Source organism: Nonomuraea sp. NPDC003707 (assembly GCF_053587055.1).
In genome coordinates this window covers 167,308-223,928 of record NZ_JBSFNK010000004.1, presented here as the reverse complement: position 1 = coordinate 223,928, position 56,621 = coordinate 167,308, and the positions used below count along the sequence as shown (strand labels likewise).

At 70.6% G+C, this 56,621-nt stretch carries 54 protein-coding genes (2 of these 54 only partly in view); 25 read left to right on the top strand and 29 right to left on the bottom strand.

From position 1 onward, the window contains the following. Positions 1-2,067, top strand: partial view of a DUF3427 domain-containing protein gene (locus ACWDRB_RS11830; protein ID WP_449893101.1) — the 3' portion only. It extends 1,005 nt beyond the left edge of the window; 2,067 of the gene's 3,072 nt are visible here — the last part of the coding sequence; its start codon lies beyond the left edge, outside the window; the stop codon is at positions 2,065-2,067. Positions 2,068-2,080: 13 nt separating this feature from the next. Here the strand turns inward: ACWDRB_RS11830 and ACWDRB_RS11825 are convergent, their stop codons facing one another. The 3 genes from ACWDRB_RS11825 to ACWDRB_RS11815 form a co-directional block, all read right to left on the bottom strand. Next, entirely contained in the window at positions 2,081-2,599 is a 519-nt protein-coding gene (locus tag ACWDRB_RS11825) for a hypothetical protein (protein WP_449893099.1), read from the bottom strand. A 61-nt stretch (positions 2,600-2,660) separates the two neighbouring features. Then, positions 2,661-2,918: a DUF4190 domain-containing protein gene (locus tag ACWDRB_RS11820; RefSeq protein WP_397372904.1), complete on the bottom strand. Its 258-nt coding sequence runs from the start codon at positions 2,916-2,918 to the stop codon at positions 2,661-2,663. Between the two features lie 19 nt (positions 2,919-2,937). Beyond that, a complete protein-coding gene (locus ACWDRB_RS11815) occupies positions 2,938-3,255 on the bottom strand; it encodes a hypothetical protein (RefSeq protein ID WP_449893097.1) in 318 nt (105 codons plus the stop codon). 427 nt (positions 3,256-3,682) lie between these two features. On the opposite strand from ACWDRB_RS11815, the gene ACWDRB_RS11810 reads away from it, so the two are divergent. The 5 genes from ACWDRB_RS11810 to ACWDRB_RS11790 are packed head-to-tail and all read left to right on the top strand — an operon-like array spanning position 3,683 to position 7,158. Further along, the gene (locus tag ACWDRB_RS11810) at positions 3,683-4,075 is read left to right on the top strand and encodes a hypothetical protein (RefSeq protein WP_449893095.1); all 393 of its coding nucleotides are present in this window, start codon (positions 3,683-3,685) and stop codon (positions 4,073-4,075) included. A gap of 14 nt (positions 4,076-4,089) precedes the next feature. Beyond that, positions 4,090-4,179, top strand: coding sequence for a DUF7737 domain-containing protein (locus ACWDRB_RS11805; RefSeq protein WP_449893092.1), 90 nt, complete (start codon positions 4,090-4,092; stop codon positions 4,177-4,179). Between the two features lie 14 nt (positions 4,180-4,193). Then, on the top strand, positions 4,194-6,269 hold the full coding sequence (locus ACWDRB_RS11800) for a DUF4132 domain-containing protein (protein ID WP_449893090.1): 2,076 nt from the start codon (positions 4,194-4,196) through the stop codon (positions 6,267-6,269). Positions 6,270-6,320: 51 nt separating this feature from the next. Then, the gene (locus tag ACWDRB_RS11795; RefSeq protein ID WP_355197668.1) at positions 6,321-6,725 is read left to right on the top strand and encodes an SRPBCC family protein; all 405 of its coding nucleotides are present in this window, start codon (positions 6,321-6,323) and stop codon (positions 6,723-6,725) included. Between the two features lies 1 nt (position 6,726). Next, positions 6,727-7,158 carry a MarR family winged helix-turn-helix transcriptional regulator gene (locus ACWDRB_RS11790; protein ID WP_449893087.1) on the top strand — a complete coding sequence of 144 codons (432 nt, stop codon included), beginning with the start codon at positions 6,727-6,729 and terminating at the stop codon, positions 7,156-7,158. An 89-nt stretch (positions 7,159-7,247) separates the two neighbouring features. On the opposite strand, the gene ACWDRB_RS11785 is transcribed toward ACWDRB_RS11790, so the two are convergent. The 6 genes from ACWDRB_RS11785 to ACWDRB_RS11760 form a co-directional block, all read right to left on the bottom strand. Beyond that, on the bottom strand, positions 7,248-7,628 hold the full coding sequence (locus ACWDRB_RS11785) for a hypothetical protein (protein ID WP_350726006.1): 381 nt from the start codon (positions 7,626-7,628) through the stop codon (positions 7,248-7,250). Next, positions 7,625-8,884 (bottom strand): hypothetical protein, encoded by a 1,260-nt coding sequence (locus ACWDRB_RS11780; RefSeq protein WP_449893085.1) that lies wholly within the window; start codon positions 8,882-8,884, stop codon positions 7,625-7,627. The genes ACWDRB_RS11785 and ACWDRB_RS11780 overlap by 4 nt, the downstream gene beginning before the upstream one ends. Beyond that, complete coding sequence (locus ACWDRB_RS11775) at positions 8,881-9,969, bottom strand: hypothetical protein (protein WP_449893083.1); 1,089 nt, start codon at positions 9,967-9,969, stop codon at positions 8,881-8,883. The genes ACWDRB_RS11780 and ACWDRB_RS11775 overlap by 4 nt, the downstream gene beginning before the upstream one ends. Before the next feature lie 94 nt (positions 9,970-10,063). Continuing rightward, positions 10,064-10,711, bottom strand: coding sequence for a response regulator (locus ACWDRB_RS11770; protein WP_449893081.1), 648 nt, complete (start codon positions 10,709-10,711; stop codon positions 10,064-10,066). Next, entirely contained in the window at positions 10,702-12,399 is a 1,698-nt protein-coding gene (locus tag ACWDRB_RS11765; RefSeq protein WP_449893079.1) for a sensor histidine kinase, read from the bottom strand. Before ACWDRB_RS11765 ends, ACWDRB_RS11770 begins: the two co-directional genes overlap by 10 nt. 59 nt (positions 12,400-12,458) lie before the next feature. Further along, on the bottom strand, positions 12,459-14,744 hold the full coding sequence (locus ACWDRB_RS11760; RefSeq protein WP_449893077.1) for a glycosyl hydrolase family 95 catalytic domain-containing protein: 2,286 nt from the start codon (positions 14,742-14,744) through the stop codon (positions 12,459-12,461). 152 nt (positions 14,745-14,896) lie between these two features. On the opposite strand from ACWDRB_RS11760, the gene ACWDRB_RS11755 reads away from it, so the two are divergent. The 3 genes from ACWDRB_RS11755 to ACWDRB_RS11745 are packed head-to-tail and all read left to right on the top strand — an operon-like array spanning position 14,897 to position 17,842. Beyond that, positions 14,897-16,156, top strand: a complete 1,260-nt coding sequence (locus ACWDRB_RS11755) for an ABC transporter substrate-binding protein (RefSeq protein ID WP_449893075.1) — start codon at positions 14,897-14,899, stop codon at positions 16,154-16,156. After that, on the top strand, positions 16,123-17,022 hold the full coding sequence (locus ACWDRB_RS11750; RefSeq protein WP_350726216.1) for a carbohydrate ABC transporter permease: 900 nt from the start codon (positions 16,123-16,125) through the stop codon (positions 17,020-17,022). The genes ACWDRB_RS11755 and ACWDRB_RS11750 overlap by 34 nt, the downstream gene beginning before the upstream one ends. Next, complete coding sequence (locus ACWDRB_RS11745; protein WP_449893073.1) at positions 17,012-17,842, top strand: carbohydrate ABC transporter permease; 831 nt, start codon at positions 17,012-17,014, stop codon at positions 17,840-17,842. Before ACWDRB_RS11750 ends, ACWDRB_RS11745 begins: the two co-directional genes overlap by 11 nt. Positions 17,843-17,844: 2 nt before the next feature. On the opposite strand, the gene ACWDRB_RS11740 is transcribed toward ACWDRB_RS11745, so the two are convergent. The 3 genes from ACWDRB_RS11740 to ACWDRB_RS11730 form a co-directional block, all read right to left on the bottom strand. After that, a complete protein-coding gene (locus ACWDRB_RS11740) occupies positions 17,845-18,222 on the bottom strand; it encodes a nitroreductase family deazaflavin-dependent oxidoreductase (protein WP_449893071.1) in 378 nt (125 codons plus the stop codon). 87 nt (positions 18,223-18,309) lie between these two features. After that, positions 18,310-18,720 (bottom strand): VOC family protein, encoded by a 411-nt coding sequence (locus ACWDRB_RS11735; protein ID WP_350726024.1) that lies wholly within the window; start codon positions 18,718-18,720, stop codon positions 18,310-18,312. 74 nt (positions 18,721-18,794) lie between these two features. Further along, entirely contained in the window at positions 18,795-19,946 is a 1,152-nt protein-coding gene (locus ACWDRB_RS11730) for an ROK family protein (protein WP_449893068.1), read from the bottom strand. Positions 19,947-20,180: 234 nt separating this feature from the next. Between ACWDRB_RS11730 and ACWDRB_RS11725 the strand changes: the two genes are divergently transcribed. From ACWDRB_RS11725 to ACWDRB_RS11710, 4 genes are read left to right on the top strand one after another with little or no spacing between them, the layout of a single operon-like run. Beyond that, positions 20,181-21,317 (top strand): ABC transporter substrate-binding protein, encoded by a 1,137-nt coding sequence (locus ACWDRB_RS11725; protein WP_449893066.1) that lies wholly within the window; start codon positions 20,181-20,183, stop codon positions 21,315-21,317. 31 nt (positions 21,318-21,348) lie between these two features. Further along, positions 21,349-22,278, top strand: a complete 930-nt coding sequence (locus tag ACWDRB_RS11720; protein WP_449893064.1) for a carbohydrate ABC transporter permease — start codon at positions 21,349-21,351, stop codon at positions 22,276-22,278. Then, on the top strand, positions 22,271-23,134 hold the full coding sequence (locus ACWDRB_RS11715; protein ID WP_449893062.1) for a carbohydrate ABC transporter permease: 864 nt from the start codon (positions 22,271-22,273) through the stop codon (positions 23,132-23,134). Before ACWDRB_RS11720 ends, ACWDRB_RS11715 begins: the two co-directional genes overlap by 8 nt. Positions 23,135-23,138: 4 nt before the next feature. Continuing rightward, complete coding sequence (locus ACWDRB_RS11710) at positions 23,139-24,425, top strand: alpha-L-fucosidase (protein WP_449893060.1); 1,287 nt, start codon at positions 23,139-23,141, stop codon at positions 24,423-24,425. On the opposite strand, the gene ACWDRB_RS11705 is transcribed toward ACWDRB_RS11710, so the two are convergent. The 3 genes from ACWDRB_RS11705 to ACWDRB_RS11695 form a co-directional block, all read right to left on the bottom strand. Continuing rightward, entirely contained in the window at positions 24,415-24,846 is a 432-nt protein-coding gene (locus tag ACWDRB_RS11705; RefSeq protein WP_449893058.1) for a DoxX family protein, read from the bottom strand. The two genes, ACWDRB_RS11710 and ACWDRB_RS11705, sit on opposite strands and share 11 nt — an antisense overlap. Positions 24,847-25,133: 287 nt before the next feature. Then, complete coding sequence (locus ACWDRB_RS11700; RefSeq protein ID WP_449893055.1) at positions 25,134-26,387, bottom strand: serine hydrolase domain-containing protein; 1,254 nt, start codon at positions 26,385-26,387, stop codon at positions 25,134-25,136. 124 nt (positions 26,388-26,511) lie between these two features. After that, entirely contained in the window at positions 26,512-27,144 is a 633-nt protein-coding gene (locus tag ACWDRB_RS11695; protein ID WP_449893053.1) for an esterase/lipase family protein, read from the bottom strand. A gap of 175 nt (positions 27,145-27,319) precedes the next feature. Between ACWDRB_RS11695 and ACWDRB_RS11690 the strand changes: the two genes are divergently transcribed. Then, entirely contained in the window at positions 27,320-27,871 is a 552-nt protein-coding gene (locus ACWDRB_RS11690; RefSeq protein ID WP_363970441.1) for a TetR/AcrR family transcriptional regulator, read from the top strand. Positions 27,872-27,875: 4 nt separating this feature from the next. On the opposite strand, the gene ACWDRB_RS11685 is transcribed toward ACWDRB_RS11690, so the two are convergent. Beyond that, positions 27,876-28,115: a cellulose binding domain-containing protein gene (locus ACWDRB_RS11685; protein ID WP_449893051.1), complete on the bottom strand. Its 240-nt coding sequence runs from the start codon at positions 28,113-28,115 to the stop codon at positions 27,876-27,878. Here ACWDRB_RS11685 and ACWDRB_RS11680 point away from each other — a divergent pair, their 5' ends adjacent. Continuing rightward, entirely contained in the window at positions 28,116-28,808 is a 693-nt protein-coding gene (locus ACWDRB_RS11680; RefSeq protein ID WP_449893049.1) for a poly-gamma-glutamate hydrolase family protein, read from the top strand. It begins immediately after the preceding gene. 20 nt (positions 28,809-28,828) lie between these two features. Here ACWDRB_RS11680 and ACWDRB_RS11675 read toward each other — a convergent pair whose 3' ends face one another. The 4 genes from ACWDRB_RS11675 to ACWDRB_RS11660 form a co-directional block, all read right to left on the bottom strand. Continuing rightward, positions 28,829-29,353 carry a hypothetical protein gene (locus tag ACWDRB_RS11675; RefSeq protein WP_363970437.1) on the bottom strand — a complete coding sequence of 175 codons (525 nt, stop codon included), beginning with the start codon at positions 29,351-29,353 and terminating at the stop codon, positions 28,829-28,831. A gap of 79 nt (positions 29,354-29,432) precedes the next feature. Beyond that, complete coding sequence (locus ACWDRB_RS11670; protein ID WP_449893047.1) at positions 29,433-30,119, bottom strand: response regulator; 687 nt, start codon at positions 30,117-30,119, stop codon at positions 29,433-29,435. Continuing rightward, entirely contained in the window at positions 30,116-31,231 is a 1,116-nt protein-coding gene (locus ACWDRB_RS11665; protein ID WP_449893045.1) for a sensor histidine kinase, read from the bottom strand. Before ACWDRB_RS11665 ends, ACWDRB_RS11670 begins: the two co-directional genes overlap by 4 nt. A gap of 75 nt (positions 31,232-31,306) precedes the next feature. Then, positions 31,307-32,134 carry a CPBP family intramembrane glutamic endopeptidase gene (locus tag ACWDRB_RS11660; RefSeq protein WP_449893043.1) on the bottom strand — a complete coding sequence of 276 codons (828 nt, stop codon included), beginning with the start codon at positions 32,132-32,134 and terminating at the stop codon, positions 31,307-31,309. A gap of 205 nt (positions 32,135-32,339) precedes the next feature. On the opposite strand from ACWDRB_RS11660, the gene ACWDRB_RS11655 reads away from it, so the two are divergent. Beyond that, entirely contained in the window at positions 32,340-34,844 is a 2,505-nt protein-coding gene (locus tag ACWDRB_RS11655; protein WP_449893041.1) for a hypothetical protein, read from the top strand. A 38-nt stretch (positions 34,845-34,882) separates the two neighbouring features. On the opposite strand, the gene ACWDRB_RS11650 is transcribed toward ACWDRB_RS11655, so the two are convergent. Beyond that, positions 34,883-36,679 carry a DJ-1/PfpI family protein gene (locus ACWDRB_RS11650; RefSeq protein ID WP_449893038.1) on the bottom strand — a complete coding sequence of 599 codons (1,797 nt, stop codon included), beginning with the start codon at positions 36,677-36,679 and terminating at the stop codon, positions 34,883-34,885. Between the two features lie 266 nt (positions 36,680-36,945). Between ACWDRB_RS11650 and ACWDRB_RS11645 the strand changes: the two genes are divergently transcribed. Then, on the top strand, positions 36,946-37,452 hold the full coding sequence (locus ACWDRB_RS11645; RefSeq protein WP_449893036.1) for an N-acetyltransferase family protein: 507 nt from the start codon (positions 36,946-36,948) through the stop codon (positions 37,450-37,452). Positions 37,453-37,560: 108 nt separating this feature from the next. Then, positions 37,561-38,760 (top strand): FAD-dependent monooxygenase, encoded by a 1,200-nt coding sequence (locus ACWDRB_RS11640; RefSeq protein ID WP_449893034.1) that lies wholly within the window; start codon positions 37,561-37,563, stop codon positions 38,758-38,760. A gap of 14 nt (positions 38,761-38,774) precedes the next feature. Here the strand turns inward: ACWDRB_RS11640 and ACWDRB_RS11635 are convergent, their stop codons facing one another. The 5 genes from ACWDRB_RS11635 to ACWDRB_RS11615 all read right to left on the bottom strand — a co-directional run bounded on the left by ACWDRB_RS11635 (position 38,775) and on the right by ACWDRB_RS11615 (position 43,649). After that, positions 38,775-39,356, bottom strand: coding sequence for a TIGR03086 family metal-binding protein (locus ACWDRB_RS11635; RefSeq protein WP_449893032.1), 582 nt, complete (start codon positions 39,354-39,356; stop codon positions 38,775-38,777). 92 nt (positions 39,357-39,448) lie between these two features. Beyond that, positions 39,449-40,432, bottom strand: coding sequence for a cytochrome d ubiquinol oxidase subunit II (cydB, locus tag ACWDRB_RS11630; protein ID WP_449893030.1), 984 nt, complete (start codon positions 40,430-40,432; stop codon positions 39,449-39,451). Between the two features lie 45 nt (positions 40,433-40,477). Further along, positions 40,478-41,848 (bottom strand): cytochrome ubiquinol oxidase subunit I, encoded by a 1,371-nt coding sequence (locus ACWDRB_RS11625; RefSeq protein WP_364261538.1) that lies wholly within the window; start codon positions 41,846-41,848, stop codon positions 40,478-40,480. A 35-nt stretch (positions 41,849-41,883) separates the two neighbouring features. Continuing rightward, positions 41,884-42,960 (bottom strand): Gfo/Idh/MocA family protein, encoded by a 1,077-nt coding sequence (locus ACWDRB_RS11620; protein WP_449893027.1) that lies wholly within the window; start codon positions 42,958-42,960, stop codon positions 41,884-41,886. Next, entirely contained in the window at positions 42,945-43,649 is a 705-nt protein-coding gene (locus tag ACWDRB_RS11615; RefSeq protein ID WP_449893024.1) for a ThuA domain-containing protein, read from the bottom strand. The genes ACWDRB_RS11620 and ACWDRB_RS11615 overlap by 16 nt, the downstream gene beginning before the upstream one ends. Before the next feature lie 197 nt (positions 43,650-43,846). Between ACWDRB_RS11615 and ACWDRB_RS11610 the strand changes: the two genes are divergently transcribed. Continuing rightward, the gene (locus tag ACWDRB_RS11610) at positions 43,847-44,719 is read left to right on the top strand and encodes a hypothetical protein (RefSeq protein ID WP_449893022.1); all 873 of its coding nucleotides are present in this window, start codon (positions 43,847-43,849) and stop codon (positions 44,717-44,719) included. Positions 44,720-44,800: 81 nt separating this feature from the next. On the opposite strand, the gene asnB is transcribed toward ACWDRB_RS11610, so the two are convergent. Next, positions 44,801-46,645, bottom strand: coding sequence for an asparagine synthase (glutamine-hydrolyzing) (asnB, locus tag ACWDRB_RS11605; RefSeq protein ID WP_449893020.1), 1,845 nt, complete (start codon positions 46,643-46,645; stop codon positions 44,801-44,803). 142 nt (positions 46,646-46,787) lie between these two features. On the opposite strand from asnB, the gene ACWDRB_RS11600 reads away from it, so the two are divergent. Continuing rightward, entirely contained in the window at positions 46,788-47,255 is a 468-nt protein-coding gene (locus ACWDRB_RS11600) for a PPOX class F420-dependent oxidoreductase (protein WP_350726078.1), read from the top strand. A 45-nt stretch (positions 47,256-47,300) separates the two neighbouring features. Here the strand turns inward: ACWDRB_RS11600 and ACWDRB_RS11595 are convergent, their stop codons facing one another. After that, positions 47,301-48,707 carry an MFS transporter gene (locus ACWDRB_RS11595; protein ID WP_449893018.1) on the bottom strand — a complete coding sequence of 469 codons (1,407 nt, stop codon included), beginning with the start codon at positions 48,705-48,707 and terminating at the stop codon, positions 47,301-47,303. 59 nt (positions 48,708-48,766) lie between these two features. On the opposite strand from ACWDRB_RS11595, the gene ACWDRB_RS11590 reads away from it, so the two are divergent. The 5 genes from ACWDRB_RS11590 to ACWDRB_RS11570 all read left to right on the top strand — a co-directional run bounded on the left by ACWDRB_RS11590 (position 48,767) and on the right by ACWDRB_RS11570 (position 56,454). After that, the gene (locus ACWDRB_RS11590) at positions 48,767-49,411 is read left to right on the top strand and encodes a TetR/AcrR family transcriptional regulator (RefSeq protein ID WP_449893015.1); all 645 of its coding nucleotides are present in this window, start codon (positions 48,767-48,769) and stop codon (positions 49,409-49,411) included. A gap of 125 nt (positions 49,412-49,536) precedes the next feature. Then, positions 49,537-50,481: a hypothetical protein gene (locus ACWDRB_RS11585; protein WP_449893013.1), complete on the top strand. Its 945-nt coding sequence runs from the start codon at positions 49,537-49,539 to the stop codon at positions 50,479-50,481. Positions 50,482-50,564: 83 nt separating this feature from the next. Beyond that, on the top strand, positions 50,565-54,866 hold the full coding sequence (locus ACWDRB_RS11580; protein WP_449893011.1) for an HAD-IC family P-type ATPase: 4,302 nt from the start codon (positions 50,565-50,567) through the stop codon (positions 54,864-54,866). Positions 54,867-54,966: 100 nt separating this feature from the next. After that, positions 54,967-55,092 (top strand): hypothetical protein, encoded by a 126-nt coding sequence (locus ACWDRB_RS11575; RefSeq protein ID WP_350726089.1) that lies wholly within the window; start codon positions 54,967-54,969, stop codon positions 55,090-55,092. Between the two features lie 102 nt (positions 55,093-55,194). After that, entirely contained in the window at positions 55,195-56,454 is a 1,260-nt protein-coding gene (locus tag ACWDRB_RS11570) for a serine hydrolase domain-containing protein (RefSeq protein ID WP_449893009.1), read from the top strand. A 48-nt stretch (positions 56,455-56,502) separates the two neighbouring features. Here the strand turns inward: ACWDRB_RS11570 and ACWDRB_RS11565 are convergent, their stop codons facing one another. Next, positions 56,503-56,621, bottom strand: partial view of an apiosidase-like domain-containing protein gene (locus tag ACWDRB_RS11565; RefSeq protein WP_449893006.1) — the 3' portion only. Its footprint extends 1,429 nt past the window's final position; the window shows 119 of its 1,548 coding nt (coding positions 1,430-1,548); its start codon lies beyond the right edge, outside the window; it ends in the stop codon at positions 56,503-56,505.

The following is a 56,621-nucleotide window of genomic DNA, read 5'->3' as shown; positions in this document are numbered from 1 at the left end:
GAACGACAGATCCACGACCGGTGGCGGAACCTGGTCGTCATGGCCACCGGCACCGGCAAGACCGTGGTCGCCGCGCTCGACTACCGGCGGCTACGTGCGGCCGGTCAGGCGGAGTCGCTGCTGTTCGTCGCGCACCGGAAGGAGATCCTGCGGCAGAGCCTGCTCACGTTCCGGCAGGTGATGCGGGACGAGACGTTCGGCGAGCTGTACGTCGACGGAGCCCGGCCGGAGCGGTGGCGGCACGTGTTCGCCTCGGTCCAGACGTTGCACGCCAACCCGCTGCCGGAGCCGGGCCGGTTCGACATGGTGGTGGTGGACGAGTTCCACCATGCCGAGGCCGCCACGTACCGGCAGCTGCTCTCCGGCGTGCGGCCCACGGTGCTCCTGGGGCTGACCGCGACGCCGGAACGCGCCGACGGGCAGGACATCAAGCACTGGTTCGACGGCCGGATCGCCGCCGAGCTGCGGTTGTGGGAGGCGCTGGAGCGCGGGCTGCTGGCCCCGTTCCAGTATTTCGGCGTCCACGACGGCACCGACCTGCGCCAGATCGGCTGGCGCCGGGGCCAGGGTTACGACCTCGGCCAGCTCTCGAACGTCTACACCGGCAACGACCGCCGCGCCGCCGTGGTGTTGGAGACGCTGCGGCGGAAGGTCGGCGAGGTCGGACGGATGCGGGCCATCGGGTTCTGCGTGAGTGTCGATCATGCCCGGTTCATGGCCGACCGGTTCACCCGGGCGGGGCTTCCGTCGGTGGCCGTGACCGTGCAGAGCCGGAACGACGAGCGTGACCAGGCGCTGCGTGACCTGAGGGAACGCCGGATCAACGCGGTTTTCACCGTTGACCTCTTCAACGAGGGCGTCGACGTTCCGGAGATCGACACCGTGCTCTTCCTGCGGCCCACCGACAGCGCCACCGTCTTCCTGCAGCAGCTCGGACGCGGGTTGCGGCTGGCCGATGACAAGCCGTGCCTGACCGTGCTCGACTTCGTCGGCCATCAGCACAAGCAGTTCCGCTTCGATCGGCGCTATCGGGCGCTCACGGGCGCGAGCCGTACCGGCATCGCGCGGGAGATCGAGCGGGGGTTTCCGACGCTGCCCGCCGGGTGCGTGATCGATCTGGATCGTGACGTGCGGCGGCTCGTTCTCGAGAACGTACGGCAGGCGCTCAGCCTGAACTGGCGGGACCTGGCGCGCGAGCTCCGCGAGCTGGGGGACGTCAGCATGTCCGCGTTCCTGCGGGAGACCGGGCTGGACGTGGAGGACCTCTACCGGCGCCGCCAGGGCTGGGCCGCCCTGCGGCACGCCGCGGGGCTCGACGCCGCGGCCCCGGACGAAGGGCTCGGGCGCGCCTTGGGCCGGATGCTGCACATCGACGACGTCGAACGTCTGACCTTTGTGAGCGACGTGTTGGCCGGTCGGGCTCCCCGGTCTCCGCGCGAGCTACGCCTCATGGCCATGCTCGATGCGATGTTGTGGGGCGGCACCGAGCCCGTCTCCGGCATGGAGGCCCGCCTCGCGCGGCTCACCGGCGCCCGTGCCGCGGAGCTCGGGGAACTGGCGGACGTGCTCCGCTCAGGAATCCGGCACGTCGCCCCGCGGCTGGACGCCGTCGTGCCGTTGCACGTCCATGCCCGCTACAGCAAGAACGAGGTGCTGGCCGCTTTCGGCATCGACCGGCCCGCGCACATGCGGGAAGGGGTCAAGTACGTTCAGGAGCACCGGGCGGACCTGTTCTTCGTCACCGTCGACAAGGCCGAGGACCATTACTCCCCCACCACGCTGTACCACGACCGGGCGATCAGCGAGGAGCTGTTCCAGTGGGAGTCGCAGAGCACGCTGCGAGCCTCCGCCGCCACTGCCCGCCGCTATCTGACGGGTGAATCCACCGTCCATCTCCTGGTACGGCAGTCCAAACGTGACGAAGGGCTTGGTGCTCCGCCGTACACCTACGCCGGGCCCATGCGGTACGTGAGCCACGAGGGCGAGCGACCCATCCGCTTCGTCTGGCGTCTGGACCACCCGCTTCCACCCGAGGTGTTCCACTACGCCAAGGCCACCGCGGGCTGAGCCGACGCGGGCGTCATGAGGCGAGCAGGTCGAAGTGGAAGCCGACGACCAGGCCGAGGAGGCTGATCACGCGCCACCACACCAGGGACTTCGGATGCTCAAGCACCCAGGCCACGCCTTTGAGGGTGTTCTCGAACAGCTTGCTCCTGGCGGTCGAGATCGCCACCCAGCCGACGGCGAGGACGATCGTCGTGATCAGGACCGCCAGGGCGAGCAGACCTTTGCCGAGCCCTGTGGCGATCTCGGCAGCGGCCCCCATGGCACCGGCGACGATCGCGCCCCCTGCCGTGGCCAAAGCTGTCAGCGTTCCCCGGGTGCGGGACCGGGGGACGGCTCGGAGGCGTCCGCCGTATTCACGGATCCGTTCTGGGCCGAGGATGTCGAGGACGACCGTCATTCCGCCGAGGAACGCGGCGATCTTCCCGAATCGCCCCCACCACAGCATGCCCAGGCCGTACATGGTGGAGTCCTGCAGGGCGCTGTTGCCCGAGAACCACATCTGCAGGGCGTCCAGATAGCCGATGTCTGCCACGGAGGGAGCGTAGAAGCGGCAGCGCTCGGACGGCCAGTAGACGTCACCGGAGCTGCTCGGGTCAGAAGTTCCACAGGAGGATGGTCCACAGGATGAAGATCGTGGCGTAAATGGAGATGCCCACGTAGCCGAGGATCAGCGCCGTGATGGAAACGGCTCTTCCATTTCCGTTGAGATGATTCGCCCGCCAGAGGGCCATGTGCCCGAGTATCACTCCGGCCACGCTTGGTACGGCGAGCGTGACCAGCCCGAGGATCGAAAGGACCAGGGCGGCAATAGCCCACTGGTTCTTTGGCGCGAAAGCTTCGACTGTTGACAATTTGGCACTTCCTAAAGGGCTATGGCTCCCGGTAGTGGCCATAATGGCGCCGGCGCAGGCGTTCGAAGTAGCCCATGCCTACGAAGAACACCCCGATGAAAACCGAGAGGCCGAGGGACAAGAGCAGAGTGGTCGCGGTGAGGGGGCCACCGAAGCCGGCCAGGGCGCTGATCAGCAGGAGGCTGTCGATCAGCGCGCCGAAGGCGGGCCCCATGATCAGGCCGAGGAGCAGCGGGTGGGCCGCGGAGAAGCGTTGGCCGCGGTGCGGTTCCGCAGCACCGCCCAGGGACCTGTCCATGCGCCAGAACCAGTCCGCGAACAGCCTCCACACGCGCACGGTCGACCTCTTTCACGGGGAAAGTAGAAAGATCCTAATTTATCCGAGTGGCGTTGCGGACAATTCCTCCGCGATCGCGGGCTTGCTGCTGCTCTATGTGGTCCTGGCTATTCCTGTGGCGTTTGCGAGCAGCTCGGTGCTCTTCGCGTGGGGGTCGGCCCAGCATGCCCATATGAGAGCGCGGCTCCCGTTGTGGGGGCGGCTCTGGCGGTCGTCGGCCTCCATCCTGCGTCGCCCTGGCGACCGGGCTGCCGATGCCCGCCGGGTCATCACGGCGCTGTCCAGGCCACGACGCCTTTCACGGATTCAGCCCTCAGGGAAGACGGCGCAGGTCTCGAACAGCAGGCCCGCCGCCGTCGGGGTTTCTGTCGTTCGCCGCTGCTATAGATTGCCGCACCGCCTGATCTTCATGGAAGCAGGGTGTCCGATGGCATCAGTGACGTTTCGCGACGAGACCGCGACCGGCCGGGCTCTGGAGGAGTTCTCCGTGCCCGAGCTGCCCGAGCGGATCTCGGCCCGGGAGCTGGTACGGCTGCGCGTACGCGAGGAGGTGGCCCGCTACAACGCCTCCCCCTCCCACCATTTCCGCGGTCTGGTCAGACCGACCGACGCCGAGGCCGAGCTGAACGGCTACCGGATGCGGAGCGCGCGCAGGCTGGACTGGGAGAAGCAGGCCGACGCCGCCGAGGCCGCGTTCGCCCGCAACGGCTTCCTGCTGCTGGTCGGTGACCGGCAGATCCTGGATCTGGACGACGAGATCGACCTGATCGCCGACCCCGTCGTCTCCTTCGTCAAGCTCGTCCCGCTGGTCGGAGGCTGACGGAGGACGGCGGCATGTTGTCGATCATTCTGTCCAAGGCGTTCCTGCCGGCCGCCGACGCCGCCATCACCGACCCGTCCATCACCCGCCAGATCCACTTCTGACAGGACCCACCGGCATGCACCTCTCCCCCCTCGCGCAGCGCCTGCTCGATCTGATCAACGGGACCGCGAACGACCCCACGCGCTGGCCCGACGCCTCCCAGCTGAACGTGGGGCTGACCGGCGTCGCCGGCTCGGCACCGGGGCAGTACGCGATCGACGAGCGCGCCAGGCAGCAGCTGGTCGCGCCGGCCCGCGAGCTGGTCGGGTTCCTGATGCCAGAGGACGGGGCATGGTCGTACGGACGCTTCCCCATGCTGGTGGCGGCGGGGCTGGCGGGCATGGACGCCGAAGTGAGCGCCCGGCTCGCCGAGAGGTGCGGGCCGATCGCGGTCGCCGAGACGGACATGCTGCTCGGCTGGGACGTGGAACGCCGGGCGCTGTTCGCCGAGGCGGCGCGGGTGCGGTGGGAGGAGCCGCTGCCCGGCGTGATCGAATGGCTCGACGCCCTGCCCGGCTACCCCGACTTCGCCCGGACGGCGCTGGAGGCGGCCGAGGCCCGTGTCGCGGCGATCCACGCCGGTGAGATTCCCTACACGGCGGAGAAGGCGTTCGGCGACGACGAGAAGTCGACCCTCGGCCGGGCCGTACGGCTGGCGCTCTACCGGGACGAGCCCTGGCTGCCCGGCCTGCTGGATCCGCTGGCGCGCGGGATCGCGGTGGCGCCCACCCAGGCCAAGACCCTGCCCTCCCAGGGGCTGCTGTTCGAGATCGCCCGCGCGGTGCGGGACCACCCGACGCCCGAGGCGATCTCCGCGCTGCGCGCCGCCCGACAGGTCACCCGGCACGCCGGGGTGCCCAAGCAGCTGGATCGCATGTTCAAGCGCATCGAGCCCGCCCTGGCCGAGCGGCTGGAGGTGGCGTTCAGGCTGCCCGACGGGCGCGTACGGCAGGCGTTCGGCGAGCACACGGCGGTGATCTCGACCGACGGAGAGGTCGAGCTATCGTGGTGGCACGGCGACAGGAAGCTGAAGGCGGTCCCGGCGGCGGTCAGGCGGGAGCACCCGGACGAGGTCAAGCGGCTGCGCGAGCTGGCCAAGCAGACCATGCAGCAGCAGACGACCCTGTTCAGGGCGTTGGAAGCCGGATACACCGGCGAGAAGGCCGCGCCCTACCGGCGGTTGGAGGGCCGCTCGGTCGTCGACCGGCTGATCTGGGAGTTCGAGGTCTCGCCCGGCGTGTGGCGCGGCGAGCTGGGGATGAGCGTGCCGGACGTGCCCGTACGGCTGTGGCATCCGGCCCGCGCGTCGGTGGAGGAGGTCCGCACCTGGCGGGAGGTGGTGCAGGGCAAGGAGCTGCGCCAGCCGTTCAAGCAGGCCTTCCGCGAGGTCTACCTGCTCACGCCCGCCGAGGAGGAGACCGGGGTCCACTCCTTCCGGTTCGACGGGCACGTGGTGGACTACCGCAGGCTCCGGGCGCTGTTCAAACAGCGAGGCTGGCAGTCGCCCTTCCTCGGACAGTGGGACGGCGGCTACCAGGGTGAGGCCCATCGGGTGCTGGCGAGCGGACGGTGGCGGGTGTACTTCGACCACGGCCTGTACGACGAGCACCACGCGAGCACCGGCCGGGTCCACTTCCAACGGCTGACCGAGGGCAGGTGGCAGCAGGCGCCGTTGACGGAGGTCCCCGCGCTGGTGTTCAGCGAGGCCATGCGGGACGTGGACCTGTTCGTGGGCGTCGCCTCGATCACGAGCGATCCCCAGTGGGCCGACCAGGGGCCGGACCACCTGCGGGACTACTGGCGGACGGGCTCGTTCGCGGCCCTGCCGCCCTCCGCCGAGGTGCGCCGCGACGCGCTGTCCCGGTTGATCGGGCGTACGACCATCGCCGACCGCTGCACCATGACCGATCGTTTCCTGGTGGTACGGGGTGATCTGCGCACCTACAAGATCCACCTGGGGTCGGCGAACATCCTGATGGAACCCAACGACGCCTACCTGTGCATCGTCGCCGCAAGAGCCCCCCAGTCCGGGCTGTTCCTTCCGTTCGAGGAGGACGGCCGGTTGGCGCTCATCCTCAGCAAGGCCTTCCTGCTGGCGAACGACACCGCCATCACCGACCCCTCCATCACCCGCCAGCTCCGGGCGATATAGTCTACGCGTAGATAGTCTGCGCACGGATCAAATCTCCAGGAGGAACGCGACATGTACGCCTACGAGCACACGCTGGACACCCCCGCCCCCGCCGCGGCCGTCTGGGCCCTCTACGCCGACGTCAACGGCTGGACCGCATGGGACACCAGCCTCCTCCAGATCGACCTGGAGGGCCCCTTCGAGGTGGGCACCGAGGGCACCATGACCCCAGAAGGCCAGGACACCGTCCGCTTCCGCATCGTCGAGCTGGTCACCGGCGAGCTGTTCACCGACGAGACCGTCGTCGGAGAGCTGACCCTGCGCTTCATCCACCGGCTGGCGGAGACCGGGACCGGCACCCGCGTCACCCACCGCGTCGAGATCACCGGCCCGGGCGCCGAGGAGATCGGCCCGATGGTCACCTCCGACGTCCCCGACGCCATGGCCGCCCTGATCAAGCTGGCCGAGGCGTCCTGAGATGGCGCTCGCGCCCGACGACAGCCCGGGATTGCTGCTCTGGCGGACCACGTTGCGCTGGCAGCGGGCCATCGCCGCCGCGCTGGCGCCCTTCGATCTGACGCACGTCCAGTTCGTGCTGCTGGCCAGCACCGAGTGGCTGAACCGGCACGGCGAGCTGCCCAATCAGCTCGCCGTCGCCACGTTCGCCGACACCGACGTCAAGATGACCTCCCAGGTCGTGCGCAAGCTGGAGGAAAAGGGCCTGCTCGTCCGTGAGCCGGATCCCGCCGACAGCCGCGCCCGCCTGCTGCGCGTCACCGACCAGGGCGCCGGCCTGGCCCGGCGGGCCGTCGAGGAGGTGGAGCGGGCCGACGCCGAGTTCTTCCGGGCCGTGCCCGACACGGCCGGCCTCGTCACCGCCCTGCGACAGCTCGCGGGAGGGCAACCGTGACCCTCGTCACCGTCCTGCGACAACTCGCCGGAGGACAACCGTGACCCTCGTCACCGTCCTGCGACAGCCCGCCGAAGGGCCCCGGAGAGCTAGTCGGTGACGAGAGTGTTGAGCGTGAGGGTCTCCTCGCCGGAGCGGCCGGCGAGGCGGACCGACAGCTCCCACGCGCCGTTCATGAGGAACAGGTCACCCTCGGCGACGAAGTGGCCGGGGGCGGCCTTCCTGGCGGTGACCTCGGGCACCGCGTGACCCATGGTGGTCATGACGGCGGCGACGATGACCGTGTCGGCCTCGCCCCTGTCCACCCGGATGTCGACCGCGCTCCGGTCGGCCGTGACGGTGACGGCGTAACGGGTTCCCGTCGTGGTCACCGGGTCCGGGCCCGAGGTGCGGGCGATGACGAACGCGGCCGCCACGACCGCCACGAGCCCGCCGAGGATCAGCAGCCTCAGGCCCTTGACCTGCTTCATCGGGGGACCTCCACGGTGAAGGGCACGGTGGTGATGCCGCGGTCCGTCGCGTACTGCGCCCAGGCGAGGTAGCGGCCCGGCGCGGGGAAGCTGAACGTGAAGCGCAGCCGGCTGCCGGGCGTCCCCATCTCGTGGACGTGGCCGAGGAACTCGCCGTCCGCGCCGCGCACGATGAGGTGACCCGCCATCCCGAGCCACGGCCGCGGCGTGCCGCTGGTGGCCACCTCGACGGTGGCCGCCCGTCCCGCCTGCGGTGCGGCGGGCGTCACCGTGACCGTCCCGGTGGCGGCGGCATCCTGGATCGCCGGGTCGGACGCGGCCGCGGGCTTCGCCGAGCCGGTGACCGTGAAAGAGCCGGTGAGGAGCTGGCCGCCGGAGTCGGTGCGTTCGAGCTCGACGTAGGTGAGATAGCGGCCGGGGCGGTCGGCGCGCAGCCGTACCTCCAGGCGGCCGGGCGCGGTGCGCAGCGGATGGACGTGGCGGAAGTAGCGGCCGTCCTCGCTGGTGACCACCAGGTGGGCCATGGCCTCGTGGTGGATGGTGAGGTCGTCGACGGGACGCCCGGTGGACCCGTCGAACAGCTCCACGCGCGCCACGAACTCCTCGCCTACCGCCGGGGCGGCGGGGACCATAGTTACCACCCGCTGCACGTACGGCCTGCCGAGCAGCGAGTCCGTGGGACGCGGCTCGGCTCCGTCCGGCGACCGGGCGGGCAGCCAGGGGTCGAGGATCACGATCAACGCGGCCACCGCGAGCCCAGCCGCGGCGACCGCGGTCACCACGAACGCCGAACGGCCGCGCCGGTTGAACGCGCCGGTGAGCAGCCCGCCCACCAGGAGCAGCCCGGCCACGAACAGGCCGCCGTAGATCAGGAACTCCCACCCCGAACCCCGGTCCACCAGGACCCGGAACGGGATCACCGCGCTCTCGCCCCCGGCGCCGACGGTCAGCTCGTGCGGCCCGGTCTCCTCGACCCGCAGCTGGGCGGGGCGGCCCGGCGTCACCGTGCCGGTCACGACCCGCCCGTCGGTCACCGACCGGAGTCGCAGGTCCAGCGTCGGGGCGGACGGGAACCCGATCACCTCGACGCGCAGCGGCCCCGGCACCCGGGTCGTGGCCTTGATCACGAGGGTCAGCTCCGCGCCCGCGATCGTCTGCGCGATCCGCAGGTCCGACCCCGCCTTGACGTCGTGCGCCGCCGCCGGCGAAGCCAGCAGCACCACCAGCAGGCCGACCAGGCAGAGAAGCCGGATCATGCCCGCCGTGCGCCGGACTCGCCGGTCTCCGCGGGCAGCGCGTTCGGGAGGAACAGAGCACCGAGGGCCAGGCCGACCAGACCGGCCACGATCGGGGCGCCGGTCCAGAGCTCGGGTACGACGGGCAGCTGCCCGGCGAACACGGAGGCGACCGCGATGTACAGGGACCAGGTGGCGAACGCCGACAGTCCGGCGAAGGCCCAGTAGGCGCCCCGGCGCTCCCGCGAGGGCCGCAGCCACCGGATCAGCAGATCACTCACCAGCCCGGCGGCGACGAACGTCAGCAGGATCGGCAGGTTACGGAAGGCCGTCTGCGCGCCCGGCATCAGGATGCCGACCGCGGACAGCACGGTCGCGCTCCCGAACGGCAGCTGCCAGCGCCGCAGGAGGAACAGCACGGGAGCGAGCACCATGATGTTCGTGATGATCATCGATGCGGCCAGTATGTCGGCGCCGTTGCCCTCCAGGGCGGAGAAGTCCCGGACGATGCCGTTCGGGCTCCGCTGCATGGCGTTGCCGTACGACAGGAACAGCGACACCAGCGTGGCGCCGAAGCCGAACCCGATCAGCGCCGGCAGCAGCCGCGACAGCCGGGGCCGCTCCCCGATGTCCGGGGCGCTCCAGGCCGAGCGGAGCGGGGTCGTGATGATGAGCATCATCGTCAGGATCAGCCCCAGGTGGGACGGGCTGAACAGGATGTCGATGGTCTGCTCGATGCCCAGGAACGTGTGCCACATCATGTCGGCGAACCCGAACGCGGCGAACCCCGGGATGGCGAGCAACCCCGCCAGGTACCCGTTCGGCACCGCGGCCAGCCCGCTCCGGCCGGTGCGCACGTTGCGGTAGACCTGCCAGATGATCCACCCCGACACCGCCGCGAACCCCGAGTAGAACGCCGCGTGCCACGGCGTGAAGAACGTCTCCAACTCGGCCAGGGTGCTGTGCGCCCAGGCGTCGATCATCAGCCCGACGCCGTACCAGACGCCGAGCAACGCCATGACCAGGTCCGCCCGAGGGCTCACCCATGTACGTGCTTCCCCGGAGTCCGCCAGCAGCCGCCGGACCCCGGCGTCCACTGCCACCATGAGCATGCTCCTTCCGTTGATCCGATCCTTCGCGATGGCCACCGGAAGCGGAACCCGGCTGGCACCCACCGGTAGGTACGGTTATCCGCACCCCTCAGGCGTTCAGATAGCGCAACACCGCGAGCACCCGCCGGTGGTCGTGCGGGCTCGCCTCCAGGCCGAGCTTGACGAAGATGCTGGTGCAGTGCTTCTCCACGGTGCGCTCGGCGATGACCAGCAGCTCGGCGATCGCCATGTTCGTACGCCCCTCGGCCATCAACCGCAGCACGGCGCGCTCCCGCTCGGTGAGCATGCGCAGCGGGTCGCCGGGCTGCCGGTGGCGGCCGACGAGCTGCTCGACCACGACCGGGTCCAGCGCGGACCCGCCCGAACCCACCCGGCGGATGGCCGCGGCGAACTCGGCCAGGTCCGACACCCGGTCCTTCAGCAGGTAGCCCACGCCCTCCGTGCGGCCGCCGAGCAGCTCGACCGCGTAGCTCACCCGTACGTACTGCGACAGCACCAGCACCCCCACCCGCGGATGCCGCTCCCGCAGCGTGACCGCGGCGCGCAGGCCCTCGTCGGTGTGCGTGGGCGGCAACCGGATGTCGAGCACGGCCACGTCGGGCGGGTCCTTCGCCACATGGGCGAGCAGCTCGTCGGCGTGCTCGACGGACGCCGCCACCGCGAACCCGGCCTCGGTCAGCAGCCGGGCCAGGCCCTCGCGGAACAGCGTGGAGTCCTCGCAGATCGCTACGCGCACGGCAGGACCACCTTCAGCACGGTTCCCTTCCCCGGTGGGCTGTCGATCGTGAGCTTGCCGCCGTTGGCCTCGGCGCGGTCGGCAAGCCCGGCGAGCCCCGAGCCGAGCGCGGGATCGGCCCCGCCCACGCCGTCGTCGCCCACCTCGACCAGGAGGCGGCGGCCGACCAGGGCGAGCCGTACCCATGCCTTCGACGCGGCGGCGTGCTTGGTCACGTTGGCCAGGGCCTCGTTGACGATGTAGTAGGCCGCGCTCTCCACGGCCTGCGGCAGCGGCTCGTCCAGCGCCAGGTCGCAGGTGACGGCCATGGGGGCGACCGCGGCCAGCTCCTTGACCGCGCCGGACAGGCCGCGCTCGGTCAGCACCGGCGGGTGGATGCCGTGGCTGACCGCACGCAGGTCGTCCAGCGCGGCCAGCACCGCCGTCTTGGCCTCGCCGATGAGCGGCGCGGCCCGCCCGGGGTCGGTGCCGGCCTCGGCCAGCCCGAGCGTCATCGCCACCGACAGCAGCCGCTGCTGCACGCCGTCGTGCAGGTCGCGTTCGAACCTGCGGCGCTCGGCCTCGCCCCACTGCAACATCCGCCGCCGCGAGGCCGCGAGCTGCCGCAGGCGGGCCCGCAGGTCCGCGGTGAGCCGCTCGTTCTCCAGGGCGAGCGCCGCGGCGGCGCACGCGGCCTCGACGAGAAGGGGCTGTTCGAGGAGGGCGACGTCGTGCACGAGTACGGCGAGCGGCGCCTCGCCCTGGTCGACGCGGGTGACGACCCTGCTCGGCCCCGGGTTCAGGTCGACCGGGCGGCCGTCGGCGTCCACGTACCTGTCCTGCTCGGCCGTCCAGTAGCCCACGACCAGCCCGGGGTCCCGCAGGGTGGCGGCCAGCTCGTCGCGCAGCGTGCCCCGCCGTTCGCGCCTGCTCAGGCGTACCACGAGGTCGGCCACCCGGCCGTGGTCCATCCGGCTGCGCATGAGGCCGACCAGGTACGCCATCGGGACCGCCATGAAGGACACCAGCATGACGAGCGTGATGGGGACCTGCAGCGGGTTCGGGCCGAAGAGCTCGGCCAGGCGGTCCACGGCGAAGGCGACCGTCGCGACCATCGACGCGCCGGTGACCGGCGCGACCGCCCGGCGCTGCGCCATGCTGGCCTGACGCCAGCGCTTGACCTTGAGAGCGAGCACCATGCCCGACATGAGGACGGTCAGCTGCCAGGACGAGGCGTCGAGCGCGTCGGTGAAATTCCGGAGCGGCACGGGCATCGGAAAGCGCATGAGGGCCTTGGCCGTGGGCAGCACGAGGGCCAGGACGTAGGCCAGGCCGGTCACCACCTTGTACGACACCAGGTCCAGCCGGCCGGTGGGGAAGGCGAGGAACAGGTGGCAGGCCATCCCCGCCCACAGGCCGCACAGCGACAGCGCCCACAGCTGCTGTCCGGGGAAGAACAGCACCTGCTGGGGGATCCAGGCGACCCCGAGCACGGCCATGAGCGGGCCGACCTGGTTACGCGGATGCTCCCGCCAGGCCACGATCCCGCCCGCGAGGAAGGAGACGCCGGCTAGCGCGCCGAGCACGAATATCGGGCCGTGCCGCCAGATGGCGCCCGGGCTGGCACCCAGGGCGTTGACGACCAGCAGCCAAAGCCCTCCCGCCGCGACGGCGAGTAACGCGGTGGTGCCCCTGGAACGTGTCGCCATCGCCCACCCCCGAGGGGGATTGTACGGGCGAACCATCCGGAATGCGGACGGATCGGACCCTAGGCCGGCAGGCCCCAGCGGGCCTGGTTCGCCGGGGTCACCGGGCGGATGACCGCGTCGCCCCGGGCCTGGATCAGGACCTCCTCGCCGCGGCGCAGGTCGAGCTCGAGGTCCCCGCCGGGCAGCGTCCGCCACGGCACCTTGCGGCCGTCGCTCCGTACGGTGAAGGGGCCGTCGATGCCGGTGCGGACGCGGCACGGCGCCCCGGCCAGCGAGACCAGCCGTACGAAGTCGGTACGGCCGCCACGGCGGGCGGCCGACAGCAGGAACGCCCCCTGCGTCAGGAAGTTGTGCACGGTGACGTCGGGCCAGGCGGCCGGCATGGCGGGCAGGACCCTGATGACGCCGTCCCAGCTCTGGCAGATCATGTCGTGCACGGACTGGGCGGCGGACAGCGGCGTCTCGATGACGGGGCCGCTCTCCTTGTACATCGTGTTGGGCTGGACGAAGCGGCGCAGCAGCTCGTCGAGGTAGAAGTGGGCGTCGTCGCCGCGCGACATCTGCGCGGAGATCGAGGCCGCGCCGGTGAAGCTGTAGCCCTGCAGGGCGCCCTCGAAGCTGATCCAGTGCTTGAGCGACCTCTCGATGAGCGCGCGCCGGTCCTCCTGCTCCCACGTGACCAGGTACAGGGGATAGATCATCAGGAGGTGCGAGTAGTGCCGGTGCGACTTGGCGAAGGGCGCGCCCGCTCCGATCATGAAGCCGTTCTCGTCGATCGGATAGCCGGCCAGGTTCGCCAGCACGTCCTGCCACTTCGGCAGCAGCGGGTCGCGCACGCGCAGCAGGCGCGCCGACTCGACGAGCGTCCGGCAGCCCCAGCGGATCAGCGCCAGGTCGTAGTTCGTGTCCGGCGCGTTGACCCCGTACTCCGGGGAGAACGTGGCGGGCAGGTGCAGCTTCCCGTCGGAGCCCGGCTCCAGGAAGTGCAGGTAGTAGTTGATCGCCCGGCGCAGCAGCGGGAACAGCACGTCCCGCACGATCCGGGTGTCCATCGTGTGCCGGTAGGACAGCCAGACGTTGTGCAGCGCCCAGGTCAGGTTGCCGACCTCGGGCACGGGGGTGGCCTGGCCGGGGACGCCCACCGGGTAGCCGCTGTTGCCGAGGCCGGAGCCGTTGTCGAGCGTCATGTCCGTGGTACGCGGGATGCCCGCGGAGTCCTCGGGGAACGTCACCTGGTCGACGAGGTTCTGCCGGTACCGCGACAGGCTCCTGGTGACCGCGTCCAGCTCCAGGTGGTTCGAGCCGTGGATCAGCCAGTACTCGAGCTGCACGTTGAGGTTCCACCAGGTGGCCGGCCACGGCGTCGGCTCCAGCCACGGGCCGGTGGTCGCCATCGGCGGCGCGTCCCCGCGCGCGGCGGCGGCGACCTTGTAGAGCTGGATCCAGTAGAAGCTCTGCGTCCGCTGGTCGGGCAGCGACAGGAAGCTCTTGCGGTAGTAGCCGTGCCACCATCGCCGGTGGTCGGCGACCAGCGCCTCGACGGGCAGCCGGGCCGCGGAGCGTACCGATCTGACCGCCTCGTCGCCCGCCGTGTCCCGCGGGAACGACCAGGCGACCGCGGCGTAGAGGGTACGCCGTGCGCCGCGCCGCACCTCCTGCCAGGCCGTCGCGTGCCCGCCGCCGGACAGCAGCGGCTGGGTGATCAGCTCCAGGTCGTCGTGGCGGGTCACGGACGGGGCGGGGTTGGCGGTGTAGCCGGGCGGAGGCGGCCGGTTGAAGATCGGGTCGGCGCGGGGGCTGACGGCCTCCTCGGGGTGGAAGGTCCACCGGAAGTCGCGCTCGCCGTCGCTGGGTAAGACCTCGACGGCCAGCACGGAGCGGTCGTTGTGGATCAACGCCCTGATCTCCAGGCTGCCGGAGGAGGTGGTGATGGCGCCGGTCAGCTCGGCGTTCCACAGGTCGAGCCGCCAGTCGACGCCGGTGATCGCGCCGACGGGCTCCAGCGTGAGGTGGCCGACGGGCAGCCGGGCCAGGCCGAACAGCGCGCCGTACTCGGGGCGGTGGTCCTGGACCTCGCTGTGCTGCACGGTGAAGCGCACGGCGTTGGCGCCCTGTTGCGCGTAGACGCCGGAGCCGAGGAAGCCGTTGCCCAGGAACGGCCCTTCGTACCAGGTCTGCGGCATCCGCTTCCACACCAGGTCGGCGTCGGCCAGGAAGCGTTCCCAGTCGATCTCGTCATGGAGCAGCGGACCGCCGCCGCCGAGCGCGGGAGCGGCCAGCGCGGCGCCGAGGAGTTCGCGCCTGGACGGCTCGCTCGCCGCAAATAGATCGGACGTATCGGGCACCAATGAACGGTATTTCCGGAAAGCGGCAAGGTCAAGACCCCCAGAGGTCGGATCGTCTCGAAGCCGCAACCGATTGACCCATGGCGTTGACGTCGTGTTACCCGCCAATTAACGTCCCCAGTTAAATATTTGATAACGGATGGACCCCCCGCATGAGAGAGCTCAGCAGACGTGGATTCCTCCAGGCCGGCGTCACCGCGGCCGCCCTCGCCCTGACCGGCTGCGCCGGAGGCGGAGGCTCGGGTGCCGGCCTCCAGTTCGCCTGGTGGGGCAGTACGACGCGGCACACCGCGACGCAGAAGGCCATCGACGCGTTCAAGAAGAAGAAGCCCGGCATCCAGATCAAGACCCAGTTCTCCGGCTGGGAGGGCTACTGGGAGAAGCTGGCCACCCAGACCGCGGGCGGCAACGCCCCCGACGTGATCCAGATGGACTACTCCTACCTCGGCGAGTACGCCAGGCGCGGCAGCCTGCTGGACCTGGGCCCGTACGTCGGCAAGGGCCTGGACCTGTCCGGCTTCGACCCCGACGTGGTGAACGCCGGCAAGATCGACGGCAAGCAGTACGCCGTGAACTTCGGCATCAACTCCACGGCCCTCATCGTCAACAAGACCCTGGCGGCCGAGCGCGGGGTGGAGATCCCCGAGACCTTCACCTGGCCCGAGTACGGCGAGCTGGCCAAGAAGCTGGCCGGGAAGGGCGTCTTCGGCACCGAGGACGGCGCCCAGGACGGCGGTGCGCTGGAGAACTGGCTGCTGGAGCGGGGCAAGATGTTCTTCACCGCCGACGGCAGGCTGGCCTACGACGAGGACGACCTCAAGGAGTGGTTCACCTTCTGGGACGGCCTGCGCAAGGCGGGCGCGGCCACGCCGCCGGACGTCCAGGCCACCGCGGCGGGCGACGTGCAGAACAGCCTGGTCGCCACCCGCAAGGCGGTCATGGACTTCGCCTGGTCCAACCAGCTCACCGCCTACATGTCGCTCACCAAGGACGAGGTCGGCGTCCACACCCTCCCGACCGGCGACAAGCCCGGCCAGTACTACAAACCGTCCATGCTGCTGACCGTCAGCTCCGGGAGCAAGGCCAAGGACGACGCGGTGGCCCTGGTCAACGCGCTCGTCGCGGACCCGGACGTGGCCGGCCAACTCGGGTCGGAGCGCGGCATCCCGCCCGCGACCCCGATCCGCGCCGCGCTGCGGCCCAAGGCCTCGCCGTCCGAGCAGCCGGTCTACGACTACATCGACTCGATCAAGGACCAGGTCGGCCCGCTGCCGCCGCCACAGCCGCTCGGCGCCGGGGAGCTGCACAACAAGGTGCTCACCAACATCAACCAGCAGATCGGCTTCGGCAAGCTCACGATCGAGCAGGGGGTGTCCCGATTCTTCGAAGAAGCTCGACGAGTGCTCAAGTAGAGGGACGCGCGGCCTACCTGTTCCTGCTGCCGTGGTTCGCCGGGCTGCTCCTGCTGACCGGCGGGCCGATCCTGGCCTCGCTGGCCCTCTCGTTCACCGACTTCGACCTGCTCACCGCGCCGTCCTTCGTGGGGCTGGACAACTACGCCAGGATGCTCACCGACGACCCGCACTTCGTCAACGCCGTACGGGTCACGCTGATCTACGTCGTGTTCTCCGTGCCGCTGTCCGGCGCCTTCGCGCTCCTGGTCGCCGTGCTGCTGAACAGGCCCGTGCGGGGCATCGGGGTCTACCGCGCCGCCTACTACCTGCCGTCGCTGCTGGGCGGCAGCGTCGCGGTGGCGATCCTGTGGCGGCAGATCTTCGGCGCGGACGGCCTGATCAACGACGCCCTGAGCTATTTCGGGATCGTGGGGCCGAGCTGGATCTCCACGCCCCAGTACGCGATCTACACGCTGGTCCTGCTGCACATCTGGCAGTTCGGCTCCCCCATGCTGATCTTCCTGGCCGGGCTGAAGCAGATCCCCGCCGAGCTCTACGACGCCGCCGCAGTGGACGGCGCCGGGAAGGTGCGCGCGTTCTTCCGCGTCACGCTGCCCATGCTCAGCCCGATCATCTTCTTCAATCTCGTGCTGCAGACCGTGAACGCCTTCAAGGCCTTCACCCCCGCCTTCATCATCAGCGGCGGCATCGGCGGACCGGCCGACTCCACGCTCTTCTACACGCTCTTCATCTACCAGGAGGGGTTCGGGAACTTCCGGATGGGCTACGCCTCCGCGCTGGCCTGGGTGCTCCTCCTGGTGACCGCGGCCTTCACCGCGCTGGCCTTCCGCTCCTCGAAGTACTGGGTGCACTATGCCGACTAGCCGCCGCTGGGCCCTCCACCTGCTGGTCCTGGTGGGGGCGCTCGTCATGCTCTATCCGCTGTTCTGGCTGATCAGCTCCTCGTTCAAGCCCAACGACGAGATCTTCACCGATCCCGGGCTGGTGCCGGAGACCGTGGTCGCGGACAACTACGCCACCGGGTGGACCGCGCTGGGCGTGCCCTTCAGCGGGTTCTTCGCGAACTCGTTCGTCATCGCCGCGGCGGCCGTGGCCGGGAACGTGATGTCGTGCTCGATGGCGGCCTTCGCCTTCGCCCGGCTGAGCTTCCGGTTCAGGAAGCTCTGGTTCGCGATCATGCTGGGGTCGATCATGCTGCCCATCCACGTGCTGATCGTGCCGCAGTACACGCTGTTCAAGTATCTGGGCTGGGTGGACACGTTCCTGCCGCTCATCGTGCCGAAGTTCCTGGCGGTGGACGGGTTCTTCATCTTCCTGATGGTGCAGTTCATCCGGTCGCTGCCGCGCGAGCTGGACGACGCCGCCCGCATCGACGGGTGCGGGCCCGTCCTGGTGTACTGGCGGATCATCCTGCCGCTGTCCCGGCCGGCGCTGATCACGACCGCGATCTTCACCTTCATCTGGACCTGGGACGACTTCTTCAGCCAGCTCGTCTATCTGAGCGACGTGTCCACGTACACGGTGCCCCTGGCGCTCAGGGCGTTCCTCGACTCCAGCGGCGGCTCCACCTGGGGGCCGATGCTCGCGATGGCGGTGCTGTCGCTGATCCCCATCCTGGGCTTCTTCCTGATCTTCCAGCGACGCATCACCGAGGGCATCTCGACCACCGGCCTCAAGGGGTGACGTCACCGTGGGGTGAGCCGGATCACCGGGTACTCGCGGTCGGATTTGGCCTGGTACTTGGCGTAGCGGGGCTGGGCGGCGGTGATGCGCTGCCATGCCTGCGCGCGCTCGGCGCCGTCGAGCCGGTGCGGCGTCACCGGCACGGCGTCGCGGCCGGGGAGCTCGACCGACGCCCGCTCGGGGTGCGCCATCAGGTTGGCGTGCCAGTCCGGGTGCCGGCCCCCGCCGCCCGACGCGACGATCAGCCAGGCGTCCTCGCCGTCGGCGAACCACGCCAGGGGCGACTGCCGCGGCTGCCCGCTCAGGCGGCCCACCGTGTTCAGGATCAGCACGTCCATGCCCATGAACGAGCCCTGGCCACGCCGGATCTTGCGACTCATCCGAGCGTTCATCTTCCGCTGGATCCACCGTGACATCGGCCCGGGCGTACCGCTCTTGCGCTGCTGCTGCTGTGTCATCGGTGCCCCTCAGCCCAGCTCGTTGACGCGGATCATGTTGCCCGCGGGGTCGCGGAAGGCGCAGTCGCGGATCCCCCACGGCTGCTCGGTCGGCTCCTGGACGACCTCGGCCCCGCCGTCCCGCAGCCGCGCGAAGGCGCCGTCGAGGTCGGCGGTGGCCACGATCATGCGGGCGTAGGTGCCCTTGGCCATCATCTCGAGGATGGTGCGGCGCTCGTCGTCGGTGATGCCGGGTTCGGCGCCCGCCGGGTGCAGGACGACGGACGTGCCGGGCTGGCCGGCGGGGCCGACCGTGATCCAGCGCATCGTGCCGTCGCCGACGTCGTTGCGGACCTCGAAGCCCAGATTGTCGCGGTAGAAGGCCAGGGAGGCCTCCGGGTCGTTGTGCGGGAGGAAGGTCTGGTGAATGGTGAAGTCCATGGCGACGACGCTAGTTGCGGCCCGGTGACCGGCGCTTCTCCATTCCTGACCGTTCGCCGTGGTCAGGCGAACGGTCAGGCGAGGGTCTCCGGGGCGGCGAGGGCCAGGCCGGCGGCGCCCAGGGCGTGCTGGGCGTCGCTCCAGGGACGGACGATCACCTGAACGCGGTGGGCGGCGGTGACCCGGCTGGTCCGCATCGCGGCGAGGAATCCCGGCTCCAGCCCCGGCCAGAGGACGTGGTTCTCGCCGATGACCGCGATGGTGGGCGTGCCGAGCAGGTTGACGACGCCGGCGACGGCCCGCCCGAGCACGGTGCCGATCCCGGCGAGGACGTCGGCCAGCCCTGGCTCGCCGCCGGAGACCCAGCGCGCGCGAAGCTCCTCGATGGTGGTGGCCGCCTCGGCGAGGCCGGCGCGGCGGGCGGCCCGCAGGATGCCGCCGTCACTGGTGAGCGTCTCCAGGCAGCCCCGCGCGCCGCAGGCGCAGCGCGGTCCGGTGGTGGCGACCGGCGTGTGGCCGAACTCGCCGGAGAGCCCGCTCGGGCCACGGTGCACCCGCCGCTGCAGAACCGCGCCGAGCCCCACCCCGTCGCCGATGCCGAGCACCAGGAAGTCGTCGTGCTCGCGGCCCGTCCGGTACAGGAGCTCGGCGGTGGTGCTCGCCCGGAGATCGTTGTCGACCAGCACCGGGATCGGCAGTTCGGCGCGCAGCCGTTCGCCGAGGGGAAGTTCGCTCCAGCCGAATCGGGGACATACACGTATATAGCCGGTGGCCGAATCGACAGAGGACGGAGTGACCACTCCCACGGCCCGCAACCTGGGCCCCAAGGTGGGGTCGGCCAGCCGGTGGTTGATCACCGCGAGCAGCTGAGGGATCGGATCGGAACGGCAGTCGAAGGGTGATACATCGGATGTGATCACGCGACCGTCCAGCCCCGCGACGACGGTGACGACGTGGTCGGTGGCGACCCGCACGCCCATGGTCGCGGCGGCCTCGGGCACCACCTGGAGCGGGATGCGGGGCCTGCCGACGGCCCCGGCCTGCGGGGCGAGAGTCCGCAGGTAGCCGCAGGCCAGGAGGCGTCGCGTGTGCTCGTGTACGGTCGCGTCGCCGAGCCGGAGGCGGGCCGCGATCTGGCGGCGGTCCAGGGCGCCCGCGGTGCCGAGCAGCGCCAGGATCTCGACGCGGGTCAGATCTCCGCGAGGGGCGACTCGACGAGCAGTCATCGGATATTTCCACCTCGATCTCATTGACACTACAGAGCGCGACGCCTAAGTTTCACAATTATTAACTCGGCCCCGAGCTTATTGAGTGGAGCTGCGATGGGCAGGCGGATGCATGGCGGTCGGCGATCATTGGCAGTCGCCGTAGCGGTGGTCATCGCGGGGGGACTCACCGCCGGTTGTGGGGACAACGGCGGTCAGCAATCATCAGGCGGCAGCAAGGCGACCAACGGAGCGGTGACGCTCACCTGGTCGATGTGGGCCTCCGGCACGGAGGACCGCGACGCCTGGCAGAAGGTGGCCGACGAGGTCACCAAGAAATACCCGAACATCAAGATCACACTGGAGACCTCTCCGTTCAACGACTACTTCACCAAGCTCGGCACCCGCCTGGCCGGCGGCAGCGCGCCGTGCATCGTCTCCATGCAGAGCCTGCGCACCGGCGGCTACGTCAACGGCATGCTTCCGCTGGACGAGCTGATCAAGAAGAACAGCCTGGACACAGGCGACTTCGACTCCTCGATCATGGCCGGGCTGGCCTCCGGCGGCAAGCAGTACGCCCTGCCGTACGACGTCGGCTCGCTGATCGTCACCTACAACAAGGACATGTTCAAGGCGGCCGGCGTGGCAGCGCCGAAGGTCGGCTGGAGCATGGCCGACTTCGAGGCCACGGCCAAGAAGCTGACCACCGGCGGCAAGTACGGCTTCGTGGCCTACCCCATCGACCTGCCGATGTTCTCGATGATCCTGTCGCAGACCGGCGCGGAGCCGGTGGACGCGTCCGGCAAGCTCACCCTCACCTCCGAGCCGATGGCGACCGGCTTCCAGTGGTACGCGGACCTGGTCGCCAAGGCCGGGGTCGCGCCCAAGGTGCCCGGCGTGGACAACAACTTCGCCGACACCCAGTTCCTCAACGGCAACGTGGCGATGCAGGTGAACGGGCCCTGGGCCGTCCTGTCGCTCAAGCAGCAGGCCAAGTTCGGCGTGGGCCTGGCCACCATCCCCGCCGGTCCCAACGGGTCCAAGACCTACTCGGCCGGGTCCGGCTTCGGCATCTCCCAGTCGTGCCAGTACCCCGACGAGGCGTTCAAGGCGATCAGCGTGATGACCAGCGCCGACGTGCTCGGGCAGCTCGCCACCATCGGGCGCGCCTACCCGGCGCGCAAGTCCGTCCAGAACAAGTGGTACGAGAACGCCTTCGAGGGCGCCAAGGAGGTCCTCGACGCCGCCAACGCCTCGGCGACGCCGTTCCGGACGACCTCCAGCTGGGACCAGGTGTCCAAGCTGCTGGCCCAGTACGGCGTGCCGGTCTTCAACGGGCAGGGCACGGCGGCGGACGTCCTCAAGCAGGTCCAGCAGCAGGCACCGGCGTAACGAGCATGCGCAACCATCCACAGGGAGTGACGTGTACAACGACGCCATACCCGGGCGAGCGGCGGTAGCACGCGGACAGCGTGCCCGCCGCCGGCGCGGCGACGGAAAGGTCGCCGCCCTGTTCGCCGGGCCCAGCCTGATCGGATTGACGCTGTTCACGCTCTTCCCGATCGTGATGTCCCTGGTGATCGCCTTCTTCCGATGGCCCGCGGTGGGCGAGCAGGTCTTCACCGGGCTGGGGAACTTCACGCAACTGTTCGGCGATCCCGTGTTCCGGCGGACGCTGTTCAACACGTTGCTGTTCGTGGTGCTCTACCTGCCGCTCAACCTCATCGTGTCGGTGGGGCTGGCGGTGTGGATCTCGCCGCGCATCAAGGGCCGCCAGGCGCTGCGGGTGGTCTTCTTCCTGCCCGTGGTCACGCCGATGGTGGCCAACGCGATCGTCTGGCGGATGATCTACCAGCCCAACGGGTTCATCGACGGCACGCTGCACGCCGCCACCGGCGTGCACGCGCCGAACTTCCTCGGCGAGCAGGGCTGGGCCATGTTCGCCGTCGTCGCGATGAGCGTGTGGCAGGGGTTCGGGTACAACATGCTGGTCTTCTCGGCCGCCCTGGACGCCATCCCGCGGCAACTCGTGGAGGCGGCGCAGATCGACGGGGCGGGGCCGTGGCGGCTGTTCTTCCGCATCACGCTGCCGATGATCTCCCCGGCGATGTTCTTCGCCACGACCATGACGCTCATCACGTCGTTCCAGGTCTTCACCCAGCCGTTCCTGATGACCGGCGGCGGGCCCGGCATCGACACCGAGACCCTCATGATGTTCGTCTACAACCAGGGCTTCTCCGTCTACCAGTTCGGACTCGCCTCCGCCGCGGCCTGGATCCTGTTCGTGCTGATCCTGGGCGTGACCGCGATGCAGTTCGCCGGCCAGCGCAGATGGGTCACCTACGATGTCTGAGCACGCGCACGCCGCCCCGGCCTCCCCATGGGCGCACAGGGTCCGGCTGGTCGTCTCGCACGCCGCCCTCTACCTGGTGGCCGCCGCCTTCGTGTCGCCGCTGGTGTACATGGTGGCCACGTCGCTGAAGCGCGCCGACGAGGTGTTCGGGTCGCCGCCGAGCCTGTTCGGGTCGGTGATCCGGTGGGAGAACTACAGCGAGGCGTTCGAGTTCCTGCCGTTCGCGCGTTTCATCGTCAACGGGCTCGCCGTCGCCGTCTGCGGCACCCTCGTGGTGCTGGTGGCGTCGAGCATGTCGGCGTACGCCTTCTCGCGGCTGCGCTGGCGCGGTCGCGACGGCGTCTTCCTGGTCTTCCTGGCCACCCTGATGATCCCCCAGGAAGTGCTGGTCGTGCCGATGTTCATGCTGATGCGCTGGTTCGGGTGGGTGGACTCGTTCCAGGCGCTGATCTTCCCCTGGGCGTTCACCGCCTTCGGGACGTTCATGCTGCGCCAGTTCTTCCTGACCATCCCCGAGGAGCTCGCCGAGAGCGCCCGCCTCGACGGCGCGGGGCCGGTGCGCGTCTTCACCAGCATCATGCTGCCGCTGGTCAGGCCCGCGCTCGCGGTGCTGGCGGTCTTCACGTTCATCAACTACTGGAACAGTTTCCTGTGGCCGCTGATCATCATCAACTCGGTGGACGAGAAGGCCACGGTCCCGCTGGGTCTGCAGCTCTTTTTCGGGCAGCAGGGTACCCAGTGGAACCTCATCATGGCCGCGGCCGTGATCTCCATGGCGCCGACCACGGCGCTGCTCATCATCCTGCAGAAACATCTCGTACGCGGGATCGCGACCAGCGGTCTCGGCGGACGCTGAACATTTGAAGAAGAGGGACATCGTGCAGCACCACGCCTGGTTCGCCGAATCCCGGTTCGGCATGTTCGTGCACTGGGGTCTGTACTCTCTGGCGGCCCGGCACGAGTGGGTGAAGAACCGCGAGCGCCTGACCGACGAGGACTACCAGCGCTACTTCGACCACTTCGATCCCGACCTGTACGACCCGGCGCGATGGGCGCGGCTGGCCAAGGAGGCCGGCATGCGCTACATCGTCCTCACGACCAAGCACCACGACGGCTTCTGCCTGTGGGACTCTGCGCAGACCGACTACAAGGCGACGCGCACGCCCTGGGGCAAGGACCTGATCGCGCCGTTCGTGGAGGCCGTCCGCGCCGAGGGCCTGAAGGTCGGGTTCTACCACTCGCTGATCGACTGGCACCATCCCGAGTTCCCGGTCGACTCGCTGCATCCCCAGCGTGACGACGAGGCGTTCAAGGCCGCCGCCGCGGGCCGCGACGTCTCCAAGTACGCCGACTACCTGCATGCCCAGGTGCGCGAGCTGCTCACCGATTACGGCCGGATCGACTACCTGTTCTTCGACTTCTCCTACCGGGGCAGGCCAGGGAACTGGGGCGGCAAGGGCGCCGACGACTGGCGCTCGGACGAGCTGCTCGCGATGGTCAGGGAGCTCCAGCCGGAGGTCATCGTCAACGACCGGCTCGACATCCCCGGCGACTTCGTCACCCCCGAGCAGTACCAGCCCGCCGGGCCGATGGTCGTCGACGGGCACGAGGTGCCGTGGGAGGCGTGCCAGACGCTCAACGGCAGCTGGGGGTACGACCGGGACAACCTCGACTACAAGTCTCCGGACCTGCTCGTCCGGATGCTGGTCGACAGCGTCGCCAAGGGCGGCAACCTGCTGCTCAACGTGGGCCCGGACGGGCGCGGCCAGATCGACCCCCGCGCGAGCGGGACGCTCGCCGACATCGGCGCCTGGATGCGGCTGAACTCCCGCTCGATCTACGGCTGCGGGCCCAGCGGCTTCACGGCGCCTCCCGACTGCCGCTTCACCCAGCGTGGCGACCGGCTCTACCTGCACCTGTTCGCCTGGCCGTTCGGCCACCTGCACCTGCCGGGGCTGGCCGGGCGGGTGAAGTACGCCCAGTTCCTGCACGACGCGTCGGAGATCCGTACGCGGGTCATCGACCCCGGCCAGCAGGCCGGCCTCACCACGATGGGGGCCGTGTCGCCGGACGTCCTGACCCTCGACCTGCCCGTACAGCGCCCCGACGTCGCCGTGCCCGTCGTCGAGCTGTTCCTCACGGAGTGATCTCAGCCCTGTCGTGTGTGAGCTGCCGCGAAGGCGTCAGCAGCGTGGACAGCGCCCAGCGGCCGGGCCCGAGGACGGCGATGAGCAGGAAGCCCCAGCAGAAGAGCGCCGCCTTCTCGCCGCCGTTCTCGATCGGGAACAACGCCTGAGGCTGGTGCACGACGAAGTAGGCGTAGGCCATGGTGCCCGAGCAGAGGACGGCGGCGACGCGGGCGCCCAGTCCGAGCAGGACGAGGATGCCGCCGACCAGTTCGATGGCCGCGGCCCACCAGCCGGGCCATTGTCCGAAGGTGGGCACCGGGCCCTGCGCCCCGCCCAGCACGTCGAAGAGCGTCGCCGCGCCGTGGCAGGCGAACAGCAGTCCCAGCACGATCCGGTACAGGGCCAGGAAGAGCCCCTGATTCTTGTCCAACAGATCCACGGCAAATGCCCTTTCCTGCTGTTGAAAAATATGGGAGCGCTCCCAAACAGATTCTTGAGATCAAGCACATATGTCAATGTCACGTCACTCACAGGATCGGTCCAAAACGCGCTGTATACGCATAACCTGCCCGAACTTCCCGGCCATAAAGTTTCGCATTCGTGAAATTTTCATCAGCGCCCGACGAAAGTCAGTAGGGAAAGTTGACACGAATGATCGGGCCACGGTAAATCCCGACATACGAAAGCCGCCCGGACAGGATCCGGGCGGCTTTCGTCAAGGATCGGCTACCGCTTGGCGCACAGCGCGGTGTCCATGGCCTCGATCACGTGCTGGTGGGCCTCCTCGTTGGGAGGCAGCGCCGTGACGGCGACGGTGGCGGCGCGGCCGTCCTCGGTCACCCCGTTGCGGGTCTCGTACCCGTCGATGTCACCGCCGTGGCCCCAGGTGACGCCGCCGCAGCTCAGCGGCATCTTCATCAGGCCCAGCCCGTACTCCCAGCCGGCCGGGAACCCGGGCGCCTTCATCGTGTGCTTCATCGCCGCCAGCTGCTCCGGCTTGAGCAGCTTGCCGCCCATCAGGGCGGTCATGAAGCGGTTGAGGTCGCTCGGGGTGCCGATCAGCTGGCCGGCCGCCCATCCCCACGACGGGTCCAGGTTCGTGATGTCCTTCAGCTTGCCGCCGGGCTTCTCCGACCCGTACCCCTGCGGGTGACGCCCGCGGATCGTCCTGTCCCCCTTGCCCGGCCAGTACGTGTCACGCAGCCCGATCCGCTTGATGATGCGATCCGTGATCACCTCGGCCACCGGACGGCCGGTGACCTTCTCGATCAGCAGGCCCGCCAGCACGTAGTTGGTGTTGCTGTACTCCCAGCTCGTGCCCGGCGCGAACGATGCCTTGTGCTCGAACGCCATGTCCAGGAGGTCCTGGGGCGAGCGGTAGACATTGCGGCTCTCGAAGATGCTCGGCATCCAGCGGGTGTAGTTCGGCAGGCCGCTGGTGTGCTGCAGCAGCTGCCGCACCGTGATCTTCCTGCCGTCGACGCCCTTGCCGCGGACCACCTTCGGCAGGTACGTCTCGATCGGCTCGTCGAGGTCGACCTTGCCCTCGCCGACCAGCTGCAGCACCGCCACCGCGGTGAACATCTTGGTGTTGCTCGCGATCCGTACCCGGCCGTCGACCGGGACCTCCTCCTTGGTCGTCAGGTCCGCGACCCCGGCGGTGTAGTGGCGGGTCCGGCCCTCGCCGTCCTGCACCGCGGCCAGCGCCGCCGGGAACTTGTCCTTCTCCACCAGCGCGTCCAGCTTCCGCTGCAGGGCGTCGGGCCGGTGGTTGCGCTTCAGCTCGTCCCGCACCTCGGCCAGCTCGGCCGACAGGCTCTCGTCCGGGCTCTGCCGCACGACGTTCGCGGTGCGGTCGAGCCCGGTGGCCGCGGCGGCCGGCGTCCCCGCCACGACCAGCCCCGACAGCGCCGCCAGCGCCGCCGCGGCGAGAACCCGCACGCGCCGGGAGGACTTCGACTCGGAAGAGGTACGCGACATGGGAAACGCTCCTGATTTCTTGGTGGGGGTCGTCCGTTTCGGACATCACCCAGCATGTCGGCGCACGGCATCCTTGATCGATCCCGTGCGCTGGAGCGTTCGGGTACAGCCAGCTGTACCGGGGTCAGGACGGGCAGGTCCCGTCCAGAGCGCTGATCACCCCGTCGATGAACACCTGCGACTTCGGCTCGTCGGCATGCGCCACCCCGGGGAACTCGGCCTTGCACCACACGCCGTCGATGACGTCGTTGCGGGTCTCGTCGAGCGAGCTCACCAGCAGCGTGTAGCGGACGGGGTCGGGCGTCGGGTCGCCGCTGTTGAGCTGGCTGATGAAGGTGCTGGTCGGGCACATCTGCCCGCCCTGGTTCGCCGGCAGGAGGCAGGCCGGCCAGTAGCCGCGCTGCCCGGTGCCCATCGAGACGTAGCTCAGCGTGGCATCGGCGCCGCCGAGGGCCTTCAGGTAATAGCGCGCCGACAGCCCTCCCATGCTGTGCCCGACGAGGCTGACCTTCCCGCCGCCGTTCTCCTGCCGTACCTGTGCCACCAGGTCCCTGATGGCTCCCGCGTTGGCGATGTTCTCCTCGCCGGGGAGGTCGATCGTGTACGCGGGATGGCCGGCCTGCTCCAGCGCCGCCTCCATCTGAGCGAACTCGGTCGGCGACCCGTTCCAGCCGTGGATCAGGATGACCGGCTCCCGCTGCGCGGCCTGCACCTGCTGGCAGGTGCCCAGCCCGGCCAGCAGGATTCCCGCGGTCACTAACCCTGTGATGCGTCGGCGCCTCGATGACATGAGTCACACCTCGCTACTTCTGGGGGAATTCACTTACTGAGCACTCGGTAAGTGATGGGTTAGATTTAACACCGTGGCCCGAAGTAGGCAAGACCCCAGCAGACAGGAACGCGCGCGCTTACGGCGAGAGGAGATCATCGCCGTGGCCGCGGAGATGTTCGCGCGCGACGGCTTCCGCGGCACCTCCCTGCCCGCCGTCGCGGCCCGGGCCGGCATCAGCGAGCCCGGCCTTCTGCATCACTTCGGCAGCAAGGCGGGACTGCTCCTGGCCGTGATCGAACGGCGTGACCTCGACAGCGAGGCATTCGCGATGGAGCTCCTGGGCATGGAGCCCTCCGGGCGGCTGCGGGCCATGCCGGAGTTCGCGCGCCGCAACAAGGAGCGGGCGGGGCTGGCCAAGCTGTTCACCGTGCTGGTCGCCGAGAGCCTGGAGCCCGGCGCGCCCGGCCACCGGCACTTCGTCGACCGCTACCGCGCGATGCGCGCCATCGTCGCCGACAGCATCCGGTCGGCCCAGGCCGCCGGGCTCGCCCGCCAGGACATCGACCCCGCGGCCAAGGCCGCCGAGATCATCGCGACTCTCGACGGCCTGCAGACCCAGTGGCTGCTCGACCCCGACACGATCGACATCGTGGCCGGCGTCGAGTCCTACGCCCGCACGCTGGAACACGACCTGACGTGCGGACTCCTCTGACCGCTCAGGTGGTGCAGGGGACGCCGTTGAGCGTGAAATTGGTGGGCTGGTCGTTCGAGCCACTCGCGTTGAAGCCGACCCCGAAACTCGTACCGGGATCGATGCTCTTGTGGAAGCTCGGGCCGGTGACCTGGACGCTCGGCGGGGTCGCGGACCAGGTGCCGTTCCAGCCGGTGGTGAAGGTCTGGCTCCCGGGGAAGACGGCGGCATGATGGCGGTCAAGAAGATCGTCGAAAGGTGCCACGTGGAGAAGATCGTGTCCGTCGCCGTCGCGAGCGTGCTCGTGATCGGCCTCGCTCCCGCCGCTCACGCCGTGTCCGCGAGCGATGTCTACGCCAACTACGCCGAGCTCTCCGCCCACGAAACCGAGGGCCGGGACTATCGCCGCGTCCTTCGCGCCCCCGGCGGAGCGAAGGTGGCGCACATCGCCATCCACGGCGGCGCCATTGAGGCGCCGACGTCCCAGCTCGCCGACCAGGCCGCGGGACGCAAGCACGCCTACTACTCATTCGTCGGCATCAAGGACAGCGGCAACAGCGCTCTGCACATCACCTCTACGCACTTCGACGAACCCAAGGCGCTCTCGGTGGTGGCCGCCGTCGACTACACCATCTCCTGGCACGCCGCGGCGGGCACTGCCGCCACCACCTACATCGGCGGGCGCGACACGACATTGATCAAAAAGGTGACGACCGAACTGCGCGCCGCCGGGTTCCCCGTCTCGGCGTCCGTACCCGACGAAATCGGCGGCGACAGCCCCCGGAACATCGCGAACAGAAACCGCAGGGGCATGGGAGTGCAGCTGGAGATCAGCCGGGGTCAGCGGGAGCGGTTCTTCAAGGAAGGCAAGCTGAATCGCGCCTGGATCGAGAGCCCGGCCAACCGCACGAAAGCCTTCTACACGTACGTCGCGGCCGTCAATCGTGCCCTGAGCTGAGGAGCCGAAAGCTCGGCGCCTCACCTGGGGGTGAGGCGCAGGATGGCGTGGTCGCGGGAGAGGTAGGGCACTTCCAGCCGCAGGTTGTTGATGCGGGCGGACCTGCCGGGAGCCAGGGACAGCTTGCCCTCGTCGCGGCAGCGCCCGTTGACGCAGCTGCTGGAGATGCTGACGTTCGCCCCCTCGGCCTGCAGCCCGCCGGTGAAGCCCAGGAGCGCGATGGTGGCCTCGTCCGGGTCGAGCGAGCTGATGGTGATCCGCTGCACGCCGAACCGCTTGTCGATCCGGAGCCGGTCGCCTGCCCGTACCTCGACCTCGCAGTCGGCGTCCTTGCAGGACGCCAGGCTGCTCCCGTCGGCCGGGTGATGCCCGGTGGACGAGGGCCGGACGGAGGCGGTCGGCATGGGAGACACGGTGTCCGTCGTGGGTGGCAGCGTGTCCGTCGCCACCGACAGCGGCGTTGACGGCGTGGTACGCGAGTCGGCGCAGGCAGCGGCGAGTACGACCAGCAGAGCGGCGGCGGTGAACCGGACGACGGTCGGCATTGGGCTCCTCCAGGCGGACACTCCTGACGTTGTGCCCGTCCTAGCTGCGAAAATAACCCTGCGTAATCAAAGTGGCAGCTCAGTCCGTGCCGGACACCAGCCCCACCCGGTAGGCGAGGACGACGGCCTGCACGCGGTCGCGCAGCTCGAGTTTGGCCAGGATCCGGGACACGTAGGTCTTCACGGTCTCGGCGGTGATGAACAGCTTCTCGGCGATCTCCGCGTTCGACAGGCCGCCCGCGATCTGTTCGAGGACCTCGAGTTCGCGGGGGGTCAGCGTGCGCACGATCTCGTCCCTGGCCGGGCGGGACGGGTCGGCGGGGCGGAGCCGTTCGGCGAAGTGGCCGATGAGCGTGCGGGTGACGGCGGGCGCCAGGAGGGAGTCGCCGCGGGCGATGGTCCGCACGCCGTTGACCAGCTCCGCCGGTGGCGCGTCCTTGAGCAGGAAGCCGCTGGCGCCGGCCTTGAGCGCTTCGTAGACGTACTCGTCGACGTTGAAGGTGGTGACGACCAGCACTTTCGCCGGGGCCTCCGTGCCTGGGCCGGCCAGCCGCCGGGTGGCCTCGATGCCGTCCACGATGGGCATCCGGATGTCCATCACGATGACGTCCGGGCGCAGCAGCTGGGCGGCCTCGACGGCCGCGCGGCCGTCCGCGGCCTCCCCGACGACCTCCATGTCCGGCTGGACGGAGAAGATGGTGATGTAGCCGGCGCGCACCAGTGCCTGGTCCTCGCAGATGAGCACCCGGATCGGCGTGTCGGTCATGGACTGCTCCTGTACGGGATGAGGGTTCGGACGCCGAACCCGCCGCCGGGGCGGGGCCCGGCCGCCAGTTCGCCGTCGAGCATGCGTACGCGTTCCCGCAGCCCGTCCAGACCTCGCCCGCCCGACGGCACGACTGGGGCGGCGTCGGCGGGCCCGTCGGTGATCACCTCGATCTCGAGGTGGTCGTCGTGGTGGTGGACCGTGACCGCGGTGGGCCGCCCCGTCGCGTATTTGATCGCGTTGGTGAGCGTCTCCTGCACCACCCGGTAGGCGGCCAGCTCCACGTCGACGGACTGCGGCCGCTGGTCGCCGCGTTCGGTCAGCTCGACGGGCTGGCCGGCCAGCCGGGCCTGTTCGACCAGGTCGCCGATCTTGCCCAGGGCCGGCGCGCGGCCCGCGACCGCCGAATCGCCGGTGGCCTCCAGAACTCCGAGCAGGTAGCGCAGCTCCGTCAGCGCCCGCCGGCCGGTGTCGCTGATGGCGGCGAGTCCGACCCCGGCGCGCTCCGGCGCGCTGCCGACCAGGAACTGCGCCGCGTCGGCCTGGACGACCATGGCGGTCACATGATGGGTGACCACGTCGTGCAGCTCGCGGGCGATGCGCGCCCGTTCGGCCGCCGCGGCCACCTCCGCGCTCAGGCGCCGTCGCTCGGCCTCGTCAGCCCGCCACCGGCGCATCCCGGCACCTGCCATCCAGATCACCGCCAACGTCAGATAGAACGCGAGGAACGCCGGGACTCCGTTGGGCGACCCCAGGCCGTGCAGCACGACGACCAGCAGGACATAGCCCACGGTCGACACCGCGACGAGGCCGCGGCGGAACCGGACCTGATAGGCGCCGGCGGCGTACAGGGACAGATAGAGCCCGATGCTGGCGAACGTCTGCGGGTAGCTCAGCGCCTGATGAACAGCGAAGGCGGCGCCGATGATCGCGAGACAGCCCGCGGGCCATCGGCTGCGTACCACCAGCGGCGCGGACTGGGCCACGGTCAGCGCCACGGCCAGCGCGTCCAGCGGGCGCTTGGGCAGGTCGCCGAGCTGCGCCCCGATGGCGGACATCGTCGGCACGGACGCCAGCAGCATGAGCGCCGCCGCGAGCGCGGTGTCCTTCACGGACAGGTGGCAAGCTCGCCACCAGTCTGACCATAAGCGGGCGGAACGGGCGGCGTTCGCGAACACCGGGCAAGCCTAACGACCCCCACGCCGCGCAGGGAGCAATCCGCCGCGCCGGCGCGCGAGGACGAGCATCGGTACGGCGAGCAGCAGGCTCACCAGGACGGGCACGATCGACGCCTCCAGCCCGAACTCGCCCCCGGTCAGCACCGCCGGACCCGAGACCTCGGCGGTCAGCAGACCGGGCGACACGTGGCCGGAGACCGGGATGCCCAGCAGCCCCTCGGTGGCGTTCCAGGCGAAGTGGAGTCCCACGACGAACCAGATGCTGCGCCGCCAGAGGTACGCGGCACCGAGCAGGACGCCGGCCTCGACGGCGATCGCCAGCGAGCTCCAGAGGCTGGCTCCCGGGTTGGCCAGGTGCATGCCGCCGAACAGCAACGCGGTGATCGCCAGCGCCACCCGGCTGCCCCACAGCGCCTCCAGGGCCTGCAACGCCAGGCCGCGGAACATCAGCTCCTCGGTGACCGCCGCGCCGACCGCCGTGAACACAATCGGCAGGACGTTCCCCGACGACCACGAGAACGAATAGCCGCCGGCCGCCGCGATCAGGAGCACGGAGCCGAGCACGAACCCCAGGCCGATCCCGGCACCGGACAGCGCCTCCCGTCCGGCCCCGTCTCTGGCGATCTCCGGAGTGGGCCGCCCCGCGACGAAGCGCATGACCGCCCGGTAGACGACCACCGCGGCGACCGCGCCCACCACGGCGAGCACCGGCGCTCCGCCCCCGGTCAGCGCCGACACCACGATGAGGCCGAGCAGCCCGATCAGCATCCAGGTGAGGGGGAAGCGGGCGATCCTGCGTATCCGGCCGTCGCCGGGGACTGTGGCTGGCGTGCTCATGGTGACCTCCGTTGACGTCGGCCGCGCGATTGGCGGCCCCGGCGAAGACGGTATGAGCGCGAGGGTGTCCGGCGAATCACCAATGAGCGGACGATTCAGGTAGCTCTCACGGGGGATGGGCCGGCGCCATTGACGGGCCCCGCCCATAAGGTTACGGTCGGGACCGGAATTGAGCGTAAACGAACACGACCCCGGAGGTGGTGCCGTGCGGATTCCTGTGGAGGGGCACTTAAGGTGGCCCCGGCTCACGAGCGGAGCGGTGGCGGCGGCGCTCCTGGCGGCACTGCTCGCGGCGCCGCCAGGAGCGCCCGCGTTCGCGGCCGACCTGCGGATCGCCAACGACGGCTTCGACGAAGGGCTGGCCGGCTGGAGCGGCTCGCACACCGCGGGCGGCGTCGAGGCCGTGTCCTGGGACGGGCGCACCACGGCGCGCGTCACCGACACCGACCCGGCCGCCGCCTACGGCAGGGAGAGCATGCCGGGCCTGCCCGCCACCGCGGGCACCCGCTACACCCTGCAGGCCCAGGTGTGGGCCGACAGTGGCACCGCGTACCTGTATCTGCGCTTCCGTGACGCCTCCGGCAACCTGCTGGCCGGCGGCGGCAACGCCCCGGCGACGGGCAGGCGCTGGAACCGCGTCACGGCCTCGGGCGTCGCGCCCGCCGGCACGGCCACCGTCTCGGCCCTCATCTACTCGGGCGTGGCCGACGTGGGCACCGCCTACTGGGACGAGGTGCTGATCACCAAGGACGTGACCGACCTGGGCGTGCAGATCGACAGCAGCGTGCCCAACGCCACCACGTTCGCGGGCGGCAGCGCGTACGCCGTCTACACCGGCACCGCGGAGGCCAACCCGCAACTGGCCGTGATCGACGTGGCCACCGAGAAGGTGACCCAGAAGCTCACCATCCCCGACAGCGCGGCCACGCCCACCGTCGGCGGCTGGGCGGCGGCCACCGCCACCGACGGCAGCGTCTACCTCGGCACCTACCCCAACTCCAAGCTCTACCGGCACGTCCCCGGCCAGTCCACGATCACCGACCTCGGCCGGGCGGAGGGCGGCTACTCCTTCATCTGGGACCTGGAGCCGGGAGCGGGCGGGAAGGTGTACGGCGGCACCTACAACGACGGCCGCTACTTCAAGTACGACAACGGCGCCTTCACCACGATCGGCAGCGTCCCCATTGTGGCCGGCGCCCAGTACGTGCGCAGCCTCGCCCACGACCCGGCCGCGAACGCCACCTACCTCGGCACCGGCACGAACGCGGCCCTGATCAGGTACGACAACGTCACCGGCCGGGTGGACAGCCTCCTTCCGGCCGCCTACGCCCACAACTCGATGGTGGGCGGCCTCACCTGGACGGGCGACAGGCTGTTCGCCTGGATCGACCGCACCCTGCTCGTCCTGCGCGTCGTCCGCGACGCCGACGGCTCCTACTCGGCCGCCACCGACGCCGCGATCACCGACGTTGACCTGCACCACTCCCCGGCCCGCGACGGCCTGGTCTGGTTCGTCAAGGACGGCCTGCTGCACTCGTACGACATCGCCGCCCGGACCGTGCAGGCGACCTCCGTGCGGCCCGGACTCGACGTCACCGGCTACACCTGGTCGGGCAGCACCCTGGTCGGCCTCGGCGCGGCCACGGACGGCACCAGGATCTTCAAGTACGAGCCCGCCGGCGGCCGCTGGAGCAGCAACCTCGTGACCGGCACCCCCGTCCTGCCCGCCGCGATCAACGCGCTCGGCGCGGGACCCGACGGCCGCGTCTACACCGGCGGCTACCTGACCGGCGGCACCGGCGTCTACGACCCGCTGCGGGGCGACGGCGACGACAACCAGCCGGACAGGCTCACCCTCAACGGGCTCAACCAGACCGACAGCCTGCTGGCCCACGACGGCCTGCTCTACATCGGCGTCTATCCCTCGGCCCGGATCTACAGCTACCAGCCCGGAGGCCCGTGGCCGCCCACGCTCAGGTACACGGGCGGCGAGGCGGGCGACAAGGCCGACGACTGCGAGCCGGGCAAGGGCCCGCCCCCGCAGGACCGGCCGTACGCGCTGGCCGGCGGGCCGGACGGCACCGTCTACATGGGCACGGTGCCGAAGTACGGCAAGCGCAGCGGCGCCCTCACCGTCTGGAAGCAGGGCACGGCCGGGCGGACCCTGTGCGTGGTGCCCGACCAGGCCGTCGTCTCGCTGGCGTACGCGGGCGGCAAGGTGTTCGGCGGCACCTCCACGCGCGGCGCCCTGGGCGTCGACCCCGTCTACGCCCCGGGGGCGTCGGCCACGCTGTTCTCCTACGACCCCGCCACCGGCACGGTGCGCACGCATCCGCTCCCGCTGACGGCGCCCAAGGCCGTCACGGCCCTGGCGGCGGTGGACGGCGAGCTGTGGGGGCTGGCGGGCGGCTCGCTGTTCACCCTCGATCCGGCGCGGCCCGAGGCGATCACCGTCAAACGGCTGTTCGCCGACCCCGACTACACGGCCAAGCCCAGCGTGGCCTGGCGCGACGGGGTGCTGCTGACCGTGCCCCAGGACCCGGCCCGCGTGTACGGCACGGCCGGCGACCAGATCTTCTCGATCGACAAGTCGACCAAGGCGGTGACCGTGTTGCGGACGGAAGCGGGGATGGAAGGGCTGACAGCCGACCGCTTCGGCAACCTCTACTACAAGATCAACGAACGCCTGTTCCGGCTCGCCCGGCCATGAGGCGGATTTCGGCCTGAACCGATACCACGCGGAGGGAGTCAGCTCTCGGGAGCCGTCGTCACCGGCGGCTCCTCGGGGGCCGGCGCGTCGGACGGTTCCGGGCGCCGGGCGCGGATCCGGCGGGACACCATGCCGGTCGCGACGGCGGCGGCGCCGCCCAGCAGGGCGAGCAGCACGGGGACGAGGGTGGCGGACCACGGCCAGGCGCTGCCGGTCAGCTTGACGTCGAGCACCGGGTACTCCAGCGTCTTGGCGGTGAACCGGGCGGTCTGCACGTCGTAGGTGCGGGCGAGGTCGCGCAGCACCGGGTCGAACGCGAACTCCGGGTTGACGTGGAGGTACTCGGGCCGCGGCGCCGTGGTGGCCGCCGCGCGGCGGCTCGCGGCGTCCAGCCCCGGCACGAGGAGGCGGTCGAGGTCGGCCGCCGCGACCGTCGAACGCGGGACGAACGTCAGTCCGTGCTTGGAGTGGATCACGCCGTCACCGACCGCGACGGTGCGCCCGACCATGGACTCCTCGGTGTAGGAGACGAACGCGGAGGCGAGCTCCAGCTCCCCGACGCCCTCGGTGAGCTGGACGCCGATGGTCGTCGGCCCCGTCTGGTAGGAGGCGTTGAGCGCGACGACCACGTCCGACGGCTCCAGAGCGGATTGGGGGATCCGCGCGGCCCTGCCGGGCAGGTAGTGGCGCCAGTGGACCCGCTGCGCCGCCGCACGCGCGGTGTCCGCGTCGAGCAGCCGTTCGATGATCCGGAGACCGCCGTCCACCCCCGACAGCACGCCGCCGGTGGTGATCACGTTTCCGTCGTCGACGTACCGCGTGCCGCCCGTCCACTTGACGTCGGGGAAGTCCTTCCGCAGCCCGGACAACCGCAGCCAGTGGGAGGTGGCGGGCCTGCCGTCCAGCAGCCCGCTCGCGGCGAACGTACGGGCGCCGGCGCAGACGCTGACGGTCAGCGCGCCGGCGGCCGACTGCCGCCGCAGCCAGGCGCGGATCGAGGCGGACTCGGCCGGATCGGGCGGCTGCAGGGCCGGGATCACCACGGCGTCGAGGCTGTCGTCCCGCTCGCTCATCAGCCGCGTCAGCTCGTCGAATGTCAGGTCCGGCACGATGTCCAGGCCACCGGTCAGGGGCACCAGCCGGGGTCCCGCCGAGACGACGTAGGTGTTCACCCGGCCGGTGCCCGCCAGCACCTCGTACGGGCCGAGCAGGTCGGCCACGTTGGAGCCCTTGCCGCCGACCAGGAAGGCGACCGTGGGCTTGGCCGGATCATGGGCCTTGGCCACCGGCTGGGCCGACACCGCGTCCGAGCGCGCCCGGTACAGGTCGCCGAACTTGCCGATGGTGTTCACGGCTGAGACCGAAGCGGGGATCAGCAGCACGGCCAGCACCACGGCCGTCCTTCTGACCCACTTCCACGGGACGCGCAGGCGGTGGTGATGGTGGAGGTACTCCTCGCGCCGCCACAGCATGGCCACGGCCATGAGGACGAACATCAGCGTGTGCCCGATCGACATCACCAGGTGGTCCGGCAACGCGCCGAACCAGTACGGGACGAGCAGCACGAGAAACGGCGCGAACATCGCCAGGCTCATCTCGCCGACGGCGGCCCAGCCGTGGCGGCGCACCCGCATCCAGACCGCCATGCCGACGGTCATGTCGGCGGCCATGATCAACGTGCTGACGTCGAACCGGGTGTCCCCCGGCAGGACCGCGCTCCACACCAGGCCGAGCAGCAGCATCCCGAGGCTCATCGCGATGACCATCTCGATGTAGTGCCAGACGAAGCGCCCGGCCAGGCGCGCCTTTCCCGTAGGTGGCTCGTGAACAGTCATTGCCGGACTCCTGAACGTCGTCGATGAGGGTTGTGGCGCCCTGCTTGACCGGTGCCAGTTCAGCCCGGCGCCCGGAGGCCGGGCAAGCGGTGACCGGCCGGCTTGTCCGAATAGCCGGGCATCGTGTCGCTTTCGGCCTTGCTCATCAGGGGTTCTGCTGCCGACCAGCACCGCCCCGACGTGGCGGTGATCGACATCGGCCTGCCCCACGTGGACGGGCTCACCGCCGCCATCCGCAGGGTCGCACGCGGCGATAGCGTTTTCCCATGAACGGAGCAATCAACGTGTTCCCGGCAGCTCCCGGCGACGGGGACGCGGTGGGCGAGATCCACGCCGAGTCCTGGAAGGCCGCCTATGCCGGGTTCTTCCCAACGGAGTTCTTCGACGAGGCGGTGAGCCACCGGCGCGGCAAATGGCACGGCGTGCTCGCCGAGGACAAGGACACCATCCTGCTGGCCGCGCTGGACGGGCGACCGCTGGCGTTCTCCTACTTCGGCACCTCGCCGGCGCACCCGGAGTCGGCGGAGATCTTCGGCTTCTACGGCCACCCCGACGGCTGGGGCACCGGCATCGCGGGTGCCCTGATGACCACGTCCCTGGACAGGATCCGCGAGGAGGGCTTCGGGCGGATCCATCTGTGGACGCTGCGTGGCACGCCCCAGTCCCGCCGTTTCTACGCCAAGAGCGGCTTCACGGAGTCCGGCGGGGTCCGCGGCCACGACTTCGGCGACGGCAACCCGATCGAGCAGATCGAGTACGAGCTGATCCTCTGAGCGGACGCGCTCGTCCTGTCCTCCGGAACGCCCCCGCTCCCAGGCAACCGACCGAGTCCTGTTACTCTTAGCGACAAATAGGTTACCTTGGGTAATTCGGGGGCTCTTGTGAAGGTCGCCTGCGTCGGTGGCGGACCCGCCAATCTGTACTTCTCCATCCTGATGAAGCGGGTGGACCCGTCCCACGACATCACCGTCTACGAGCGAAACCCGGCCGGATCGACGTACGGCTGGGGCGTGACCTACTGGGACGAGCTGCTCGGCTACCTGCTCGCCGCCGACCCCGAGTCCGCGAGCGCCATCCGCGCGAACTCGGTCCACTGGGACAGCTGGGTCGCGCACATCCGCGACCGCGCGACGGTGAGGGTGGATCACGGGGACGAGGGCTACGGCATCGGCCGGCACCTCCTGCTCGACATCCTCGTCGAACGGGCCCGCGCGCTCGGCGTACGCGTCGAGTTCGAGCGCGAGATCACCGGCGAGCACGAGCTGCCCGAGGCCGCGCTCATCGTCGCCGGCGACGGCGTCAAGAGCACGCTGCGGCAGCGCTACGCCGACCACTTCGGCCCCGAGTTCGCGGTCGGGAACAACTTCTACACCTGGCTCGGCACCACCCGGATCTTCGAGGACTTCGCCTTCGCCTTCACGGAGACCCCGCACGGCTGGATCTGGTGCTACGGCTACGGATTCAGCCAGACGCACAGCACCTGCGTCGTCGAGTGCTCCCCCGCGACCTGGCGCGGGCTCGGGTTCCACGAGGCCGACGAGGCCGACAGCCTGGCCGTCCTGGAGAAGCTCTTCTCCGAGATCCTGGACGGGCACCCGCTGATCGGCCGGGCGCACCCCGACGGCAGCTCGCACTGGCTGAACTTCCGCACCCTGACCTGCCGCACGTGGCACCGCGACAACGTCGTCCTGCTCGGGGACGCCGCGCACACCACGCACTACTCCATCGGCGCGGGCACCGCCCTCGCGCTCGGGGACGCCGCCGGCCTGGTCAACGCGCTGTACGAGGAGGCGACGCTGCCGGCCGCCCTCGCCCGCTACGAGCGCGACCGCAGAACCGCGATCCAGGGCACCCAGAAGAGTGCCCACCGCAGCGCCCAGTGGTACGAGAACCTGCCGCGCTACATCGACCTGCCGCCGGGGCAGATGTTCACGCTGCTCGGCCACCGGCACTCCGCGCTGCTCCCGCACGTGCCGCCGAAGCTGTTCTACGTGATCAGCCAGGTGACCGAGTCGGCGACCAGGCTCGTGTCCTGGCTGGGCTCGAAGGCCACGCGCACCCCGGACGCGCCCGCGAGGTGATCGCGGGGCTCTGGTCAGGCGGACCAGTGGGGGTCGCGGCCGAGCAGACCGAGGACGCGATGCTGGAGCGGAGCGTCGCCGGGCACCGCGACCTCGGGGCCGAAGACGACGACGCCCGGGCCGAAGGCGCCGGGGATGCGCATCTCCTCGGGGATCCGCTGGACGGCGGGCCACATCCCCTCGATCTCGGCCGGGTCGATCGCGTCGTCCTGGCCGGTCGCGCGGGCGAGGTCCCAGCCGTGGAGCACCATGTCGGCGCTGACGACCTGGTCGATGTGCCGCTCGACGGACATGCGCCCGCCGGGGGTGTCGATCTCCCGCGCGGCGGCGGCCGGGTCGGTGAGCAGCGGCTCGACGTCCGCACGCGCGGAGGCGAAGGCGGCGGCCGGGTCTTCCTCGACGGGCGGCGCGGGGCTGAGCGACCTGCCGAGCGGGCTGAGCATCGCGGCGTGCATGTCGACGATGTGGCCGACGACGTCTCTGGCGGTCCATTCCGCGCAGGGGGACGGGTTGGACCACTGGCCGGGAGCGACTGCGGCGATCTTGGCCGCGAAGATGTCGGCTCGGGTCCGATAGCGGTCGGCGATCTCGCTCATGAGGGCTCCTTCTCCTCCCCGGCTCCGATGATGATATCCGTGGCGAGGCCGCGTGCGATGATCAAGCGCAGGTCGCCGCCAGGTGATGGAAGTCAGCCGACGCCGATCCGGTGGCGGAAGACCCAGTACGTCCAGCCCTGGTACAGCAGCACCAGCGGCAGGAAGATCACCGCGACCCAGGTCATGAGGCCGAGCGTCTTCGGGGTCGCGGCCGCGTTGCGGGCGGTCAGGCTGTAGGCCGGGTTGATCGTCGAGGGCAGGACGTCGGGATAGAGGACCGTGAACAGGCTGATCACGGTCAGGCCGATGGCGACCGCCGACAGCAGGAACGCCCAGCCCTGGCGGCCCCGGCCCACGGCGACCAGCGAGGACGCGAAGGCGACGACGGCCAGGACCGCCAGGACGACCGTGGCGGGGCTCCCGCCCTGGAGCTGCGTCCAGGCCAGGAAGACCACCGCGAGCACCGCCGCGACGACGCCCGTTCGCACCGCCACCGCGACCGCGCGCCGGCTGATCTCCCCGGTGCTCTTCAGCGCCAGGAACATGGCCCCGTGCGTGGCGAACAGCGCCAGCGTCGTCAGCCCGCCGAACAGCGCGTACGGGTTGAGCAGGTCCGCCACCGTGCCCACGTACTCGTGGCGGGAGTCGAGCCGCAGGCCCCGCACGATGTTCGCGAAGGCGACGCCCCACAGCAGCGCCGGCACGAACGAGCCCGCCACGATGCCGGCGTCCCACCGCCGCCGCCAGATCAGGGAGTCGCGCTTGCCCCGGTACTCGAAGGCCACCCCGCGCACGATCAGCGCCACCAGGATCACCAGCAGCGGCAGGTAGAACGCGCTGAACAGCGAGGCGTACCACTCGGGGAAGGCGGCGAACGTGGCCGCTCCCGCGGTGATCAGCCACACCTCGTTGCCGTCCCAGACGGGGCCGATCGTCTCGATCATCGCGTGGCGTTCCGCGTCGTTCCTGGCGACGACGGGCAGCAGCATGCCGACGCCGAAGTCGAACCCCTCCAGAACGAAATAGCCGAGCCAGAGCACGGCGATCGCCACGAACCAGACGTCGGTGAGCTCCATGCCGCGATCTCTCCCCTGGTAGGCGGGCGACTGGTAGGCGGGCGACTAGTAGGCGGGCGACGGCTCGCCTGGCTCGGTGCTGTCGCCGGACGGCGGGGCCATCCGGCCGTACTTGATCATGAGACCGGCCTCCACCACGGCCAGCACGCCGTACAGGAGGGTGAAGACGATCAGCGAGGTGAGCACGGTGCCCACCCCGACGCTGGGCGAGACGCCGTGAACGGTCTTCATCTGGGTGAAGACGATCCACGGCTGCCTGGCCGTCTCGGTGAAGATCCAGCCGAAGCTGTGCGCGAGGAAGGGCAGCACGACGGACCACACGGCGGCCCGCCAGATCCAGCCCTTGCCGCGTACGCGTCCGCCGCGGGTCAACCAGAGCAGGACGAGCGCCACCAGCCCCGCGAGCATGCCGAAGCCGATCATCAGCCGGAAGGACCAGTAGGCGAGCGGGATGTAGGGACGGTAGTCCCCCGGGCCGAACCTGCGCTGGTACTCCCGCTGGAGGTCGTTGACGCCGTGCACCTTGCCGTCGAACGAGCCGGTGGCCAGCTGGGACAGCAGGCCCGGGATCTCCAGCGCGAAGATCGGCCTCGTGCCGTCGAGCGTCCCGATGGTGAACAGGGAGAACGGCGCCGGCTGCCGGGTTTCGTAGAGTGCCTCGGCGGCGGCCATCTTCATCGGCTGCGTCTGCGTCATGATCTTGCCGAGGACGTCGCCGGAGCCGAGGGTGCCGACGGCGCCCACGAGCACCGCGACCGCGCCGAGCCGGAGGGACGGGCGGAAGACGTCGGCGTCCCGCTTCCTGGCCAGGTGCCAGGCGGAGACGGCCATGAGGATCACCCCGCCGGCCAGCCAGCAGCCCAGGATGGTGTGCGGGAAGGTGGCCAGCAGGACCTTGTTGGTCAGCACGGCCCCGAAGTCGGCCAGCTCCGCCCGACGGTGGACGGTGAAGCCCACCGGCCACTGCATGAACGAGTTGGCGGCCAGGATGAAGTAGGCGGACACCATGCTGCCGATCGCGACCGTCCAGATGCACGCGAGATGCACCAGTTTGGGCAGCCGGTCCCAGCCGAACATCCACAGCCCCAGGAACGTCGACTCCAGGAAGAACGCCAGCAGCGCCTCCAGCGCGAGCGGGGCGCCGAAGACGTCACCGACGAACCTGGAGTAGGAGCTCCAGTTCATTCCGAACTGGAACTCCTGCACGATCCCCGTCACCACGCCCATCGCGAAGTTGATCAGGAAGAGCGTGCCCCAGAACTTGGTGGCGCGCAGGTAGGCCGGGTTGCCGGTGCGCACCCAGGCCGTGTTCAGGATCGCCACCAGCACCGACAGCCCGATGGTGAGCGGCACGAACAGGAAGTGGTACACCGTGACGATCCCGAACTGCCAGCGCGCGAGATCCACGGTGTCCATGTTCTAACGGTAAGTGCCCGATCGAGCGCTCCCGGTTACGACACGCTCGAATGGAGGGCCACGGGACGAGGACGTTCGCAAGTGCTCGTGATGGTCACCGCCGTACCCGAGCCCGCCGCGGCCAGCAGCGACTCCATGACGTCGAGCACGTGGAAGGCCAGCGAGCCGCCCGCGCGGAGCTCCTGGTCCGCCGCGAAGTCGAGCAGCCCCACGCCGCGCCCGGCCCCGGCGTAGCCGGCCGACTCCGGAAGCTCCTGCCAGCCGTCCTTGCCCGAGATCAGGACCTGGCCGTCGAAGCGGTTCGGGTCGGGTACGACGAGCGAGCCCTGCTCACCGTGCACCTCAATGTTGGGCGCCTTGGTCGCCGCCCCGTCGAAGCTCATCACCAGCGTGGACAGCGCGCCCGAGGCGTGCACCAGCACCCCGGTGACGTGGGTGTCGACCGTGACCGGGATCTCCTCGCCCTGGCGGGGGCCCGAGCCGATGGTGCGCTTGGCACGCGTACGGCTGGCCGCGCCGATGACGCGCGCCACCGGTCCGAGCAGCGTCACCAGGCTGGTGATGTAGTACGGCCCCATGTCCAGGAGCGGGCCGCCGCCGGGGACGTAGTAGAAGTCGGGGTTCGGATGCCAGCGTTCGTGACCGGGCGTCATCATCGTCGCGGTCGCCGCGATCGGCCTGCCGATCAGGCCGTCGTCGATCGCCTTGCGCGCGGTCTGCGTGCCCGTGCCCAGCACCGTGTCGGGCGCGCACCCCACGCGTACCTGAGCGGCTGCGGCCGCCTCCAGCACGCGCGTGGCGTCCGCGGCCGTCGCGGCAAGGGGCTTCTCGCCGTAGACGTCCTTGCCGGCCGCTATGGCCTGCAGCGCGACCTCGGCGTGGGCGGCGGGGATGGTGAGGTTGAGCACGACGTCCACGCGCGGGTCCGCCAGCAGCTCCGCCACGCTCAGCACGTCGACCCCCTCATAGGGGCGCACCGCCTCCCGGGCCCGGTCGAGATCCAGATCGGCCACGGCCACCAGCCGCAGCTGCGGCAACCGGTCGATGGTCTGGAAGTACTGGGCCGAGATCGCCCCGCACCCCACGACGCCGACGTTCACCGGCTGGCCCACAACATTCCCCTTTCGATGATGGTGCGCACGCTGTCGTTCTGCAGGACGTCGAGGCTGTGCCCGGGGGTGGTGACGAAGATCTTCCCGTTCCCCCACCGGCGGGTCCAGATCGCCGGCGAGGTGACCTCCCGGTGCCAGGGATCCCACGGGCGGACCTGCTGCGTCGTCGTCGCCAGCACGTCGATGTAGTCGTCGGCCAGGACCCAGTACTGCTCGGTGACGAGGTCGAAGTCGGCGATGCCCTCGGTGATGGGGTGCGTGGCCGCCTCGGGCAGCATGTTGACGGTGTACGGCACGAAGTTGTCGGCCTGCGAGCCTTCCCGCTCGGCCGGGTCCTTGCCGGGATGGCAGGCGAACTGCCCGCCGATGAGATGCAGGTAGTCGGAGGAGTTGCGGTAGGAGTCGGCGATGCCGCCGTGCCAGCCGGCCATCCCGGTGCCCGCGCGGATCGCGGCCTCCAGCCCGCTCAGCTCCTCCCTCTCGATCGTGCCCATCGTGTAGCACTGCACGATGAGGTCGATGCCGGACATGAACGCGGAGTCCGCGTACGGCGCAGGAGACTCCGCCCGATGCACCTCGAACCCCTGCTTCTCGAGGAAGGGCACGAAGAGCTCGGTGGCCTCGACCGGGGCGTGACCCTCCCAGCCGCCGCGCACCACCAGCGCCTTCCTGCCGTGTTCGTCTGCCATGCTCCCGCCTATCACTTAAGGGACAAACGACTCTGATATTCGCATTTCACACCTAACTATCTGAAGAGGTGTCCACCATCTGGCGCATGAAGGCAACGGATGCGGGCAGCGCTGTGCGGGCGGATCCCCCGGCGCCGGCTTACACGTGGCTTAGTCCGTGGGGGTTCTAATCGGACAAACCCGATGTGGAGGACAAGGTGCCACCGACTGACCAACCACACGAGGAACTGTCATGCGAAACGGACGGGCCGCGCAGGCGCGTCCCACGACCGCTGATCGTCGCCGCCGCCGTCGTGCTGGCGACGACGGGCGGGATCGGAGTCGCCTCGGCGGCGTCGGGAACGACGCCGACGGGCACGCCGACCCCCACGCCGACGATCAGCGAGACGCCCACGGAGACACCGACCACGACACCGACCGAAACACCGACCGACCCGCCGACCGAAACACCCACGGATACGCCCACCACGGAACCTCCTGACATAGCGCCGATCAACCCGTCGGCGTTCGTCGGAACCATGCACGGCGAGTTCGCGGTGGCGACGAAGGACGGCTGCGGCACCGTGACCCTGTTCGCCCAGACCGGGCAGGCGACCGCCGTCGCGGAGGACTCGATCACCGTGCGCAGCCAGGACGGCTTCGAGCGCACGTACGCGATCGACGACAACACGCACACCGTCGCCGGACGCCGCGGCAACAGCGCGGTCAAGCAGGACGACTGGGTGTCGGTGACCGCGATCGGTGCCGACCAGACGTCCACGCCCACAGCCACAGCCACCGCCACGTCCACAGCCACAGCCACGTCCACAGCCACCGCCACGGCCGCCACCGTCTACGACCTGTCGCGGCCCACCAAGCGGATCTGGTCGTACAAGGGCTGGAAGCAGGCATGGCAGTGGTGGCCAGGCACGCCTGCGTGGCAGACCCCGACGGCGTGCCCGACGCCGACCACGACGCCGACCGAGACACCGACCGACACTCCGACGGTAACGCCCACCGAGACCCCGACCCCCGATCCGACGTCATCGGTCTCCGAGACCCCGACCCCGACGCCCACGCCGACCTCCTGATCGGCAGGTAGCGCCGTCTTCGTCCCGAGCGGCTCCCCTCTCACTCAGGCGTCGAACGGCGTGCCGCGTCTCGGCCAGCGGTCAGAGCGCGAGATGGACCCGGTACTCCCTGAGCCACGCATCGAGCTGCAGCAGCCGCTCCAGCGAGGCGCGGGCCGCAAGGGAGCTGGAGTCGCCCACGGGGCGGTCGACGAGCGCACGCGCCTTGTCCAGGTCGAGCAGCTGGGCGCAGGGCGTGTCACGCTCGAGCAGGGCGCGGGCCTCCTCGCGCAGGGCCTGTTCGTAGGCGGGGTCCTGGGTGGCCGGGTAGGGGCTCTTGACGCGCTGGAGCACCGACTCCGGCAGCAGGTCCGCGGCGGCCGCGCGCAGCAGGCTCTTCTCCCGCCCGTCGAAGGTCTTCATCGCCCAGGGGGCGTTGAAGACGTACTCCACCAGCCTGTGGTCGCAGAACGGCACCCGGACCTCCAGCCCGACGGCCATGCTCATCCGGTCCTTGCGGTCGAGCAGGATCTGTACGAACCGGGTGAGGTGCAGATAGCTGATCTCGCGCATGCGCCGCTCGTGCCCCGTCTCGCCGGGCAGCTCGGGCACCTCGGCCATGGCCTGGCGGTAGCTCGTGTCCTGGTAGCCGGTGACGTCGAGCGTGCGCTCCAGGTCCTCCTTGAACAGCTGCTCCACCCCCAGGCGGTCGGTGAGGCCGCCGATGAACCACGGGAAGGTGTCGGCCGCCACCGCCGCGGGGTCGTGGAACCACCGGTAGCCGCCGAACACCTCGTCGGCCGACTCCCCGGACAGCGCCACCGTGGAGTGTCCCCTGATCGCCTCGAACAGCAGGTAGAGCGAGCTGTCCATGTCGCCGATGCCGATCGGCAGGTCCCGGGCGCGCAGTACGGCGGCCCGCACGGCCGGGTTCATCAGCTCCCGCGAGTCGAGCACGATGTCGGTGTGCTCGGCGGCGATGTGCTCGGCCACCTCGTGGACGTACGGCGCGTCGGGCGTCGAACGGGTCGCGTCGGGCTTGAAGTGCTCGGTGTAGCCGGCGAAGTCCACGGCGAACGAGCGGACCCTCCCCAGATCCTGCTCCGCCAGGCCCTTGGCCGCGAGCGCGGTGATCGTGCTGGAGTCGAGGCCGCCCGACAGCAGCGCGCACAGCGGCACGTCGCTGATGAGCTGGCGGTGGACGATGTCCTCCAGCAGGTCGCGCACCGTCTTGACGGTGGAGTCGACGTCGTCCTGGTGCTCGTGGGACTCCAGCTGCCAGTAGCGGCGCTTGTTGCACCCATCGCGGCTCACCCGGATGAGCTGGCCGGGGCGCACCTCGTACATGCCTTTGAAGATCCCGTGCTCCGGCGTCTTGACGTACGCCACCAGCTCGCGGAGCCCGTCGGCGTCGATCACCCGGTGGGCGAGCGGGTTGGCGAGGATCGCCTTGGGCTCCGAGCCGAACAGCACGCCGTGGGCGGTCGGGTAGTAGTACAGCGGCTTGATCCCCATACGGTCGCGGACCAGCAGCAGCTCCTCGCGCTCGGCGTCCCAGACGGCGAAGGCGTACATGCCGTTCAGGCGGGCGGCCAGGTCCTCGCCCCACTCGACGTAGGCGCGCAGGACGACCTCGGTGTCGCTCTGGGTGCGGAAGCGGTGCCCGCGGGCGGCCAGCTCCTCGCGCAGCTCGCGGTAGTTGTACACCTCTCCGCTGTACGTGAGGACGGCCGGCTCCCGCCCGTCCTCGTCGGCGACCATGGGCTGCCGGCCGCCGGGGAGGTCGATGATGGCCAGCCTCCGGTGGCCGATGGCGGCGTGCGGCGCCATCCAGAGCCCTTGGTCGTCGGGGCCGCGGCAGGCCATCGTGTCCGTCATGGCCTGCGCGGTGGCCCTCTCGCCCATCAGGTCCCGCTCGAAGTCAACCCAGCCGCAGATGCCGCACATGCCCGACTCCTCCCGATTGCCCCGACGCCTCCCTGATGCCCCGCCCGGGCGGGTTATCACGCCGGGGAACACCTCCGGCCCGGCGGCCGCCGCTTCGGATGAAAGGATCGAAGCGTTTTCGTATGACCGAAAGGCACATGAGATGGCTCCGAACATCGCCACCGCACGCCACGTCGACCTGCCCGAGCTGCTGGAGTTCCTCCGCCCCAGGCACCACGGCCTGCTCTCGACCACCCGCAAGGACGGCCGGCCGCAGCTGTCACCCGTCAGCTGCGGGGTCGACGAGGACGGCCGGATCGTGGTCTCCACCTATCCCGACCGGGTCAAGGCCCGCAACGCCCGCCGCGACGAGCGGGTGTCCATCTGCGTGCTGTCCGACGACTGGAACGGCCCGTACGTCCAGGTCGACGGGCACGCCGAGGTGCTGGACATGCCCGACGCCCTCGAAGCCCTGGTCGAGTACTACCGGTGCATCGCCGGCGAGCACCCCGACTGGGACGAGTACCGGGCCGCCATGCGGCGCCAGGACAAGTCGCTGATCCGCGTCCACATCGACCGCTGGGGCCCCATCGCGACCGGCGGCTTCCCCGCCCGCCTGATATCGGAGTGACACCCGGCCGGCCGTGGTCGCGGGGGCCCTCCTGAAGCACGCCGGTCAATCCTTCCGGGCGGGCAGCAGGTACACCAGGACCGCCGCCACGCTCGCGACGGCGAAGGTGAACACCGAGGACATCCCCAGGCCGTGGGCCGCCGCGGTGGCCCGGTCTCCGGTGGCGGGGTCGAAGGCGTGGAAGAACACGACTCCGATGAGCGCGACGCCGAGCGCGTTGCCGACCTGCTGGGCAGTGGACAGCACGCCGGAGGCCATGCCCACGTCGGCGGGGTCGGTCCGGGCCAGCACCGCGTTGAGCGACGGCGTGATGAGCAGCCCTCCCCCGACGCTCTGCAGCATGAGCGTCGGGATGACGACCGCCGGCGTGAACGGCAGGCCGCCGATCAGCACGGCCGCCGTGACCGCGTACCCGATGGCGAGCACGACGGCCCCGAACTCCAGGACGCGACGGCCGTACCTGGGCACGAGCCGGCCGGCGACCATGCTGAAGACGAAGAAGGTGAGGGCGGCCGGAGCATAGACCAGCCCCGCCCCGAGGGCCGGCATGCCGAGCCCGTCCTGCAGGGAGATCGACAGCACGAGGTAGTACGACGAGAGCAGCGCGTAGATCGTCAGGACGAGAGGGATGCCGACGGCGAACGACCGCGCCCGGAACAGGGAGATCCGCACCAGCGGAGTGGCGGTCCTGCGCTCGACGAGGACGAAGAGGGCGAAAGCAGGGACGGCCGCGGCCAGGCAGGCCCAGGTCCACCAGGGCCATCCCGCCTGCCGGCCCTGGATGAGCGGGAAGGCCAGGAGGAACAGCGCGACGCTGAGCACGACGACCCCCGGCAGGTCGAGCCGGCGCGCGAGCGGCGCCCGCGACTCCGGCAGGAGCCTGGCCGCGAACAGGATCGCGACGAGGCCGATCGGGACGTTGATCCAGAACACGGGGCGCCAGCCGGAGCCGAGCAGGTCGGCGCCGATCAGCAGGCCGCCGACGAGCTGGCCGCCGACGGTGGCGAGCCCCATGACGGCTCCGAGCACCCCGTACGCGCGGTGCCTGCCCTGCTCCGGGACCAGCACGGTGATGACCGCGTAGACCTGCGGGAGCATCAGCGCGGCCCCCAGGCCCTGCACGAGACGGGCCGCGATGAGGGTGAGCGCGGCCGGGGCGAGCGCGCACGCGACGGACGCCAGCGTGAACAGGGCCATGCCGGCGACGAAGGTCCGCTTGCGGCCGTACAGGTCGCCGAGCCGGCCACCGGTGACGAGGAACACCGCGTAGGTGAGCTGGTAGCCGACCAGGATCCACTGCAGCTCGCCGCCGGAGGCACCCAGGTCGGCCTGGATCGCCGGTCCCGCGACGATGACGATGTACGAGTCCAGAAGCGCCATGAACGCGCCGACCAGCACGATCGACACGGCGCCCCATGGCGTGGCGGCCACGGTGCGAGGCGTTGTTGTCATAGTCACGAAGAAAACGTACGATCGTTCGTACTTAATGGCAAGTGACATGATGAGGGCTCATGAGCGAGCTAGAGCAACCCGCCCCCGCGACGGCCGGGATCTCCGACCAGCGCCTCCTGCGCGGCGCGCGGGCCAGGCAGACGATCACGCGCCACGCCGTGGACGTCGCGTCGCTGGAAGGGCTCAACGGGCTCAGCATCGGCCGGCTGGCCACCGACCTCGGGCTCAGCAAGAGCGGGGTCGCCACGCTCTTCGGAACGAAGGAGAAGCTGCAGCTCGCCACCGTCGCCTCGGCGCGCGAGGCGTTCCGCGACGCCGTCATCCGGCCGGTTTCGGACGTGCCGCACGGCGTGGCCCGGCTGCGCGCGCTCACCGAGCGCTGGATCTCCTACGCCGAGACTCCCCTGTTCACGGGCGGCTGCTTCTGGGCGGCGAACCTCCCCGACTTCGACAGCCGGCCGGGGCCGGTGCGCGACGCGCTCGTCGGCCACCACCGCGACTGGCTCGCGCTCATCGCCGGCGAGCTGCGCGGCGCCGTGGCCGCCGGCGAGATCGCCGACCTGGACGCCGAGCTCGCGGCCTTCCAGATCGACGCGGTGCTCATGGCGGCGAACACCGCGCTGCGCCTCGGCGACCACGAGGCCGTGGGCAAGGTCCGCCGCGTCGTCGAGGGATTCGCGGGCGCACGATCATCCTCGTCCTGACCTGGGCTTTAGCCAAGGAACGGATAAAGGACAGCAAAAATCCCCAAATATCTCTCGTCCGGAATTAGAGGACCCACGCCGTGGATAGGGACATATAAGGAATTCGCGTCCTGCTAGGAGGGATCATGGCCGTCACCCAGCCGCGAGGGCGCACGACCGCCGGACCCGACGGGAATGGCACCAAGCGGTTCAGCCTGGACCTGCCGATGCTCGGCATCCAGGTCCGGCAGCCCGAAATGCGGATGCCACACATAGAAATGCCACACATCGAGATGCCACGCATGCCGCGGATGCAGATGCCACGGATGCAGATGCCGAACATCCCGATGCCACGTGTCAGCAAGCAGGAGCTCGGTCACTACGTCGACGTCGCCCGGACGTTCCTCCCTCCGCCCGAACGCATGGCCTATTACGGCGCGCTCGGCGCGCTCGCCGCGGTCGGGGTGCTCGAATGGCCCGTCGCGGCCGCCATCGGCGCCGGGACGATCCTCGCCCGGAGGGGACTGCCGCGGGCCGCGTTCGGGAGGCAGCGCGCGACCACCACACCGACCAGGGAGCCCGCGGCCCGGGAGACCACGACCCCGAGCAGGCGGGCCACGACCGGGACGACCAAGCGCGCCACGACCGCCACCCGGCGCGGCACGGCCGGGACCACGACGACCGGCACGACCACGAGGCGCAGGGCCGCCACCACCGGCGGCACGACCGGGACCACGACCGCCGGCACGACCACGAGGCGCAGGGCCACCACGACCGGCGGCACGACCGCCGCCACCGGCGGCACCACCCGGAGCACGACCAGAGGCACCGCCGCCAAGCCGGCCACGACGACCGGCACCACCACAAGGCGCAGGGCCACCACGACCGGCGGCACGACCGGCACCACCACGCGGCGCAGGGCCGCCACGACCAGCGGCGCGACCGGCACCACCAAGAGCACCACGAGAGGCACCGCCGCCAAGTCGTCGACCGGCCGCACCACCGCCAAGAGCACCACCGCCAAGAGCACCGGCACCACGAGAAGCACCACGCGCAAGGCGGCCGGGACCTCCCGCGCCACCACCAGGTAGACCACCTCGACTTCGAGCTCGACAAGCAGGCGAAAGAGCACCGCACCGAGCAGGTGACCACGACGCCGTAGACGGGAGACCACATGGCGTTGTTCGGCCTGCTCAACGCTGGCACGCTGCTGAACATGCTCCCGGAGCCGGTGCGGAGCGTCCTCCCGCGCTCCCGCCGGGTTCAGCCGTGCCCGGGCGGAGCTCGTATCGAGCTGCGCACCATCGGCGGCCCGCGCACCGAGCGGCGCGCCCGCGAGCTGGAAGACCGCCTCAAAGCGGTGGGAGTGCCACGCGCCGAGGTGAACGGGGCGCTCGGCTGCGTCTTCGTGGCCTGCGACGTCACGACGGACGACATGGACAAGCTCGTGGCCGTCGTGGAGGAGCTCGACGAGGCCGAGGCCGAGGCCGAGGACGGGGACGGCTCCCCGGCCCCCGCCCGGGACGGCGTGGAGCAGCAGGACCGCTCCGTGGTCAGCCTCGGCCTGCACCTGGCCGGCACCGGGCTCGCCCTGGCCGGCCGGCTGGCCCGTGTCCCACGGCTGTCCGCGGCGGTGCCCGGCCTCCTCTCGCTGGCCGAGCACACCCCCCTGGTACGCAGGGAGCTGGAGGAGCGCATCGGCAAGCCCGGCGCGGACGCGATGATCGCGATGACCCGGGTCGTCTCCCACACGCTGGCCATGCGGCCCATGTCCCTGCTGATCGACTCGGTCGCCGCGGCCGGCCGGTACGTCGACTCGCGTGCCGGGCTCAAGGCGTGGGGACAGCGCGAGGAGCAGTTCGCGACCGTGACGGGGTCCTACCGCCACACCAGGGCCGCCTCGCCGCCGCGCCCGGGCCGGCTGCCCCGCGGGCCCGTGGAGCGGTACGCCGACGCCGCCAGCGCGGTGTCGCTGGCAGGGCTCGGCCTGACCACGGTGCTCAGCAGCGACCGCGAGCGGGGCCTGTCCGTGCTGATCGCCGGCATTCCCAAGGCCGCGAACCTCGGCAGGGAGGCCTTCGCCAGCGCCGTCGCGCGCGGCCTCGCCGGGCGCGACACGATCGTGCTCAACCGCGACGTCCTCGTCCGCATGGATCGCATCGACACCGTGGTCCTCGACGCCGCCGTGCTCACCACGGGCGCGTGGGCGATCGACGACGTGACCTCGTTCGGCCCCGACGTGGACGGCGACGATCTGTACGCCCGGCTCTACGCGCTGATCGACCTCGCCGACCCTTCGGCCCGGCGCGAGCGCGACGGGTGGAGCGCCGAGCCCCAAGGGGCGCAGGACCTTACCACCGTCATGGTCAAGCGCGACGGGACCCCGATCGCCCTCGTCCACCTGGTCCCCGAGCTGCATCCGCTCGCCGAGGCCCTGGTCGAGGCGGCGCGGGGCACCTGCGACATGGTCCTGGCCGGCGGGGAGCCCGCCCTCGCCAAGCGGCTGCGCATGGACCGCGTGGTCCAGAACGGGCCGCGGCTGGGCGCGTCCGTGCGGGCGCTGCAGTCGGAGGGCCACGCTGTGGCCGTGGTCTCGCAGCGGGGGCGCAGCGGGCTGCGCCAGGCCGACCTGGGCATCGGGGTGCTCGAAGGGGCGCGGCGCGTCCCCTGGGACGCCGACGTGATGGGCGGGCTCGAAGGCGTGCACCTGCTGCTGCAGTGCCTGTCGTCGGCCAGGAAGGCGAGCGTCCGCGGGGTCCTCGTGGCGGCCGCCGGCTCGGTCGTCGGCACCGGCCTGGCGCTCCTCGGCCCCGCCACGCTCGCCATCGGACGCGCCAACCTGGCACGCGACTGCACCGCGCTCGCCACCCTCACGGTCGGTGAGTGGATGGGGCGCAGCGCCGGGAGCAGGCCCGCGCCGATCCTCGCCGACCACACGCCGTGGCACGCCATGGCGGCCCGCGACGTCCTGGCCCGGCTCGCCACCTCGCCCGAGGGGCTGAGCGAGGCGGAGGCCGCACGCCGCAGGACGGGCCCGGCGCGGCCCGCTGCGGCCGGCCCCGAATCCCTGCTCAGCGCGACCCTGCACGAGCTGGCCAACCCGCTGAGCCCGGTCCTCGCAGCGGGCGCGGGCGTGTCGGCCGGGCTCGGCTCCGCGCTGGACGCCGTGCTCATCTGCGGCGTGATGGTGGTGGACGCCGTCCTCGGCGGCGCGCAGCGGCGCAACGTCGCGCGGGCGCTGCATCGCCTCACCGAAACCACCGCCATCCGGGTACGGATCCGCCGGCCCACGGGCGCCGTGGCGGGCTTCGCCGACGACCTGGCTCCCGGGGACGTGATCGAGCTGCGCGCCGGCGACGCCGTACCGGCGGACGGGCGGCTCCTCCAGGCGGCCGGGCTGGAGATCGACGAGTCCACCCTCACCGGCGAGTCGCAGCTCGTCTCCAAGACGGACACGCCGACCGCGGCGCCCGCCGTCGCGGACCGCACCTCGATGGTCTACGAGGGCACGACCGTCGCGGCGGGCCACGGGTACGCCGTGGTCGTGGCGACCGGAGCGGCCACCGAGGCGGGCAGGACGGCCAGGCTCAGCCAGGAGGGCCCGCCGCCGAGCGGGGTCGAGCTGCGCCTGCGCGCGCTGAGCCGCCGGATCCTCCCGGCGGCTCTCGGTTCCGGCCTGCTCCTGATGGTCGTCGAGCTGGTACGCGGCTCGCCGCTGTCGCAGGCGCTCGCCCCGGCGGTGAGCATGATGGTGGCGGCGGTCCCCGAAGGGCTGCCGTTCGTCGCCACCGCGGCCGAGCTGGCCTCGGCCAAGCGGCTGTCGGCGCACAACACGCTGGTGCGCAACCCGTCCACGATCGAGGCGCTGGGCCGCGTGGACGTGCTCTGCTTCGACAAGACGGGAACGCTCACCGAAGGCCACATCAGCCTGCGGCGGGTGTCGGACGGCCGGGCCGAGCAGTCGGTGGAGGAGGCCACGCCGGAGCTGCGGGCCATCGTGGGCGCGGCGCTGCGCGCGGGGCCCAGGTTCGAGGGCGGGCGGGCCATCCCGCACCCCACGGACCGCGCGATCGTGGAGGGCGCCGGCAAGCTCGGCGTCACCCCGAGGTACGGCCTGCGTACGTGGCACCGCGTGGACGAGCTGCCCTTCGAGCCGGCCCGCGGCTACCACGCCGTCCTCGGCCGGTCGGAGGCGGGACAGCTGCTGAGCGTCAAGGGCGCTCCCGAGATCGTGCTCACCAGCTCCACGAGCATCGTCGTCGACGGGGAGACCGTACCGCTGGACGATCGGATGAGGCGGCAGCTGGAGGAGGAGGTGGACCGGCTGGCCCTGCGCGGCTACCGCGTGCTCGCCGTCGCCGAGCGCCCCGCCTCGAGCCGCGCCGACCTCGACGAGTCGCGCATCGAGAACCTGTGCTTCCTCGGGTTCCTGGGCCTGGCGGACCCGGTGCGCCCGACGGCGAAGCGCAGCGTGGAGGACCTGATGCGGGCCGGCGTGCGGGTCGCCATGCTCACCGGCGACCACCCCAGCACGGCGGAGGCCATCGCCGCGGAGATCGGCGCCCTGAACGGCCTGCGCGTGATGACCGGCCCGGAGCTGGAGCAGCTGGACGACGAGGCGCTGGCCGAGGAGCTGCCGAAGGTGGCGGTGTTCGCCCGGGTCACGCCTGAGCACAAGGCGCGGATCGTCACCTGCTGGCGCAAGGCCGGCAAGGTCGTGGCCGTGACCGGCGACGGCGCCAACGACGTGCCCGCGATCCGACTCGCCGACGTGGGCGTGGCCCTCGGGTCGCGCGCCGCGCCGGCCACCAGGGCCGCCGCCGACATCGTCGTGGTGGACGACCGCATCGAGACGATCATCGACGCGATCGTGGAGGGCCGGGCGATGTGGACCTCCGTCCGCGACGCGCTGGGCATCCTGCTCGGCGGCAACGTCGGGGAGATCGCCTTCACCCTCGGCTCCAGCCTGCTCACCGGGCGCAGCGCGCTCAATGCCCGCCAGCTCCTGCTGGTCAACCTGCTCACCGACATGTTGCCCGCGATGGCGGTGGCCATCCGGCCGCCGAGCGCCGCGAGCCCGGAGAAGCTCCTGGCCGAGGGCCCGGAGGCGTCGCTGGGCGCCGCGCTGACCAGGGACATCTACCTGCGCGCCATCACCACGGCCGTGGCGGCGGGCGCGGCCTGGGTGCTGGCCCGGATGACCGGCACCCGGGGCCGGGCCGATACGGTGGGGCTCATCGGCCTGGTGGCGGCGCAGTTGCTGCAGACGCTGGCGCTGGGCGGCGGGGATCGCACGGTGGTGCTCGCCTCGGTGTCGTCCCTGGCGGCGCTGGGCGTGATCGTCTCCGTGCCCGGTCTCAGCCAGGTCTTCGGCTGCCAGCCGGTGGGGCCGCTGGCGTGGGGGATCGCGCTCGGGTGCGCCGGGGCCACGGCCTGGGTGACCACCATGATCGAACGGTCGAACGCCCAGGGATAGTCATCTGGAGTTCACCCTATGGACATCCGGTTTCTCACCGTATATACATCTTTCTACCCCAATGTGACTTGAAGCGTAGTTTCAATGAAGAGGTAGAGAGTTGTCCGAATTCCTGGCCTCCCTGCTCGCCAAGGCCGCGATGATGCTCCTCGAGGCACTGCTCGCTCGGTTCGTCCAGAGCCTCGCCGCGTCGATCTTCAGCCCGGCGGGCCTGCGGATCGCCTGACCGCCCCGCGCGCCGTCCGGCGTTTCCTTATTGCGCACACCGTTCCCTCTGAGTACAGTGTTCGCATAGAGGGAACGCCGTACGCAGCGCGGGGAGATGACGATGTCCACGAACACCAGTTGGGACATGAAGGGCACCTGGGACACCAAGGGCCGGTGGGACGTGCACGAGCGGCCCGGCCTGTCACAGGCGGGGCTGGACCGGATGCGGCAGGTGCTGGCCGGACATGTCGGATCCGGGAGCGTACCCGGGCTGGTCGCTCTGGTCGGCAGGGGCGACGAGACGCACGTCGAGGCCCTGGGGACCCTGCACGCGGGCGGCACCGAGCCGATGCGGCGTGACACGCTCTTCCGGATGGCGTCGCTGAGCAAGCCGATCACGGCCGCCGCGGTGATGATCCTGGTCGAGGAGTGCCGGCTGCGGCTGGACGACCCAGTCGACGAGTGGCTGCCCGAGCTGGCCGACCGCCAGGTGCTCAGGAGCATCGACGCGCCGCTGGACGACACGGTCCCCGCGGCCCGGTCGATCACCGTGCGCGACCTGCTGACGTTCACCTTCGGGTTCGGGGTGGTGCTGGCCGCGCCGGACACGTACCCGATCCAGACCGCGATCCACGAGCTCGGCCTGGACACCACCTCGCCGGACTTCGGGCCGGACGAGTGGATCCGCCGGCTCGGCACGCTGCCGCTGATGCGCCAGCCGGGCGAGCTGTGGCAGTACCACGTCGGCTCCGACGTGCTCGGCGTGCTCGTGGCCAGGGTGAGCGGGCAGCCGCTGGAGGAGTTCCTGCGCGAGCGGCTGTTCGGGCCGCTCGGCATGAAGGACACCGGCTTCCACGTGCCCGCCGACCGGATCCACCGCCTGCCCACCAGCTACGCGCACAACCCCGAGAACGGCGAGCCGGTCGTCTGGGACGAGGCCGCCGGCGGTAAATACAGCCGCCCGCCGCTCTTCCAGGCCGGCGGCGACGGGCTGGTCTCGACCGTCGACGACTACCACGCCTTCTTCCGCATGCTCCTGGACAAGGGCGCCTTCGGCGGCGCGCGCGTCCTGTCGCGGGCCTCGGTCGAGCTGATGACGACGGACCATCTGACGCCGGGGCAGAAGGTCGAGAAGGACGCGTTCGGCGACCACTTCGGCCGGCACGGCGGGTACGGGTTCGGCCTGGCGGTCCGCACCCACCGCCGCGACCTGGCCTCGCCGGGCCAGTTCGGCTGGGACGGCGGCCTCGGCACCACCGGGTACGCCGACCCGGCCGAGGACCTGGTCGGCATCCTGCTGACCCAGAGCGCGATGGACTCCGTCCACACGCCCCGCCTCCACAAGGACTTCTGGACCACCGCCTACCAGGCCATCGCCTGAGGCCCCGCCGCCACGCCCCCTCCAAGGCGTGGCGGCGGGTCATTCGTCCTATTCGTCGTGGAAGATGACCACGCGGGCCACCTGCCGCTCGTCCTCGACGGCCTCGCCGGGCCGGCGCCGGCCGCTGGCGACGACGTCGCCGGTGCGCGGGTCGACGACGCGGTAGG

Bases quoted from the DNA above. Each gene is read 5' to 3' on its own strand.
- ACWDRB_RS11810 (WP_449893095.1), top strand. From the start codon at position 3,683: ATGGCATCAGTGACGTTTCGCGACGAGACCGCGACCGGCCGGGCTCTG.
- ACWDRB_RS11805 (WP_449893092.1), top strand. From the start codon at position 4,090: ATGTTGTCGATCATTCTGTCCAAGGCGTTCCTGCCGGCCGCCGACGCC.
- ACWDRB_RS11800 (WP_449893090.1), top strand. From the start codon at position 4,194: ATGCACCTCTCCCCCCTCGCGCAGCGCCTGCTCGATCTGATCAACGGG.
- ACWDRB_RS11795 (WP_355197668.1), top strand. From the start codon at position 6,321: ATGTACGCCTACGAGCACACGCTGGACACCCCCGCCCCCGCCGCGGCC.
- ACWDRB_RS11790 (WP_449893087.1), top strand. From the start codon at position 6,727: ATGGCGCTCGCGCCCGACGACAGCCCGGGATTGCTGCTCTGGCGGACC.
- ACWDRB_RS11785 (WP_350726006.1), bottom strand. From the start codon at position 7,628: ATGAAGCAGGTCAAGGGCCTGAGGCTGCTGATCCTCGGCGGGCTCGTG.
- ACWDRB_RS11780 (WP_449893085.1), bottom strand. From the start codon at position 8,884: ATGATCCGGCTTCTCTGCCTGGTCGGCCTGCTGGTGGTGCTGCTGGCT.
- ACWDRB_RS11775 (WP_449893083.1), bottom strand. From the start codon at position 9,969: ATGGTGGCAGTGGACGCCGGGGTCCGGCGGCTGCTGGCGGACTCCGGG.
- ACWDRB_RS11765 (WP_449893079.1), bottom strand. From the start codon at position 12,399: ATGGCGACACGTTCCAGGGGCACCACCGCGTTACTCGCCGTCGCGGCG.
- ACWDRB_RS11755 (WP_449893075.1), top strand. From the start codon at position 14,897: ATGAGAGAGCTCAGCAGACGTGGATTCCTCCAGGCCGGCGTCACCGCG.
- ACWDRB_RS11745 (WP_449893073.1), top strand. From the start codon at position 17,012: ATGCCGACTAGCCGCCGCTGGGCCCTCCACCTGCTGGTCCTGGTGGGG.
- ACWDRB_RS11740 (WP_449893071.1), bottom strand. From the start codon at position 18,222: ATGAGTCGCAAGATCCGGCGTGGCCAGGGCTCGTTCATGGGCATGGAC.
- ACWDRB_RS11735 (WP_350726024.1), bottom strand. From the start codon at position 18,720: ATGGACTTCACCATTCACCAGACCTTCCTCCCGCACAACGACCCGGAG.
- ACWDRB_RS11730 (WP_449893068.1), bottom strand. From the start codon at position 19,946: ATGACTGCTCGTCGAGTCGCCCCTCGCGGAGATCTGACCCGCGTCGAG.
- ACWDRB_RS11715 (WP_449893062.1), top strand. From the start codon at position 22,271: ATGTCTGAGCACGCGCACGCCGCCCCGGCCTCCCCATGGGCGCACAGG.
- ACWDRB_RS11700 (WP_449893055.1), bottom strand. From the start codon at position 26,387: ATGTCGCGTACCTCTTCCGAGTCGAAGTCCTCCCGGCGCGTGCGGGTT.
- ACWDRB_RS11675 (WP_363970437.1), bottom strand. From the start codon at position 29,353: ATGCCGACCGTCGTCCGGTTCACCGCCGCCGCTCTGCTGGTCGTACTC.
- ACWDRB_RS11670 (WP_449893047.1), bottom strand. From the start codon at position 30,119: ATGACCGACACGCCGATCCGGGTGCTCATCTGCGAGGACCAGGCACTG.
- ACWDRB_RS11660 (WP_449893043.1), bottom strand. From the start codon at position 32,134: ATGAGCACGCCAGCCACAGTCCCCGGCGACGGCCGGATACGCAGGATC.
- ACWDRB_RS11650 (WP_449893038.1), bottom strand. From the start codon at position 36,679: ATGACTGTTCACGAGCCACCTACGGGAAAGGCGCGCCTGGCCGGGCGC.
- ACWDRB_RS11645 (WP_449893036.1), top strand. From the start codon at position 36,946: ATGAACGGAGCAATCAACGTGTTCCCGGCAGCTCCCGGCGACGGGGAC.
- ACWDRB_RS11635 (WP_449893032.1), bottom strand. From the start codon at position 39,356: ATGAGCGAGATCGCCGACCGCTATCGGACCCGAGCCGACATCTTCGCG.
- cydB (WP_449893030.1), bottom strand. From the start codon at position 40,432: ATGGAGCTCACCGACGTCTGGTTCGTGGCGATCGCCGTGCTCTGGCTC.
- ACWDRB_RS11625 (WP_364261538.1), bottom strand. From the start codon at position 41,848: ATGGACACCGTGGATCTCGCGCGCTGGCAGTTCGGGATCGTCACGGTG.
- ACWDRB_RS11615 (WP_449893024.1), bottom strand. From the start codon at position 43,649: ATGGCAGACGAACACGGCAGGAAGGCGCTGGTGGTGCGCGGCGGCTGG.
- asnB (WP_449893020.1), bottom strand. From the start codon at position 46,645: ATGTGCGGCATCTGCGGCTGGGTTGACTTCGAGCGGGACCTGATGGGC.
- ACWDRB_RS11600 (WP_350726078.1), top strand. From the start codon at position 46,788: ATGGCTCCGAACATCGCCACCGCACGCCACGTCGACCTGCCCGAGCTG.
- ACWDRB_RS11595 (WP_449893018.1), bottom strand. From the start codon at position 48,707: ATGACAACAACGCCTCGCACCGTGGCCGCCACGCCATGGGGCGCCGTG.
- ACWDRB_RS11590 (WP_449893015.1), top strand. From the start codon at position 48,767: ATGAGCGAGCTAGAGCAACCCGCCCCCGCGACGGCCGGGATCTCCGAC.
- ACWDRB_RS11585 (WP_449893013.1), top strand. From the start codon at position 49,537: ATGGCCGTCACCCAGCCGCGAGGGCGCACGACCGCCGGACCCGACGGG.
- ACWDRB_RS11580 (WP_449893011.1), top strand. From the start codon at position 50,565: ATGGCGTTGTTCGGCCTGCTCAACGCTGGCACGCTGCTGAACATGCTC.
- ACWDRB_RS11570 (WP_449893009.1), top strand. From the start codon at position 55,195: ATGTCCACGAACACCAGTTGGGACATGAAGGGCACCTGGGACACCAAG.